Genomic DNA, 57,671 nt, shown 5'->3' with positions numbered 1-57,671 from the left:
CCCCGGATCCGGTGGTGGTGACCGAGTTGATTCTCACCGATCTGGCGCTGTCGGCGGCGGTGTTGCACGCGGCCAACACCCAACTGGGAGGCTGGAAGCGCAAGGTGATCTCCATCGAAGGAGCCGTGGCGTTGTTGGGTTTCGAGCGGGTGCGCACCATCGTCTCCGAGCAGTTTCTGAGCGCGGCCCTGGTGGCCCGGGATGGTCCCTTGCAGACCTTGCGGCTGCGGGCGGTGGAGGCGGGGCGTACCGCGGCCCGTTTGGCCCGGGAGTTGCCCGGTATCGCCCCCAACTGCCTGAATGGATATCTGCCCGCCGTGGCTCCGGATGACGCCTACGCCGCCGGTTTGTTGCACGATTGTGGCCTGATCGCCATGTTGAGGGGATTTCCGGATTATGCGGGATTTTGTCGCGAGGTCCACGACCGGGGGGGTGTGGATCTGGTGGCAGCGGAAAATGAACGTTTTGGCACCAACCATTGTCTGACCGGTTACCTGATGCTTCAGGGCTGGCAGTTGCCCGAGTCCTTGTGTCGCATCGTGCGCGGGCATCATCGGACCGATGACTTCAACCGTCCCGGAGAAAAAGTGCGGGATCGTCAGCAATTGGTGTTGCGGGCCATTTTGCATCTTTCCGCGTCGGTGTGCGGTGGGGAGTCCTGGCATGCCTGGAGAGCGGTGGAAGAGGGAATTGCCGCGTTTTTTGGCCTGGAACCCCATCGGCTGGAACAGGTCCGCACCGGCGTGGAGCCGGTTTGACGCGGCAATGTTGGATTTGTTGTGAAAAGTGTGTTTTAATCCGGTCGGTAAGCCGCGATACAGACAGGCGGGTGCGTGACCAAAAGCATGACCATACCTTTTTGGGAGAATGACATGGCACAGAAGAAAAAATCGAAAGCGAAATCCCTGGTCAAGCGGTCCAGGGGGGGAAACGACGCACGCCTGGATCATCTGGAAAAGCGGATCTCCGGCATTGAAAAACAGTTGTCCGAGAAGATGGATCAGTTGTCCGAGCGCAACGCCGCCTTGTTGCGCAAGACCACCGATCAGGTCCGTCAGTTGTCCGACCGGCAGGCGGCCTTGCTGCGGATGACCACGGAACGGGATGCCCAGTTGTCCGAGCGCAATTCCGCGTTGTTGCGCAAGGTCACCGAGCAGATGGATCAATTGGCCTCCCGCAATGCCGCCCTTTTGCGCAAAATGGGTGGCGCGGTGGACGAGTCGAAAGCGGCCCCGAAGGCGAAATGATCTTTCGGAATCGATGATCAGGACAGGCTCCGCAAGGGGCTTCACCCGATCCTCCACTTTGATTTTTCAGGATCGTTATTTTGTGCGCCTCCGTTTGATCGGCTGGAATGGGTCGGCTGCTTCGATTTTTCAGTTGCGGGCGGATGGCGGGACAATCACACAGCGGGAGTTTTGAAGTATGAACAGCAACAAGGGGTGGATGCCGCGCATGATGTTCATGATCGGCCTTGTTTTCGTGTTGGGTCTCTCCGGATGTGCAACCAACGAGACCAATTCCGAGCCTGTGAACATGGCGCCTGAAGCGGTTGCCCCCATCCATCCGGCGCCTTCCGCCCAGGCCGTCATGGCGCCGGAACAGGCCCCGGCAATGGGTAAATCAGGCATGGGAGCGGGTAATATGACCTCAAGTGGTCAAGGATGTGCCGATTGCAAAGGGTGCTGCAAGAAAACCTGCTCTCCTGCGGAGATGAAACAGGGCAAGTGTGCCAAGGCGGGCCAGTGCAACCACAAGTCCGGCCAGTGCAAGAAATGCTGCAAGCATCCGGGTAAATCCTGCAAAAAGTCTTGCAAATCCAAGCCGAAATGCAACAAAGCGCAGCACAATAAACCCGGCAAGAAATGTGATATGCCCACCACTCCCGCCGGCGTGAATGACCCTCGGCCCGCCCCGGAAAGCGAGCATCGTCACTGATGCCTGCTGGGGACGGCCAGGGTGGATGCGGCCAGGAGTGTGACCGGAGTGCAATCCGGTCACGGTTGTGGGGAAGAACAAAGGGAGTGATGTTGTGATGATGACGCCAACGGGAGATCACGGGGGGGGTGCCCGTCGTCCAGGACTCTCCTTTGAATTTTTTCCGCCCCGGCAGGCCGAGGGGGAAAAACTGTTCTGGAACACCCTGGAAACCTTGATTCCCTATCGACCCGATTTCGTCTCCATCACCTGCGGAGCGGGGGGAAGTCGTCAGTCCGGCAGCGGCGAGTTGGTCAGACAGGTGCATGAGCGTACCGGGTTGCACACCGTGGCGCATCTCACCTGTGTGGGGGCCAGCCGCGCCACCTTGACCGACATGCTGCGTTTTTATCAGGAGTGCGGTATTCCCTCGATTCTGGCCCTGCGGGGGGATCCCCCCAAAGGGGAGGAGCCGGGGGTGTTGGAGCGGGGTGCTTTCCAGCATGCCGAGCCGTTCGTGGCCTTCATCCGGGAGTATTTTCCCCAGTTCCGCCTGGGTGTGGCCGCCTATCCGGAAGCCCATCCCGAAACGCCGGACCTGGAGCGGGATCAGCTCCACTTCCGCCGCAAGGTGGAAGCCGGAGCCGATTTCGCCGTCACCCAGTTTTTCTTTGAAAACGATGTCTATTTTCGTTTTGTCGGCTCGTGCCGGGAACGAGGCGTGCATGTGCCGATTCTGCCGGGCATCATGCCGGTGACGGACTTCAAGCAGATCAAGCGGTTATCCGAATTGTGCGGTTCGGTGCTGCCCGAATGGCTCACCTCCCGTTTCGAGGGGATCCGGGATGATCCGGAGCGGATGCTGCAAACCGGAGTGGAGTTGGCCATCGAACAGTGTCGGGATCTGCTGCATCGGGGGGCGCCGGGATTGCATTTCTTCACCCTCAATCAATCCAAGGCGGTACCGAAAATTTTGCGGGAGCTGGCTCCGGAGTTTTATCCGGGTTGAGGATGTCGGGGTGAACAGTGGGATCGAATCACCGGATTCCAGGGGAATCCGGTGATTCGGGTCATGATTGCACTGGATTCGTCTCCTTGGCTTGAGGTTCGGCAAGCGGAATGGTCGCCACCACCTCGTTGCCACGCCCCTGGAATTCCACGGTGCTGAAACTGAACATCCGCGCCATGGCGATTCCGCGACCGTGGGTATCGAAGGCCCGTTCCGGTTTGAGGGTCTCGTAGGCCCGCCAGTCGAACCCCTCTCCTTGATCCACGATGCGAAAACGGATCGCTTCCGGCATACGCTCGATGAAGACGTGTACCTCTTTGCGGGCGTTTCCCGGCAGCGCGAGCCGCTCTTCCACCAGATGATCCCAACCATCGAGGGTGGTCATGGCCCGGGATTTTTCTTCGTAGGTGATCCCCAGATTGCCGTGTTCCACGGCGTTGATCAACAATTCGGAAAGTCCCATCACCACCTGATCCGGATCCGGACAGATGTGGGCCAGGGAGGCCGCCAGAGTTTTGGCCTCTTCCAGGGTGCGCATTCTGAACTCCCCTTCCCAGATCATTTCCAGAGCGTCCTGGGTTTGCAGCACCGCGTTCCGCATGGCCCGATGCCGGAGGAAATCCGCCACCGCCGCCCGGATGATGGCCAGCAGGGTGCGACGATCGAAGGGTTTGGTCAGATAATAGAAGGCTCCAGCCTGAATGCCGTCCAGGGTGTCGGTTTCCGAAGACATGGAGGTCTGCATGATCACCGGGACACCCTGCAAAATGGGATGGGCCTTGATGCGTGACAAAACCTCCATGCCATCCATGTTGGGCATGATCCGGTCCAGCAGGACGGCGGCATAGCCTTCCGGATTATTTTCCAGGGTGTTCCAGGCATCGACCCCGTCGCAGGCGGTGTGGGTCCGATAACCGGCATCCGCAAGATTGGAGACGAGGATCTGTCGATTGATCAGATCGTCATCCACCACGAGAATGGTTGGTTGGTGGTCCATGGTGCCCTGGTTTTGGGGTGATGTCGCCAAAGTTGGAATATCAATATTGAATTGGGTAATATTTATATCACGGTTGCGCGGCTCCTGCCATGCCGGATGAATCAGGAGTGGACAAATCGGGTGGGGATGTTGGACACTCAGGGCCAGGGAAGGTTTTCACGTGACGGCTGGTTCGGGAGGTTCAATGCCATGAAACGCAGGACATTCATTCAATCCGCCGCCCTGTTGGCGGCCAGTGGAGTGCCGGTCGCCGCCCGTGCGGTCGCCGCAGAGAGCGATGGGTCAGCCGGCAAGGAGAAGGCCCGGGTACGTTCCTATCGCGCCTTGGGCAAAACCGGCATGAACATCAGCGATATTTCCTTCGGGGCCGGACGGCTGGCCTCCAGTTCCCTGGTGTTGCGGGCCATGGACCGGGGCATGAATTATTTTGATACCGCCCCGGATTACGGTCAGAGCGAAGACCTGATCGGCGAGGCTCTCCGCAAGGCCAAGGGGCGGGACAAGATTCATATCGCCTCCAAATATTGTCAGCCCATCACCTATCAGGCGGGCAAGAGTCATCTCCAGGTGGGTTCCAAACAGGCGGACTACATCGGGGCGGTGGAAAACAGCCTCAAGCGACTGGGTACCGACTATGTGGATACGGTGTTTGTCCACGCCATCGGCGAAAGCACCGATTTCGAGGCGGAAAAGGCCCGGCTGTTGGATCCGGAAATGCTCGCCGCCACCGAAACCTTGAAAAAAGCCGGCAAGATTCGTTTTCTGGCGGCCTCCTCCCACGGTCCCAACCATATGGAACGGCTCATGACCGCAGCGGTGCAATCGGGGCATTTCGATTACATCATGCCGGCGTTCAATTTCATGAAATTTCCCAAGGTGCCAGAGGTACTCCAGGAGGCCAAGGCCAAAGGGGTGGGGGTGGTGGCCATGAAGGTGTTGGCCGGGGCGAAAGAGAGTGGCATGAAGTTCGATGCCGGCCAGTTCGAGCAGGCGGCCTTCAAGTGGGCCTTGTCCCATGCGGAAATCAGCGGATTGGTGATCACCATCCAGTCGGCCCAGGATCTGGATCTGTTCCTGCCTGCCTCGGGTCAACCGCTGACCGCCGCGGATCAGCGGGTTTTGGATCACTATGCGGCCCTGCATGGCGCGGACTACTGCCGCACCGGGTGCGGCGACTGTCTGGAGGCCTGTGACAAGGGGGTGGATGTGGCCACGATTCTGCGTCATCAGATGTATTTTGAGGATTACGGGGACGAAAAACGGGCCATGCAGGCCTATGCCAGCATGCAACCCAATGCCGGAGTGTGCGCAGATTGCACCGATGCGGCTTGCGATCGGGCCTGTGGGTATGGTGTATCGGTGGGTTCCAAACTGCGGGCCGCCCATCGTACCCTCTCTTTGGAGCCGGTGGTCGCCTGACATGGCCGGGATCCGGGGAGCGACGCGTCAGGAGTCCGTCGGCGTGGGTCGGGCGCGGGTGGGACTGTTGGCCCTGTTGCCGCTGATCGCCTGGGGAGTCTATTGGGAGGGGCAGCGGTATGATCCGGGTCTGCTGGATTTCAAGAACGCTGCGGCCCGGTTGTCTCCCCTGGTCGCCCTGTTTCCCGAGCGGGCCGAAGGATTGGCGCGCCTCGGGGAGACCCGGCGTTTCGATCGGGAAAGCCTGCATGAATATGTCAATGGACATGCGGAGTTTTTCATCTCCGCCGGGTTCAAGGAGTTGGTGGTGGGGGAGTACGGTCTGCCGCAGGAGGCCTCCCGCCCCAAGGTGGTGGTGGATCTGTACGACATGGGCAAGCCGCTGTTCGCCTTCGGCGTGTTGACCGGGGAAGGCGGAGACGGGGGACCGGAGGCGGGAGTGGGAGAGATGGGATTTGCCGAGTCCCGGGGATTGCGTTTCATCTCCGGTCCTTATTACGTCAAGATGACCGCTTTCGACGAGGGGGCGCCTCTGAAGGCCATGGGACAGGCCCTGGTCAAGGCCATGGGGCAGGCCGGAGTGGCCAAGGCGCAAGGGTTTCGTTTTCCGGAGTTCGGCAAACCGTTGGCCACCCGTTTCATCAAGGAGAATTATCGGGGATTGGATTTTTTCGATCAGGTGGTCGAACGGTCGTTTCAAAGGGGCGATCAGACCATTCAGGCTTTCCAGGTGATGGGTTCCGAGGCCCGGAACCTGGAACTGGAGTCCAAACTGCTGGCTTTCCTCAAGGGGGAGGAAATCCCCGTGGAACGGCTGGAAAAAGAGGGGTTGGTGCTTTTTCAGGTGCAAGACCCGTATGAAGGGGAGTGGTTTTTCCTGCGCACCCAGGAGCAGGTGATCGGCGCGTTCGGGATTCCCCTGGATGCCGCATGGACCCCGTTGAAGGAGTTTGTGAACCGTGGCCAGACGCAGCACGACGAACCCCGTTCTTGAGACCGAACCGCTTTTGAGCCGCCGGGCGTTTCTGGGCCGGGCGGCGGGTTTGACCGGTGTCGCTGCCGGTCTGGCGGTGGGGGGATATGTCGTCTACAGCGACCAGCCGATTCGTCAGGGAGCGGTGCAGGTGGCGCGTTTCAAGGATTTCCGCGTGGCCCCGGATCCATTGCGACCGGTGATGGCCGTGGTGCGCGGCACCCGGGTCGAGGCCATGGTGCAAGAGTCGGTGGGCAAGCTGGGAGGCGTGGCCCGTTTCATCCAACGGGGGGATCGGGTGTTGCTGAAACCCAATGTGGGTTGGGACCGGCAGCCGGAACAGGCCGCCAATACCGGTCCGGAGTTGGTGGAGGCCATGGTGCGGATCTGTCGCGAGGCCGGAGCCGCCTCGGTGTGGGTGACGGACGTGTCGTTGAACGATCCCAGACGCTGTTTTGCCCGTTCGGGGATCGAGGCCGCCACGGTGGCCGGGGGTGGGCAGGTGCGTCTGCCGGGTCGGGACGACTTCGTGGCCACGGAGATGGGTGGCAAGGTACTCAAGGTGTGGCCCGTGGCCCGTTTCTTCCACGAGGTGGACAAGGTGATCAACCTGCCCATTGTCAAGCATCACTCCCTGTCGGGATGTACCCTGGCCATGAAAAACTGGTATGGGGTGATCGGCGGACAACGCAATCGGCTGCATCAGTCCATTCACGACTCCATTGTGGATCTGGCGGCGGCGGTGCGTCCCACTTTGACGGTGATGGATGCCACGCGGGTGCTGAAACGCAATGGTCCCACGGGTGGCAATCCGGCGGATGTGGCCCGGGAGGAGACCATCATCGCCTCGTTGGATGAGGTGGCTTTGGACAGCTTCTGTTTGAGCTTTCTGGATCTTGCTCCCGAGGCGGTGCCATTTCTGGCTCTGGCCGAGGCTCGTGGATTGGGCAAGGTCGCTTGGCGCGATCTGAACGTGGTTCGCTCCCAGGTGGGATAGGGGGACGGCATGGGCGGTTTGCGGGGTGTCAGACGGATTTACGCGGCCTTCTTTCTGGGCCTGTTTGGATTTCTTTTGTGGGCCGGGGAGTTCGAGCGCCTCAAGGGGTTTGAGGTCGGCCTGTTTTTGCAACTGGATCCACTCACCGCTTTGGGGGGATTCCTGACCAGTCACACCCTTTACAAGGGGTTGGCCCTGGCTTTGCTGATCCTGATTCCGACTTTGTTTCTGGGGCGTTTTTTTTGTTCCTGGATCTGTCCTTTGGGGATCGTCAATCAGGTGTTGAGTCACATCTTCCATCGGCGCCGAGCGGTGGAGTCGTGGGAGGAGAACCGGTATCGCCCTGTGTACCGTGTCAAGTATTACCTGCTGGTGGTGTTGCTGGTTTTCGCGGGGTTGGGTTCCTTGCAGACCGGCCTGCTTGATCCCATCGCCTTGATCTACCGCTCCTTCACCTTGTCGCTGTTGCCCGCCGTGGATCGGGCCGGTGGCGGGGGATGGTTCGCCCTGCCGGCGGTTTTTCATGGGGGAGTGTTGATCGGTGGGGTGCTGCTGGCGATTTTGTTGGCCAACCGTTTGATCACCCGTTTCTGGTGTCGGGCGTTGTGTCCCCTGGGAGCCTTGCTGGGATGGTGCGCCCAGTGGTCGCTGTGGCGCATCCGCCGGGATGTGGACCGGTGCAACCAGTGCAAACAGTGCCTGCGGGCCTGTCAGGGCGCAGCGGACCCGGATGGGGCGCTGCGTCACACCGAGTGTCACCTGTGCATGAACTGCATCGAGGCGTGTGGTACCCAGGCGTTGCATTATGGTCTGGCCGGCTCCCGCAGTTCCATCGGGCGGCCGTTGGATCTCAACCGGCGTCGGGTGGTGGAGGTCGCCCTGGCCGCGGTGGTGGCGGTTCCCATGACCCGCAGCACCCTGTCCCCCCGTTCCACCCCCACGCCCGAGGTGATCCGTCCTCCGGGATCTCTGCCGGAAGCCCAATTCCTCGCCCGTTGCATCAAGTGCGGTCTGTGCATGCGGGTCTGCCCCACCAACGTGTTGCAACCCGCGTTGCTCGAAGCCGGCTTCGAGGGGTTGTGGACCCCGCTGCTGATGAATGCCGTCGGCTATTGCGAACACCATTGCGTCTTGTGTGGTCAGGTCTGCCCCACCGCCGCCATCCGTCCCCTCTCCGTGGCCGAAAAGGTGGGAGCCCCTCCCTTCACCAAACCCGTGCGTCTGGGGACTGCCTTTTTCGATCGGGGACGCTGCTTGCCCTGGGCCATGGATGTGCCTTGCATCGTCTGCGAAGAGACCTGTCCCACCTCTCCCAAGGCCATCTGGTACGAAACTGTCGCCATCACCAGTCGGGACGGGCGCAAGGTGACCCTCAAGCGTCCTTTTGTGCAGCCGGAACTGTGTATCGGCTGCGGAATCTGTGAAAACAAGTGCCCGGTGACGGATCTGGCCGCCATTCGGGTCTCTTCGGTGGGGGAGAGCCGCTCCGGGGACAACCGGATGCTGTTGAATCAGCAATCCGGGTGGATTGAGGGGACGATTGACACAGGATTGGGGTGAGCTGGCTGGAGAAACCGTGTTTCCGATGTCCCATGGGGGGTGGATGATTGGGGTGCAACCGTCCACGGTCGGTCAGCCAGCGGTTTGCCGTATGAAACCCCAAGGCCGCTGGTCATTGGAAAATAGCGGACAAGGATTCGGCCTTGAACAGTCGGCTGGTCCAGGCTTTCATGTCGTCCAGTCCGGCGCTGGTCACCTGTTCTTGAATGGACTTGGGGATGACGCCAAAACGTTCTTGAAGCAGTTGGAGCAGCATTTCGGCTTTGCCTTCCAGCAATCCTTCCTGTTTGCCTTCTTGTTTGCCTTCCAGCAGTCCTTCCTGTTTGCCTTCCAGCAGTCCTTCTTGTTTGCCTTCCAGCAGTCCTTCCTGTTTGCCTTCCAGAATGCCTGCCAGCAGTCCTTCCTGAATCCATGTGTCTTTGTATTGAGCAATGAGTTCGCGCGCATAGATGGATTGCATCATGGGAGCCTCCTGTGGTGAAACCTGGACGACGATATCCTGCACACTATTTTGGTCCAGGGAGTCAAAGGTGGTCAACAGATAAATCATCACCGGGATCAACAGCTCTGGAGCCTCGATCAGGGCGCGGGTGATGCTGTCGAGGGCCTCCATTTGGGATTGGGCATCCCGGGTTCCATATTTCAAGGCCAACAAACCGGCTTTGAGCCGGGCATGGGTGGAGAGTTGGTCATCGGGAATCGTGCCAATGTTGACCAGCGCATAGGTGAAATTGGTCAGCCATGGCCGCAGGGCCTCATCGCAGTCCACCAGGGAGAGAAAATCGGTGGGAATGGTCCACTCCTGTGCCCCGTGATACAACACGAAGGGGATGATGGCGGGCAGGGTGAGCCAATCCGGATTTTCTTTTTCTTTTTGTTCCATGAAGCGGTGGCGTCCACGGTCGAGCTGCCAAGCCACTTTGCGGTCGTGAAAGCTTTTATGCTCCACCAGCAGATAGAAATACAGATCCTTGAGGCTCAACGTTTTGGCTTTGAAGATCATGTCGGAAAAATAAGGGCGCAACTCCGGACTGATGAAGGAACCTTTGACCAGTTCCGGGTGATCGCAAGCCAGCAAGGCGACGATTTCTTGGGGCAGATGTTCACGCAATAAGGCCCCGGCGGTTTCCGGGTTGGACATCAACGCCTTGAACAGCTTGTCGTGTGGTTGGACCAGATCGGTCATGGCGGGGTTCAGGAGCGCCCGATATCCCGGCGTGAGGTGGAGATGGTCACGGTGAATCCCGCCACCACATCCAGGAGGGACATGACGGTCATGGTCAGAAACAAGATGGTGCCCGCCGGCTTGAAGATCAGAAATTCCACCAAGAAGACCACAAACACCACCATGGAAAACAGGTGATCGACGATCGATTCGGTGCCGGAGCGGGTCGCCTTGAAGATTTCGATGTAGAGGGCGGCCACGCCGACCAGGATCAGTACGTCGGAGAGGGTGAAGGTCAACTGGGCGCCGGAGGTCAAGGCCAGGGTGAGCAGTCTGGTATCCGGGCTGAACTCCGGGTGGAGAGGGTGCGCGAAAATCATGCCGTTGAGAATCGCCAGCATGAAGGTGAACAGGGGAATCGATTTGACGAGTGGCATGGCCTGACCGCTTTCGCGCCGTGCGGATGGGGGTTGGTCCGGGGGAAAAGTTTCTTTAACAGCCAAAGAGTATTGATAAGCCATTTCTCGCCAAAAAAAAACCGTTTCCGTGTTCCGGGGAGAAAAAATTGACCTGCCCCTTGCATCCTGGGACAGGCAATCCCATATCAAAGCACAATTTGGCGCGGCTGTGGGCGCGTTCCCGCCGGATCCGGCGGATAAAAAGTTCAAAAACCAGGAAAAAGAGGAGTTGGGCATTATGAGCACGTCGGAAGGCAAACAGACCCGTGCGTTTCAGACCGAGGTTCGGCAGTTGTTGGATCTGATGATCCACTCCTTGTACAGCAACAAGGAGATTTTTTTGCGGGAATTGATCTCCAACGCTTCGGACGCGGCGGACAAGTTGCGCTTTGAGGCCATTTCCAACGATGGTCTCTATGAGGGGGATTCCCAGATTGCCATCCGTGTCATCTTTGACAAGGAGGCCAATACCCTCACGATTTCCGATAACGGTATCGGCATGACCGCAGACGAGGTGACCACCAACATCGGCACCATCGCCCGTTCCGGCACCAAGGAGTTTCTCCAGTCCCTGGCCGCGGATCAGGCCAAGGATGCCAATCTGATCGGACAGTTCGGAGTGGGTTTTTATTCGGCCTTCATCGTGGCCGATCGGGTCACCCTGGTCACCCGCAAGGCGGGAGCGTCCAGCGGTGAGGCGGTGCGCTGGGAGTCGGCGGGCAACGGGGAATACACCCTGGAGACCGTCACCAAGGAGTCCCGGGGCACGGATGTGATTTTGCACCTCAAGCCCGAGGAGAAGGATTTCCTCGACGACTGGCGGGTACGCTCCACGATTCGCAAGTTTTCCGATCATGTCTCCTGGCCCATCCTGATGCTTCAATCCGCCGGTTATTCCGGAGATGAAGAGGGGGACGAAGACAAGACCGACACCACTCCGGAAGACAAACAACCGCAATGGGAGACCGTCAACAAGGCCTCCGCCCTGTGGACCCGTGCCAAGTCCGAGATCACCGAAGAAGAATATACCGAGTTCTACAAGCACGTGGGCCATGATTTTGAAGATCCCCTGGCTCACATCCATGCCCGTCTGGAGGGCAAATACGAATATACCGTGCTGCTGTATGTGCCCAAGCGCGCCCCTTTCGATCTGTGGGATCGGGATCGCAAGCATGGGGTCAAGCTGTATGTGCGTCGGGTCTTCATCATGGAAGGGGCGGAGGATCTAATGCCCCGTTACATGCGCTTCGTGCGCGGCGTGGTGGACTCCACGGACCTGCCCCTCAACGTCTCCCGGGAGATTTTGCAGAAAAATCCGGCGGTGGATGCCATCAAGAAGGGGATGGTGGGCAAGGTCTTCTCCTTGCTGGAGGATATGGCCAAAAACGACGCCGAGAAGTATCAGCAGTTCTGGGATACCTTTGGCGTGGTGCTCAAGGAAGGGGTGATCGAGGATTTCGCCCATCGGGAGCGGGTGGCCAAGCTGTTGCGGTTTTCCAGCACCCATGCGGATTCCAAGGTACAGGATGTCTCCCTGGAGGCTTATGTCTCCCGCATGAAAGAGCAACAAAAGGCGATCTACTACGTCAATGGCGAATCCCTGGAGGCGGCCCGGCACCATCCCCATCTGGAGATCTTCCGCAAGAAGGGCATCGAGGTGCTGCTGTTGACCGATCGGGTGGACGAGTGGCTGGTGAACCATCTGCACGAGTTCGACGGCAAGCCGCTGCATTCCGTGGCCAAGGGGGGACTGGATCTCGGGGAGCTGGAAGACGAGGCGGACAAGAAGGAGTTGGAGAAATATCAAGGGGAGTTCAAGGATCTGATCGAGCGGGTGCAAAAAGGTCTGGGAGAGCTGGTGAAAGAGGTGCGTGTCACCAACCGTCTTACCGATTCGCCGTCGTGTCTGGTGAGCGGCGAACACGATCTGAGCGCTTCCATGGAGCGAATCCTGCGGGAGGCCGGCCAGAAAACCCCGTCCACCAAGCGTACCCTGGAACTCAATCCCGCCCATCCTTTGGTGGAGCGCCTCAAAGAAGAGCAAAACACGCAACGTTTCGACGATCTTTCCCACATTCTGTTTTCCCAGGCACTGTTGAGCGAGGGGGGACAGTTGGAAGATCCGGCGGATTTCGTTCGTCGTCTCAACGGTCTGCTGCTGGCGGGCAAGTCTGCCTGAAAAGGTCTTGAATTTTAAAAAGAAGAGTCCGCCCTTGTGGTGAACGGTTGTCTTGACGGTTCACTGCAAGGGCGTTTTTTTTGAAACCGGCACACGATTGTGGCCGGATCCTCTCCTGCTTGGTTCGTTGGTATTTCCGGGTTTGCTTAAAACAGTTCGAAGCCGTCGTCTTCTTCGGGAGCCGGACCGCTCTCTTCATTCTCCTCTCCTCCGCTGACCTGGCCCAGGAGCGCGGCATGGATGCGTCGTTCGCTTTCCATGGTATAGATGGCCCGCAGTCCTTTGAAGGAGTCGGCCATGGCGGCGCATTCGCTTTCCAGGGTGGCCAGAAGGGTTCCGGTCCGGTCCTGCAGGATGGTGTTCAGTTCCCGGATGATGTGGGACGAGGAGTGGCGGATGGCGGTATGAAAGGTGATGTCCGAGGTCAACAGCATGATCTGATTGTAGGTGGCCTGGGTTTCCGCCAGGGACTCGGAAAAGATGGTGGCCAGATCCGCGTTGCTCATCTCCAGACGGCGGATGGTCAGAGGCACGCGACGCAGCATCACCCCGGCGCTCATGATTTTTGGGGCGCCTTGTTCGGAGAATTCGCCGTTGATGTTTTGGACCGACTCGGCGGCTTGGAGCAGTTCATCCCCTTTCTGATGGCCCTCCTCGTGGACCCGACGTGCCAACTCCTGGATCGCCTCGGTGAGGGTTTCCAGTTTGCCGAAACCGCGGGTGTTGACATCCCGGGTGAGGCTGGCGAGGCGATGGGCGGTTTTGTCCAGGGTTTCCATGGATTTGTGGGCCATGAACAGGGTGTTTTCCGTCTGGGAGAGGGTCTTGAGGATTTCGGAAAGCAGGGAGTCGTCGAGAATCGGCAGCTTGAGCATGGCTGCCAGATGATAGGCGGCTTCGGCCACATCCTGTTGAAATTCCATGCTGACGTTACGGGCCGCGAAGATGGTTTTCTTTTGGGCTTCCGCCAGATCGGAGATGCGGGTCAGGTGTTGGTGCATGGCCTGGACCGCGGTGACCAGATCTCCGGCGGTCTCTTCGAGTTGTTCGATGGAGATGCGGGTCACCATGGCAAACCAGCGCATGGGGGTGGGATCGTCGTTGGCCGTGGCCAGTTTTTCCCGCCCCTGGCGCAGGGCTTCGCTCACATGGGCGAGACGCTGGGCGGTGATGTCGTCGTACTGCATGGTTTGCATCATGTCGAACAACACCCCATTATTGGATTCGGCGTGACCTTCGATCTTCTGACAGGCCTCGTCGATGGCGCTGATGGCGTGACCCATGCGACCGATGACATCCCGGATGCGGGTTTTGAGCACCTTGAGTCGATGGCTGGATAGATCCATGTCGGCGGCCATGCGTCGGGCCAACTGTTGCATCAGGGTGGAGGCGTCCCGCAGGGAGGAGATCAGATCATGGATCAAGGGGCGGATCTGACGCATGAGACTGTCGATGATGGCGCATTGGGTCTGGCGTTCCAGGGCGTCGCTGCCCTGGTTGAGGATCTGGTCCGTCATCAGGGGCAGGAAGGCGTCTTGTTCCAAGGTGAGTGCCCACAGGATCAGCCCGTCGGTGGTCTTGACGAAGGCGAGGGTTTGCTCCATCAACGATTCCATGCGTTTCAGAGCGGCTTCGACCTCCCGGTGGATGCGGGTCAGTTCCTGTTGCAGTGGGGTGAGTCCCTGGGCTTTGCCTTTGACCGTGTGGCGTTCCCGGATGGCGGCGGCCCGGCTGGCGCTCGAAGCGAAGCTGGCGGAAAATCCACCCATGTGATCCACGATGGCATGAAAACCCGATGAACAGATCATGGGCATCCGATCCAGGGTGGCGACAATCTTGTCCAGTTGCGAGAAGGCATTCGATTCGGTATCGGATTGGGACATCTGACGACTCCTGGAAAGGGGCAAAGAACCAACGCATCATAAAATGGAAGCGATTCATTGTAGCAAGGTTTGTGGTCGCATAAAAGGCTGGTCAAGACAGAGGAATTGTGGGTATTCTGCTTCTTTGACCTGAGGTTTGGTGCCAGGGGTGGTTCCTGGCTTTAAAGAGGGTGCAAAACATGAACTTGAAAGTGGTGGAAAACGCGGGACACGACCGTGTCACCCCGGCGGACGACCTGGGAGGGATTTCCAGCGAGGATCTGCGTCGGGTTGTCGAGCGCATCGAGCGGCTGGAAGAGGAAAAACTTGGCATCGCCGCCGACATTCGGGCCATTTACGCCGAGGCCAAGGCCATGGGGTTCGACCCCAAGATCGTGCGCAAGGTGGTGCGTTTGCGCAGCATGGAGCCCCATCAGATCGAGGAGGAAGAGACCCTCACCGATCTTTACAAACGTGCGTTGGGCATGGAATGAAACCTGGAAAATGGTCATGAGCGCGGCCTGGATGACGCTTTTCGCTTCGTCGCCCCGGGGCATGGAGTCCCTGCTGGCCGACGAGTTGCGCCAGGCGGGTGCCCGTCGGGTGCGGCCATTGACCGCCGGAGTCTCCTTCGAGGGGGATTTTTCGGTGGTGTGTCGGGTGTGTCTGTACTCCCGGGTGGCCAGTCGGCTGCTGCTGCCTTTGGCGCGGGTGCCGGCGGACGATATCGACGGGTTGGATCAGGCGTTGCTGGCGTTGCCCTGGGAGGATCATCTGCGGCCCGAAGGCACGTTGGCCGTGGATTTTTCCGGGACCAATGCGGTGGTGCGCCACACCCGATTCGGGGCGGTGAAGGTCAAGGACGCGGTGGTGGATCGGCTGAGAGAGCGCACGGGGATGCGTCCGTCGGTGAATTTCGAGCGGCCTGATCTGCGCATCCATGCCCGTCTGACGGAAGGACGCGGGGTGGATATTGGCATCGATCTGTCCGGGGAGGCGTTGCACCGTCGGGGCTATCGGGTGCAGGTGGGCAGCGCGCCGCTGAAGGAAAATCTGGCGGCGGCCATTTTGATGCTGGCGGGCTGGCCCGAGATCGCCCGCGCCGGAGGCCGTTTGCTGGATCCCATGTGCGGATCCGGTACCTTGTTGATCGAGGCGGCGTGGATGGCCGGGGATGTGGCGCCGGGATTGTCCCGGGATCATTTCGGTTTCATGGGATGGCTGGGACACGATCCGGGAATCTGGCGGGGGATTGTCGCCGAGGCCAGAGAACGGGCCAGGGCCGGAAGAGGAGCCATTCCGGCGATTTTCGGGTTTGACAAGGATCCGTTGGCGGTGGGGGCAGCCATGGAGAATGTGGCCAGTGCCGGGATGTCCCAGTGGATCGAGGTGGAGAAGCGGGATCTGGAACATCTGGAGCGGCCCATGGGTGTGGCGGGACTGATGGCGGTCAATCCCCCCTATGGGGAACGCCAGGGGGAGATCGAGCGGTTGCAGTCCACCTATGCCTTGTTGGGCAACCGGTTGCGTACCCGCTTGCAGGGGTGGCAGGCCGCGGTTTTCACCGCCGCTCCGGAGTTGGCCGAGGCCCTGGGGGTGAAACCCCGTGTGGCCCGGACTTTGTACAATGGCGCGCTTCCCTGTCGGTTGTTGCTGTTGGATCCGGTGGCTCTTCCCAAAGTGGTGCGGGGACCCGAAGGGGTGGAGGAGACCAGCGTCGCCCCCGAGCCCGGGGATCCGGAGGCTCCGGGGGCGGTGATGTTCGCCAATCGTCTGCGCAAGAACCGCAAACGGCTGGATCGCTGGTTGAAGCGTTCAGAGGTGAGCTGTTATCGGCTCTATGACGCGGACATGCCGGAATATGCGGTGGCGGTGGATGTGTATGGTCCCTGGATCCATTTGCAGGAGTACCGTCCTCCGGCGGAGGTGGATCCCCAGGTGGCCCGGCGTCGGTTGGGGGAGGTGCTGGCGGCCATTCCGGTGGCTTTGGGCATCGCTCCGGAACAGATCCATTTCAAGACCCGGCGCCGTCAGTCCGAAGGGGCCGGGGGACAGTACCGCAAGATGGGAGAGTTGGGGGAGTTCGTCACCGTGGAGGAGGGGGGATTGCGCTTTCTGGTCAATTTCACCGACTCGTTGGATGTGGGATTGTTTCTGGATCACGCCCCGTTGCGACGGCGGATTCGGGATGCCAGCGCCGGCAAGCGTTTTTTGAATCTTTTCGGTTACACCGGCAGCGCCACGGTTTATGCCGCCGCCGGAGGGGCCTCGGCCACGGTGACGGTGGATCTGTCCTGCAACTATCTGGAGTGGGCGGGGCGCAATCTGGCTTTGAATGGTTATGCCGGTCTGGCCCATCGCCTGGTGCGGGCGGATTGCGCCGAATGGCTGGCGGAGTCGGTGCAATCCGGAGTCGGTGAGCGGTTTGACATCATTTTGTTGGATCCCCCGACTTTTTCCAACTCCGCCCGTATGGAACGGCCCTTCGATTTGCAACGGGAACACCCGACCTTGATCGGTCTGGCCGCCCGACTGCTCACTCCGGATGGTGTATTGTTTTTTTCCAACAACTCCCGTCGGTTTCGGCTGGATCGGGAGGCTTTGCCCGAGGGATTGTTTGTCCAGGATATCACCCGGGAGACCATTGGACCGGATTTTCAGGGCAATCCCCGCATTCACAGTTGTTGGCGTTTTTCTTGGCGCGATGGGGGCCGGGGGTAAGATTTTTTTTGGCGTTCGTCTTGTGATTCGGTTAGATTATCCAAGAATTTATGAGCGCGGCTCCGGGGTCGCGTAAACCGCTCGTGTTGGGATTTTCGTTTCTGGAGGTGTATGATGAGTGGCAAGGAAGAGTTTCGACTGGTGACACGGAGCGATTTCGATGGCCTCGTGTGTGCGGTGTTGTTGAAGGAACTGGGGATTATTAATGATATCAAATTTGTCCATCCCAAGGATATGCAGGATGGCAAGATTGCGATCACCGATCGCGATATCACCACCAATCTCCCTTATGTGGAAGGCGTCCATCTGGCCTTTGACCACCATTTGAGCGAGACCATTCGCCGGGGTGCCGAAAAGCCCGACAATCACATCATTCATCCCGACGCCCCGTCGGCGGCCCGTGTGGTGTATGATTATTATGGTGGCGCCACCACCTTTCATCGCATCTCCCAGGAGATCATGGATGCGGTGGACAAAGGCGACGCCGCCCGTTTCAGCCGTGAGGAGATTCTCAATCCCACCGGTTGGGTGTTGATGAATTACCTGATGGATGCCCGTACCGGGCTGGGACGGTTTCGCAGTTTCCGGGTTTCCAACTATCAGTTGATGATGCAATTGATCGACAACTGCCGGGAAATGACCATCGAACAGATCCTGGATCTGCCGGATGTCAAAGAGCGGGTGGATGTCTACTTTGAACACGAAGGCAAGTTCAAAGATCAGTTGCAACGTTGCTCCACGGTTTACAACAACCTGGTGGTGCTGGACCTGCGGGACGAGGAGACCATCTGGGCCGGAAACCGGTTCATGATTTATGCCCTGTATCCCCAGTGCAACATCTCCATCCATGTGTTGTGGGGATTCCAGAAACAAAATACCGTGTTCGCCATCGGCAAGTCGATTCTGGACCGGGGTTCCAAGACCAATGTGGGAGAACTGGCGTTGTCGTATGGTGGTGGCGGCCATCAGAACGCCGGCACCTGTCAGGTGGCCAACGATATGGCCAGCCAGACCCTTCAGGAGTTGATTGCCCGGATCAACCAGGACGGTTGATCGGGAGAAGGGCCGCGACCGCATCCGGCTGTGTTTTAGGGCTGGATGCGGTCTTTTTGTGTTCTTTTTCCGGATGATTGTGTGTGTACCGGTTCTCTTTGGGCCGGAGGGCCGGCTTTTGATCCCCCTGTTCGGTCTTTCATTTGTCGTTGATGAAAAGTCGCAAGCCATTTCTTTGATTGATCAGCCGTTGTGCGCGTTTTTCGGAAATCCCTATTTCAGACGCATTCGTGGGGTTGGGCATGGAACCGATTTCGGGTTTGGCGGTACTGACCGTGGTGCTGGCGGTCGTTTTGGTGGCGCTGGGAGTGCGGGTGGTGCCCCAGGGCCAGGAGTACACCCTGGAGCGTTGGGGTCGATACATCCGCACCCTGCCTCCGGGTTTCAATGTCATCGTGCCCATGATCGATCGGGTCGGCACCAAGATGAACATGATGGAACAGGTGCTGGATGTCCCCTCCCAGGAGGTGATCACCAAGGACAACGCCATGGTTCGGGTGGATGGGGTGGTGTTCTTTCAAGTGCTGGACGCCTCCAAGGCGGCCTACGAGGTGAGCAACCTTTCTTACGCCATTCACAATTTGACCACCACCAACATTCGCACGGTGATGGGCTCCATGGACATGGACGAGCTGCTCTCCAAACGCGACGAGATCAACGCCCGTCTGCTCGCGGTGGTGGATGACGCGACCCATCCCTGGGGCGTGAAGGTGACCCGGATCGAAATCAAGGACATCACTCCTCCCAAGGATCTGGTGGAATCCATGGCCGGGCAGATGAAGGCCGAACGCACCAAGCGGGCCGCCATTCTGGAGGCCGAAGGGTTCCGGCAGGCGGAGATTTTGCGGGCCGAAGGGGAAAAACAGGCGGCTATCCTGGCGGCGGAGGGCAAGCGGGAGGCGGCCTTCCGGGAAGCCGAGGGACGGGAGCGTCAGGCGGAGGCGGAAGCCCGGGCCACCCGCATGGTCTCCGAGGCCATCGCGGCGGGCAATATCCAGGCGATCAATTATTTTGTCGCGCAACGTTATGTGGATGCCCTGGGACGGATCGCCTCGGCGAACAACCAGAAAGTGGTGTTTCTGCCCCTGGACGCCACCGGAGTGTTGGGAGCCTTGGGGGGGGTGGCGGAGTTGACCCGGGCCGCCACGGGTCGGAGCGGGGAGTCTTCCCCATGAATCCCGCCTCCTGGACGGTGTTGTCGGTATCCTGGGAGCGGATGGAGTCGTGGCACTGGTGGGGGGTAGCGGTATTGCTGGTGATTTTCGAGTTGCTTTCTCCGGCCTTTTTTTGTTTGTGGCTGGGGTTCGCCGCCTTAGTGGTGGGGGGGGTGCTGGCGCTGTTTCCCGCTTTGGATTGGCGATTGCAGTGGTTCGGGTTTGCCGGACTGTCTTTGCTGTCGTTGATCGTGTGGCATGGGTTTTGGAAGCGACGTTTCAAACCGTCAACATCCACGCTGAATCGGCGCGGGGTGCAACTGGTGGGACGTCTGCTGACCCTGGATGTCCCCCTGGTGGGTGGCGCGGCCCGGGTCCGGGTGGATGACTCCAGCTGGAAAGTGGTTGGACCGGATCTTCCCGTGGGAGCCTGCGTTCGGGTGACGGCGATCGAAGGGCTGGCGTTGCGGGTGGAACCGGTGAATCCCCCTCCGGGGTGAGGGGTGGTTGCGCGGGTGTCCCTGGACCACCGGTATATCCTGGTCGGGTGTGTTCATGCCATTCCCACGGCATGTTTTAGGATGATCATTTCAGAAAGGACCGGGCAGGTCGTCGGTTCGCGCAACATGGATGGAATCGCATGAAAAAAAGTGTCGCGGTCCCGGTCATCCTTTGGCTGGTCGGGTGTTTTCTCCTGGTCTGTGCCACCTCGTCCTTCGCGGCCAAGCCAACTCCTGGCACCCTGGGTGCGGTTCCCGGAGAACGGCTCAACTACAACATCCACTGGATGGGAATGCCCGCCGGTTCCGCCTTCATGGAGGTCAGACCCGCCCAGAGCGGACAGTATGCCCTGGCGGCAGGGGTGGAGTCCATCGGATTGATCCGCATGTTGCACCCCATCAACGATCTGTTGCGGGCCGAGGGGTCTGTGACCCCCAAGGGGATGTCTGTCCGGTATTACGCCAAACATCAGCAACGCGGGGATCAGAAGCGTTTGATCGAATACCGCTTCGACCGGGAATGGGGTGAGGCTCTGCGTACCCAGGAGGGGGAGGAACCCCAGACCATCGGCGGGGTCACGCCGGGTGTCCACGACATGATGACCGGTTTTTATGCCTTGCGGGGCTGTCCGGCTCTGGTGCCCGGGGCCGAAATCTATGTGCCCATGGTGGATGGCAAGAAAATTTATCAAGTCGGGGTGCAGGTGGGCCGGGTGGAACGGATTACCACTCCGGTGGGACTGTATGACGCCTTGCCCCTCACCGTGATGGTGGGCAATTCGGATTTGTTCCGTTTGGAAGGGTCGATTGCTGTCTGGCTCACCAACGATGCCCGGCGTTTGCCGGTGCGGGTGGAAAGCCACATCAATTTGAAGAGCGTTGCCGCCGATCTGGTCTCCTTCAACGATGGCCGGGGGGAGCAGCGGGAATGGAAGGAGTCCAAATAGAGGGGAGGGGGGCATGAAACAAGGTTTCGCGGTGGTCATTCCCGCCCGGTACGGCTCCACCCGCCTGCCGGGCAAGCCGCTTTTGGATCTGGGTGGCAAACCCATGATCCAATGGGTGTGCGAGGCGGCGGGTCGTTCCGGGGCCAGCTCGGTGGTGGTGGCCACCGACGACTGGCGCATTCGTGACGCGGTGGTGGCCTTTGGCGGTCGGGTGGTCATGACTTCCCCGGATCACCTGTCGGGCACGGATCGGGTGGCGGAAGCCGCCGAGACCCTGCAAGAAACCGTGATCGTCAATGTGCAAGGGGATGAACCCTTTCTCGATCCGGCCTTGATCGATCTGGTGGCCAGCCCCTTGTTGCAGGATTCCGCCTTTGCCATGTCCACGGTGGCCCATCCGTTGACCGATCCGCAGGAGGTGTTCAACCCCAATGTGGTGAAGGTGGTGTGTGATGGGGTTGGTCGGGCGCTTTATTTTTCCCGGGCGCCGATTCCCTGGAATCGGGATCTGTGGTCCGCGGGGGGAGGAGGCGTGGCCGGTCCGATGCCGACGGGGGTGTTGCGGCATGTGGGGGTGTATGGCTTTCGTGCCGATTTTCTGCGGATTTTCGCCACGTTGGAACCCACCCCTCTGGAACGGCTGGAACGGCTGGAACAGTTGCGCGTCTTGGAACATGGCTACGGGATTCGCGTGATGGTGAGTTCCGTTGGGGTCAAGGGGGGGGTGGATGCCCCGGAGGATCTGCAACGGGCTAGGGAGTGGTTATCCTTGTCCTCGGCAAAGGAGTGAACCATGGAACTGCTGCATCGGATAACACAGCAAAAAGGTCGGGTGCGGGTATCCAAACGGATCCCGGGACATGGACACGGGTATGGGGTGTTGGTGATCGGTGAGGCCCGTCATCAGGTGGAAATGGTGGATATGGGGCTGCGGGGCATGAGTGTGGTCTCTCCGGTCTGTCTGCCCGAGGATCATGAGGTGGTGATGGAGGTTTCCGAGGCGTATGGGGTGGATGCCTATCGCTGTCGGGTGGTTTTTTGTCGGGATGGGGAGTGGGGATGGCAGACCGGTCTGGAGATCGTGGAACGGGATCCGGGCCTGTTGGTGATTCACATCCCATGAGCGCTTCCAGGGGCCAGACGGGTCGGGATTGGCAACTGAGTGATTTCGATTACCCGTTGCCCCAGTCTGCCATTGCCCAGCGTCCCGTCACCCCCCGGGATGCCTCCCGTTTGTTGGTGAGTCGGTCCGATGGGATCACCGACGGGGTGTTCACGGATCTGACCGCCTGGTTGCGGGCCGGAGATCTGCTGGTACTCAACGACGCCCGGGTGATCCCGGCCCGTCTGAACGGCTGCAAAGCCACCGGAGGGCGGGTGGAGGTGCTGTTGTCCCGTCCTGTGGCCGGGGAGACGGACCTTTGGGAAGCCTTGATCGGCAGCAATCGGCCTGTGCGGGTCGGAAGTGTGATCACCCTGGGAGCGGGGTTCGCCGCTGAGGTGGAAGGGCGGGAGGAGGAGCGGTTTTTCGTGCGGTTGCGGGCGGAGTCGGGTGGGGTCGGGCAGGCTTTGGAGCGTCACGGGGAACTGCCCTTGCCCCCCTACATCGTCGGGTCGGACGTGGAGGAGAATCGGGAGCGGTATCAAACGGTGTTTGCCCGTCACCCCGGTGCGGTGGCCGCGCCTACCGCCGGGCTGCATTTCACCCCGGATCTGCTCGCCACCCTTCAGGCCCAGGGGATCGGAACCGCCATGGGCACCTTGCATGTGGGACTGGGGACTTTTCAGCCGGTGCGCCATGAGGCGTTGTCCGGGCATGTGATGCATCGGGAATGGTTCTCTTTGCCCCCCGAGACCGCCCACCAGGTCAACGCCACCCGTCGCGCCGGGGGACGGGTGGTGGCGGTGGGCACTACCGTGGCCCGCATGCTGGAGTCGGCGGTAGGAGCATCCGGAGCGGTGGAGCCGATGCGTTGCGAAACCGGATTGTTCGTTTTGCCGGGATATCGCTTCCGTGCTGTGGATCTGCTGATCACCAATTTTCATCTGCCCAAATCCACCTTGCTGATGCTGGTGGCCGCGTTCACCGGCAAGGCCAGACAGGAACGGGATTATGCCCATGCCGTGGAAGCGGGTTATCGGTTCTACTCGTATGGGGACGCCAATTTGTTGTTTCCGGATGGAGATGGCTGAAAGATGAGTGGGCGTTTTTCCTTCGAGTTGCTGCATGAGGATCCGTCGGGTGCCCGGCGCGGTCGGGTGCATACCCCCCGTGGTGTGGTGGAAACCCCGGCTTTCATGCCCGTGGGCACCGCGGCCACGGTCAAGGCCATGGATCCGGAAGACGTGCGGGCCACGGGGGCTGGCATTCTGCTGGCCAATACCTATCACCTGTTCTTGCGTCCCGGCCACGAAACCGTGGCGCGGCTCGGAGGCTTGCACAGCTTCATGCAGTGGGCCGGACCCATCTTGACGGATTCGGGAGGATATCAGGTTTTCAGTCTTTCGGCGTTGCGCAAGATCAGCGAAGAAGGGGTGGCGTTCCGCTCCCATCTGGATGGCTCGGCCCGTTTCCTCAGCCCGGAAATCGCCGTGCGGGTCCAGGAAAAACTGGATTCGGATATCCTGATGCAACTGGACGAGTGCCCCCCTTATCCGGCGGAACGGGATTATCTGGCCCGTTCCATGGAACTGTCGTTGCGCTGGGGAGCCCGCTGCAAGGCGGCCCGCTTCGACGGCGGAGAGGATGGTCGTGCCTTGTTCGGCATCATGCAGGGGGGAATGGATCGGGATTTGCGTCGGGCCTCGGCGGAAGGGTTGATCGAAATCGGTTTTGATGGTTATGCCCTGGGGGGATTGTCCGTGGGCGAACCCAAACCCCTGATGGCCGAAGTACTCTCTTACGCCCCGGCCCTGTTGCCCAAGGATCGACCCCGCTATCTCATGGGGGTGGGCAAGCCCGAGGATCTGGTCATGGCCGTGGGGTGTGGCGTGGACATGTTCGATTGTGTGCTGCCCACCCGCAATGCCCGCAATGGTCAACTGTTCACCCGTCGGGGGGCCATCAATGTCAAGACCGCCCGGTTCCGGGAGGATCCGGGTCCGGCGGATCCGGAGTGCGGTTGTCCCACCTGTCGGCGTTTTGGATTGGCTTATCTGCATCATCTGTTCCGCGCCCGGGAAATCCTGGGCCACCGGCTGATGACCATTCACAATCTTCACTATTATCAAGACCTCATGGCCGACATGCGTGCGGCGGTGGTGGCGGATCGCTTCGAGGCGTTTAGGCAGGAGTTCCACGCCAAAAGAGCAGGAGAGGTGGCGTGTCCCTAGGCTCCAAACTGCTGTGGATCGCCGTGTTGGTGGCCGGACTGTTCATCGGTTTTTCTGGTCTGGTGCAACGCTATGTGATCTATCCCAGTTTTGAGCGTCTCGACGAGTCGGAAGCCCGTGAGAATGGCCATCGAAGCGAACAGGCCATCCGGCGGGAGCTGCATCATTTGGGGCTGATGGCCCAGGACTGGGCCTTCTGGGATGATACCTATCGCTTCATCGCGGATCACAATCCGGAGTATGTGGCCAGCAATCTGGGCCCTGACATCATTGTCAATGTGCATGTGGATCTGCTTTTTTATTATGACCATGACGAACAGGTGGTGTGGGGCCATATTATCGACAACAATGACAAAAAGATTCATCCCTGGCCGGATTTTCCTGTCAACCGTCCCGGTCATCCGTTGCGGGATTATCCCCGTTTGCTGGAGGGCAATCAGGGCATTTTGCTCACGGATCGCGGGCCGTTGCTGGTGGCGGCGTTTCCCATTTTGACCAGCGAACGCAAGGGACCAACCCGGGGCAGTCTGGTGATGGGGCGGTTTCTGGATGAGGATCTGCTGAAAACCTTGCGGGAGCAGACCGATGTGTTTTTTCAGGTGTGGGTGCCGGGGGGAGCGATGCCGGATGTCGAGCGGGAGGCTCTGGGCCGGCTGACTGCCAAAAATGCCCCGACTCATGTACTGCGTATCGAGGATGAGTCGAGCCATTTTTACACCCTGTTGCCGGATGTCGAGTCCCGTTCTCCGTTGCTGCTGCGTGCCGACGCCAAAAAGGTCCATACCGCCCTGGGCAGCCAGGCCATTTTGACCGGCATGCTGTTTCAGTTTTGTTCGGCCATGATCACCCTGGGGGTCATGATGATTTTCTTGAGGAAGATCATCATCAGGCCCATCAATGCCCTGACCGCGCGGATTCAGGCCGGGGATCTTTCGGTGCTGACCAACCTGCCCGCCGATCCCCCCGGGGATGAGATCGATATTCTGGGGCAGTACAAGCGCACGTTGGAACAGGCCATTGTGGAGCGAACCCGGGAGTTGCAGGAGGCCAGGGATCAGGCTTTGGGAGCCTCCCGGGCCAAGGGGGAGTTCCTGTCCACGATGAGCCATGAGATTCGCACTCCGATGAATGTGATCATCGGCTTCAGCGAGATTCTCGAAGCCCGGGCCGGATTGAAAGAGGATGAGCGGCGTTATCTGGCCGCGATCCGGAATGCCGGGAATACCTTGTTGTGTCTGATCAACGATATCCTGGATCTGGCCAAGGTGGAGTCGGGTCGTCTGGTGGTGGATCGGACGCCGTTTGGCTTGCGGGAGTTGGTGGATGGCACGTTGGAGCTGTTCATCGGGGCGGCCTTGGACAAGCAACTGGTCTTGAGTTGCGAGGTTCAGCCGGGCATCCCGGATCGTCTGCTCGGAGACCGGGTGCGGATTCGGCAGGTATTGGTGAATCTGTTGGGCAATGCGATCAAATTCACCGCCGAGGGGCGGGTGACGTTACGGGTGAGCGAAGAGGTGAGCGGGGCGCAGGCGGTGGTGGTGACTTTCGCCATCGAGGATACGGGAATCGGTGTGCATCCCGAACAGTTGCAAACCATTTTCGAGGCCTTCACCCAGGCCGACCCTTCGGATACCCGACAATTCGGGGGCAGCGGGTTGGGGTTGGCGATTTGTACCCGTCTGTCGGATGCCATGGGCGGGACGGTTTGGGCGGAGAGTCGTGGGGTCTCTTTGGGGAGTGTGTTTTATTTTTCGTTGCCTCTCCTGCTCGATCCCGCAACCGAGGCCGCGTGTCTGCCGACGGCACCGGAAACCCTCGTGCCCGATGTCCCGACGGTTGCGGCTGGACCGGTCACTTCCCTTGCCATTCTGGTGGTGGACGATGCCGCGGACAATCGGATTCTGCTGAGCACCATCTTCGAGCATGAGGGACATCGGGTCGAAATGGCGGTCAATGGCCGGGAAGCGGTGGATCGTTGTTTTCGTGGCGAGCGGTTTGATGCGATTATCATGGACATTCAGATGCCGGTGATGGATGGTCATGAGGCGACCCAGGTTTTGCGGGTCATGGAGAACGCCAGAGGCGAAAAACCCACCCCCATCATCGCCCTCACCGCGCATGCCATGTCCGGAGAGCGGGAACGTTGCCTGGAAGCCGGATGTGATCTGTTTCTGACAAAGCCCATCAAGAAGAATCGTCTGATTGCCGAATTGCAAGGAGTGTTGGACAGGCGGAAAGGATAAGGCATCCAAGGATTGTTTGGATGGCGGGGAATGAATCGTTGGTTGCCTGGTCTGGGAGAGTCGTGTGTTTTGATATGATTTAAAGAATTGCAATCCGATCTTTTCGTAAATCCGGATCGGCACCGCAACACTCAGGAAGAATGGCTTGAAATAAGATCATCCATTTTTGAGTTGCCGGGGGGGAAGCAATTCAATATTCTTGCATCATGCTGTGTGATGGAGCCGTCACGATTCAGTCAAGGTGTGTTCCATGGCATCCGGAAACCGGACTGGTTCCATAAAGGGTCCTTTTTTGATTTCAGGTGGGGTTTGGAGAAAAGGTGAGGGGTCTACAAGGTACATTCCTGGAGCAGAAATGAGACCGCACACCGTGTATGATGGTCTTGTGAATCGGGATGGTGGATTGGTTGTTGTCACCATGGCGCGCTTTGGAAGCCGTGGGTGGTGGCTGTTGTGGGCATTCCCGGACGCGGGAGGGGTGGAGCCGTCATGAAGGGCATTCTGCTGCGTCGGCGTTATTGGATCGTGCCTTTTTTGATCTGGACCGGGATTCTGGTTGCTTCTTATTGGTGGAATGTGGGGAATCTGGATCGTCAGGGGATCGATCTGGGGGTCAATCGGGGACGGATGGTGTTTCAGTTCGTGGAGACGGTGCGGGTATGGAACGCTCAGCATGGCGGCGTGTTTGTGCCGACCACCGAAACGACTCCGCCCAATGCCTATCTGGATCCGGGGGATCGTACTCTGATCACCGACAAGGGAGAACGGCTCACCCGGCTCAATCCCGCCTATATGACCCGTCAGATCGGCGAAGTGGCTTTGCAAACCGGCTACATGTCCTTGCACCTGACCAGTTTGTTGCCTTTGCGCCCCGAAAATGCCCCGGACTCCTGGGAAAAAGAGGCCTTGCGGGCCTTTGAGACCGGTGTGCGGGAACGAATTTCCCTGCTTGACGATGCTCCCCCCCGATTCCGTTTTATGGCCCCGCTGATAACCCGGGAGTCGTGTCTGGCGTGTCATGCCCATCAGGGGTATCGGGTGGGGGATGTGCGGGGGGGATTGAGCATCACCTTTCCGGCGGCAGACATCCTGGATGCCATGACCGATCAGAAACGGGTGGTGTTGATTTATCATGGGGTGGCTTGGTTGTTCTGGAGCGCCCTGTCGTTGCTGCTGCTGATGCAGATGCGCACCACCATGCTGCGGTTGCAATCGGAGAACGAACGTCAGGAGTCCCTGGTGGTGGCCCGTACCGCCGAGCTGGTCACCGAGATGCGTCATCGGCAGCATGTGGATGATCAACTGCGGACCATCACCGAGGCTTTGCACGATGCCATTGTTTCCGTCAGCGAAAAGGGTCTGATCCTTTTTTGGAATCGGGCGGCGGAGACCATTTTCGGCTACAAACGGGAAGAGGTGATCGGGCAGCCCATGGCCATGATGGTTCCGGAGCGGCTGTTGGATGGGCATGTCCGAGGCATGCATTTGTTGCACGCTGCCCGGGATGCTCTGCCGGTCGGTCGTACCTTCGAGGCCTTTGGGCGGCATCGGGATGGGCGGGAGTTTCCCATCGAAATTTCCATCGCCTCCTGGACCGACGGAGATGGGCGACTTTTTTTCGCGGCGGTGCTGCGGGATATCGCCGAGCGCAAGCGGGCCGAGGACGTGCTGCGCAAAAGTCGGGAGAATCTGGCCAAGGCCCAGGAGTTGGCCCATCTGGGGAGCTGGGAGTGGGATATCGAGCAGGACCGGTTGACCTGGTCGGATGAGGTGTATCGGATCTTCGGGGTGCGTCCCGGGGAGAGTGTGGCCAATTACGAGTGGTTCGAGGGGACGGTGCATCCCGAGGATCGTTTGCGGGTGCGTCATGCGGTGGCCCTCTCCTTGGAGGACGGAGACATTCCTTATGTGGTCGAACATCGTATTGTGCGACCGGATGGAGTGGTCCGGGTGGTGGTGGAGGTGGGAGAGGTGACCCATGATGCGTCCGGGCGTCCGATGAGCATGGTGGGCACGGTGCAAGACATCACCGAGCGCAAGCGCAGCGAAGAGGAGTTGCGACGGGCTAAGGAGGAGGCCGAAGCGGGCAATCGGGCCAAGAGTGAATTCCTGGCGGTCATGAGTCATGAGTTCCGTACCCCGATGAACGCCATTATCGGTTTTTCCGATCTGTTGGCGTCGAGCCGGTTGGATGGGGAGCAGCGGGAGTGGGTCAACGGGGTGTTGACCGCGAGTCGGGGCTTGGTGGGATTGATCAACGACATGCTGGAGTGGGCCTGGTCCAAGTCCGGGAAAAGCGTTTCGGAGGGGACTATTTTCCGGGTGGCGGGTCTGGTGGAAGAGTTGGCGGCGGCCTCCAGGGTGCAGGCCCGTCGCAAGGGGTTGCAACTGGAAACCCGGATCGGTCCCGGCGTGCCGGAGCAGGCCAGGGGCGAGGAAAAGGCGTTGCGACTGGTGTTGCGTAACTTGTTGGGCAACGCGGTCAAGTTCACCGGGGAGGGGATGGTGGGGCTGGAAGTGGACGCGGGGGAGGAAACCTCACGGGGACGCATGGCCCGGTTCACGGTTCGGGATACGGGCATTGGCATTCCTCCGGACAAGTTGGCGGTGATTTTTGATCCGTTCACCCAGGTGGATTCCTCCCATTCCCGACAGTTCGGGGGAACCGGTTTGGGATTGGCCTTGTGTCGGCGGTTGGTGGAGCAGACCGGTGGGCGGTTGTGGGTGGAAAGTACCGTGGGTGTGGGCAGTGGGTTTCATTTCACCTTGCCGTTGGTGGATGTGGTCGCCGGGGAGTGTGAGCATGGCCGATCGGATCTCTCCCCTGCGATGCCGACTGCCTCCGGTGGGGCGTTCGGGCCGGATGTGCGATTGCTGTTGGTGGAGGATGATCCGGTCAATCGCAAGGTGGTGAGTGTCATGCTGCGCAAGTTGGGGATCGGATTCGAGACCGCTGAAAACGGGGCGGAGGCGTTGGAGAAATTGCGCGCCATGCCTTTCGATCTGGTGTTGATGGATTGTCAGATGCCGGTGATGGATGGTTTCACGGCCACGGGCCAATGGCGTCAATGGGAGGCTGCCACCGGGGGGGCGCATCACACCCCCATCGTGGCGGTGACGGCGTTTGCCTTGCAGGGAGACCGGGAGCGGTGTCTGGCGGCGGGCATGGATGACTATCTTGCCAAGCCTTTGAATTTTAATAGTTTTAAAGACGCGTTATCCCGTTGGTTGCTGGGGTGCGCTTCGGAAGCGCCGTTGATGGTGTCGGCGGGTCCGGGAGGCGGTCCGGTGGGAGAGGCGGAGTGTTTGGATGGGCGCATTCTGGAGCAGTTGCGGGAGGTGTTGGGGGAGGAGGCGGTGCGGGAGGTGGCGCAGGCTTTTCTGGACATCCTGCCGGAGCGGTTGGCGGCCATTCGTGAGGCTTTGGCGGGGGGAGACGCGGAAGGCGTGCATTTGGTGACCCATCCGTTGAAAAGCCCTTCGCGTCAGTTGGGAGCGATTCAGTTCAGCGCGTTGGCCACGGAGTTGGATACGTTGACCCGTCAGGGATCCTTGCTCGGAGCCAAGGATCTGGCGGTGCGGTTGGAAGCGGAGTCGGCGCGGGTCATGGCGGCCCTGGGAGCCTATTGCCGAACATAATGACATATTGTTGAAAAAAAGCGGGGGTCTGGGGGATTCCTCCCCCAGGATTGTGCTTGTTTTCTTTATCCATCAATCCCCTCACAACTCATACACCAATCCTTCCCGGGCCAGCAGAAACTGGGGATCGCCGGGGCGACGGGGATTGCGGGCCATGGCCTCGGCCAGAGCCCGTTCCAGGGCGTCGTCGGAGCGGGTGGGTTCGTGATGGGTGAAGAACAGGGTCTTGACCCCCGCCTCCCGGGCCAGGGCGATGTTGGCATCGAAGGTGCCGTGGCCCCAGCCTTTTTTGGCCGGATAGTCTTCCAGGGTGTAGGAGGTATCGGCGATCAGCACATCCACGCCACGGATGAAATCGATGATGGATTGATTTTTCTGGTTCATGAAGAGGCCATATTCGGTGAACTCTTCGTCATCCGGTTCGTAGATGTTGTACAGATGTTCGTGATCGCCGGTGAAGAAGACCGATTTCCCCTGGCATTCGATCCGATAGCCGAAGTTGAGCACCGGGTGATTCATGAGAATATTGGTAACCGTGGCGCTGCCGGTGACCACGGTTTGCCGTTCCCGCAGGGTGACATATTCCAGTCTGGCCTTGAGTTCGGCTTCCCGCACCGGGAAATAGCAGTATTGCAATTGTCCGGAGAGGATGTCGCGGATGTCCCGGCGGGCGATGGGATCGTAGGCGCCATGGATGCGCAAGGTATTGCCTGGAATGAAATTGGGAATGAAAAAGGGCAATCCCTGGATATGGTCCCAGTGGGTATGGGTGATGAACAGGTGGCAGGTGAGGGGCAGTTCCGAAAAGAGGGTCAGGGCCAGGGGGAAGATGCCCGTGCCGGCGTCGAGGATGATCAGGTCGTTGTCGTCGCTGCGCACTTCGATGCAGGTGGTGTTGCCACCATAGCGGACCGTGGAGGCCCCCGGCGTGGCGATGGAACCGCGCACGCCCCAGAATTTGATTTTCATGTGGGCTCTGTGGGGTTGAGAGGTGAATCGGTTTGCCAGGAGTGGATAAAAAGTTGCACCTTGTGCATCTCTCCGGAGATGTCTCCCAGGGTGCCGATCAAATCCGACAGATTGCCGCCCAGGCGATGTTCCACTTCGGGGGGGAGGTGGTGGTCGATCACGGGATTGCCGGAGTGGCCGACGCCGATGGTTTTGGCGATGATGTTGGCCGCAAAGACACAATCGAGTACCGCCGAATCCCCGCAATGTTTCCAGTTGTGATGCTGGCCCATGCTGGCCTGACAGCCCGGGGGCAGTTGCCATTTGTCGGCCAGCAGGGCGCCGACCTGGGCGTGGTCGAGGTTGAGGATTTCCTGTTCGGCGACGTGGAGGGGGATCTGTTTTTTGCTGGCCAGCGCCAAAGCCTTGGCGTGTTTTTCCGGGAAAAAGCGGTGCAGGGCGATTTTTCCGAAGTCGTGGAGCAGTCCGGCCACGAAGAAGTCGGTGGATTCCACCTCGGAGATGCCACTGCGGCGGGCCAGATGGCGGGCCACCACCCCCACGGCGATGGCGTGAGAGAGCAACCCTTCCAGAAAAGGGGTGTTGAGGGTGTCGCGGCTGAGCATCTCCATGGGAGCGATGGTCAGGGCGAGGTTTTTGATGGTGTTGATGCCCACGAAAACCACGGCCTGACGAATGGAGCCGATCTGTCGGGAGAGGCCGAAATAAGGGGAGTTGACCAGTTGCAACAGCTTGATGGTCAACACCGGATCCAGGTCGATGACCCGCACCAAAGCTTTGGGGGCGCAGTTGATGTCCGCGGTGAGCTTGAGAATGTGGTAGACGCTCGGCGGAAAGGCCGGCATACCGTCTACGAGGTTGAGCAGTTTCTTTTTGGAATGCCCCATGGTTCACCGTCGGTTGGGTATGTGAGGCGCAATAATGGGTCAATGTGGGCCAAGATGGCCTGTCGGGTCAACCATTTTTATGGATGGATGACACTCATTTGGCATTGTGTGCAAGATTGGCACCAATGGAATCAATCCGGGGCGAATTGACGCCTTGCCAAGGAGTGGAAATTTTCGTACTGTCAGTCGGTTTCGTCTTTCTTTGATTTGCGGATATCGTACACTCTCATGACCCACGCCACGGTTCAGGGCTTGTTGAAAAACACCGATCTGCTGTTGGACAAGGCGGAAATCCGTTCGGTCCTGGCTTCGGCGTGCGCGGGGAAACGTCCTTTGGAACTCCATGCCGGATCCGGACGACCGGTGCGTCAGGCCATTTTGACCGCCATGGTCCCGGGAGACTCCCTGACCCTGACTGTGCTGGATTCCGAGTCCGGCAACGGGCCGTTGAGCAGCGGAATGCCGGTGGTGATCTATTTTCACATGGGTGGATACTCCCTGGAGTCGAAACTGGAGTGTCTGGGACCTGTCGGTCCCCTTGAGTTGCGGGTGGGGTATCCGGCCATGTTTCGGGTACACTCCAAGCGTCAGGTGAGCCGTTTCACGGTGCCGATGAACATGACCTGTCAGGTGGAAATGATCCTCGACCAGACGGTAATTTCCGGGGAGTTGCAGGATATCAATCCCGAGGGACTCTCCTTTCTGGACCAGGGAAACGCCGGGGACAATCCGGTGGCGATTCCGGTGAACGCGACGGTTCGGGTTCGGCTGATTCCTTCCTCGGAGGGGGATCTTCCCATCGAATTGACCGGCGTGTTGCGTTTTTCGGGTCGGGAACCCCAGCCGGGAGGGGTGGTGATTCGTCATCGTCATAGCTTGCATGTGACCGGCATGGCCGATCCTGAAAGTTTTCGTCGTTTTTTTGGCAAGATCAGCAGCAGTTCCCATGGATGGTTTCGCGCTTCGGTGATCTCCGCGGAAAGTTATCGTCTGACCACGGCGATTTGATCCGGCCCGACTTTGTCCATGTCCTTTTTCTCGAATCAAAACCCACGGAGAGATTGACCCATGATCGATTGGATCACCCCCGCCTATGCCCAGTCCGCCCCGGGCTCCGAGGCGGCCATTGGCAACATTGTGTTCATGATTTTGCTGTTCGGCATTTTTTATTTTCTGTTGATTCGTCCGCAACAAAAACAGGTGAAACAGCACAAGGAAATGGTCGCAAACCTGCAACGGGGCGACGCGGTGGAGACCCGGGGCGGATTGATGGGACGGATCCATCGGGTGGAAGAGGATCACGTGATCATCGAACTGGGAGAAGTCGAGGTGTCGGCCCGGCAGTTCAAGCCCGTGCGGGTCAAGGTGCGTCGCGTGGCCGTTGCCGAGATGTCGGCCAAGGCCAGCGCCCCCGCACCCGAAGAGCCCGCGGACAAGCCCAAGGAGTGATCGTTTTTTTTGGACACCGATTCCAGGAGTGACCCGGCGTGCGACAGTTCCCGCTTTGGAAAACCATTCTTTCCATCGTGATCGTTTTGATCTCGATGGTGTACTCCCTGCCCACCCTCATGGGCGGAGTGCCGAGCTGGTGGCCGGCATGGCTTCCTGCCAAGACCGTCTATCGTGGATTGGACCTGCAAGGTGGATTGTATCTTCTGCTGAATGTCGAAACCGACAAGGCGGTGGAGCAGGCGGCTGAAAATCTGGTGGACGAGGTTCGTCTTGCCTTGCGCAAGGGCAAGCTGCGTTATCAGTCGATCAAGCGGGAAGGTCGGGACACGGTGGATGTCAAACTCCCGGCGGATGTGGCCAAGGCCGAGGTCATCAAAATTCTGAAAGATGATTTTCGCAATTCCGTGGCCGAGGAGACCCCGGATGGCGCCCGTCTGCGTCTGTCACCCAAGGAGGTGATCGACCTGCGCAAGTTTGCGGTGGATCAATCCATTCAGACCATCCGTTCCCGCATCGACCAGTTCGGCGTCTCCGAACCCTCGTTGCAGAAACAAGGAGAGGAGCGGATCCTGCTGCAACTGCCCGGACTCAACGATCCGGCCCGGGCCAAAACCCTCATCGGTCGCACCGCCCGGCTCGAATTCAAGCTGGTGGACGAAAAAGGCGATCTGGCCGCGGCCCTGGCGGGCAATGTTCCTGCGGACGATCAACTGCTCTATGAGGAGCGGGGCGGGAAAAAAGGTCAAAAACCGGTGCGTCAACCGCTTCTGCTCAAAAAACGCACCAACCTGACCGGCGATTTGCTCACCGATGCCCGGGTCAATTTCGATCAGTTCGGCGAGGCCATGGTCTCCATCACCTTCAACCACCAAGGGGCCCGCAAGTTCGCCCAGTTGACCGGGGAACACGTGGGAGAGCGCATGGCCATCGTCTTGGACGACAAGGTCTATTCCGCCCCGGTGCTGCGTGAGAAGATCGAAGGCGGACGGGCCCAGATCACCGGCAACTTCACCATGGAAGACGCCCACGATCTGGCCATCGTGTTGCGGGCCGGCGCCTTGCCCGCTCCGGTCACCATCCTGGAAGAGCGCACCGTGGGTCCGACCCTGGGCAGCGACTCGATCAATCAGGGGGTGCACTCCTCGTTGATCGGTGGTTTCTTTGTGATCCTGTTCATGGGGATCTATTACAAAGGCTTGGGCTGGCTGGCCAACATTGCCGTGGTGTTCAACATTTTCATCGTGTTGGCGGTCCTGGCCGCGTTGCAGGCCGCCCTGACCCTGCCGGGAATCGCCGGGGTGGTGCTGCTGATCGGTATCGCCGTGGATGCCAACGTGCTGATCATCGAGCGCATTCGCGAGGAAATCCGGTTGGGCAAATCCCCTTACGCCGCCATCGATCAGGGCTATGACAAGGCCTTCATGACCATTCTGGACTCCCATGTGACCACCCTGGCCACGGCGATGATTCTGTTCCAGTTTGGCACCGGACCCGTGCGGGGCTTTGCCGTCACCTTGATTATCGGTATCGTTTCTTCTTTGTTCACGTCGATCACGTTGACCCGGATGATGTTGTATTACATCCTGCGCAATCGTCGTGTGCAAAAATTGAGTCTTTGATCAAACTCTCAGTAACGGATGCTATTATGGAACTCATCAGTTCAAAGCTGAATATCGACTTCGTCGGCTTCCGGAAATGGGCCTATGTGATTTCGTTGGCCACGTTGCTTGTCAGTCTTGGCTTCCTGGTGACCAAAGGGTTGAACTTCGGACTCGATTTCTCCGGTGGTGCCGTGATGCAACTGCGTTTTCCGGGTCCGGCCCCCATCGGCGAGATTCGTACCGCGTTGGCTCATATCGGCCTGGGGGCGGCTGTGATCCAGGAGTTCGGAGCGCCGGAGGAGATCCTGATCCGTCTCCATCAGGACAAGGATTCCAAGGAACACGAAGCCTCCAAGGTGGCGCAAAAGATCATGGACGCCATCACCCCTCTGGCCAAAACCGGCAAGGTGGAGCTGCGTCGTGTCGAATTCGTCGGGCCGCAGGTGGGACATGAATTGACGGTCAACGGAATCTGGGCGGTCATTTATTCCTGGCTGGCGATTTTGATCTATGTGGGGGTGCGTTTCGAGTTCCGTTTCGCCTTCGGGGCCGTGCTGGCCCTGGTACACGATGTGTTCATCACCATTGGATTCTTCGCGATCACCCAGAAGGAGTTTTCGTTGGTGGTGGTGGCGGCGGTCCTGACGATTATCGGCTACTCGATCAACGACACCATCGTGGTGTTCGATCGCATTCGTGACGAAACCAAACGGTTGCGTCAGCAGCCGTTGGAGATGATCATCAACGAAGCGGTCAACCGTACCTTGTCGCGAACCATCATCACCTCCTTGACCGTGGTATTGGTTTTGGTGGCTTTGATTTTCTTCGGTGGCGAAGTGATCCACGATTTTGCCATCACTTTGTTGTTGGGGGTGGTCGTGGGCACCTGGTCTTCCATTTATGTTGCCAGTCCCATCGTGCTGGAGTGGGAGCGGTGGCGTGGATCCAAAACCTCCTCTTGACCCAGCGGCGCGGCGGGAACTTAAAACATGTCCAACACTTCATCGAGCGACGATTACGATCTCCGGTTCCAGGTGGTCTCCCCGGAGTTCAGCGCCGAACAGGACCGGCTGCATACCCAGGCCATCGCCCAGTTGCGCGAGTCCTTGGCCGCCGGTTCCACCTGGGCCGAGGCGAGCCGGGCGCTCAAAATGGACGATGCCGGATTCAAGTCCGTGGTCGAGGACGACTGTCTCAAGGTGATTCTGGCCGAACGCCATTTCCAGGGCGGCGAACGGCTCAAGGGGATCGCCAAGGACTTGGCCCTGCCCATGGAGTTGTTGGTCTCTTTGAAAGAGGCCATGATCCGCGAGGTGAGCGACTCCGCGCAACAGGCCTATCGACTTTCACAAACTCAATCCTGATTGAAAAGCTGACGAGGAATAGATTCCATGGCACGCATCCTGGTGATTGATGATGACGCCTCCATTCGCGCCCTGCTGCGCGAGATTCTGGTGGAAGAGGGGCACGAGGTGGAGGAGTCTCCGGATGGGCGCGCCGGTTTGCGGCGTTTCAAGCAGTACCATCCGGATCTGGTGATGACCGATATCCTCATGCCGGAAAAAGATGGGGTCGAATTGATCATGGAGTTGAAAGAGGTCAATCCCGGAATCCGCATCGTGGCCATGTCCGGGGGCGGGCGGGGACTGGATGCTGCTTTCAATCTGCGCATGGCCCAGGATTTCGGGGCCACCCGTCTGCTGGTGAAACCGTTTGGCCGCAGTCAGGCCCTGGATGTGGTGCAAGAGGCGTTGGCCCTCCAGACAGGACAGCCGGGATGACCCTGCATGACCGGCATCAGGCCAGCGGTTTGGATCTGGTGTCCCGGGATCCCAAGGGGCTGAATCGTCCTGTGAGCGCTTTGTCCGCCTTGTCCGCCTCGCGGGCGGCCTTCGAGGAGAGCGTCTGTCCATTGCGGCTGGATCGGCTGGATTGGGCGCGAATTCCGGAGTGTGTTCTTGTCGGCAGATCGACCAGGAGGGATGTGTGGTGTTGACCCCCATGGGGTGAACGGTGTTGGCATCCAGACCCCGCCGCATGGCTGTGGGAGTTGAGAGGGTCCGGATCCCATGATGGATTTCATTGCTGCAAGTCTTGTCCAATCCCAGGCTTATCCCGGCTTTTACGATCCCGTTCTGGTCGTGATTTCTCTGCTGGCGGTGTTGCTCGGCTGTTTCTCCGCTCTTTCCACCATCGATCCTTTACGCGGCCTTCAGGGGCTGCGGCGTCACCTGTGGTTGCTGTTCGGGGCCATGGCTTTGGGGAGTGGTGTCTTTTTGATGCATTTCATCGGCATGCTCGCCTACAAGCTGCCGATCGAGGTCCATTACGATCTGGGCGTGACCGCCGTGGCCGCAGTGCCGGCAATTTTCGCGGCGGGCTGGATGCTGCATCTGGTGGGCCGCAGTCAGGCCCATGGCCGCAGCCTCTGGATCGGTGGGGTCATCGTGGGGGTCGGCATCGGCTTGATGCATTTCATCGGGATGATGGCCATGCATCAAGAAGCCCGCATGGCCTATGATCCCCTGCTGTTTGTGGTCTCTTTGCTGTTTGTGTTGGTTTTGGCGGTACTGGCCATCCTGGCCCACTCCTTTTCCGGCAGATTGGGCCTGAAGCCCGATCAGGGCATGGGACGGTTGCTGGCTCCTGTGATCATGGCCTTGGCCTTCTCCGGCATGCATTACATCGCCATGTCCGCGACTCTGTTTCTCCCCAGCCGCATGGATCATCACGCCCCCGAACTGTTCTGGAATCCGGACGGGATGGTGATGGGGTTGGCGGTGTTGTATTTTCTGTTGATTTTGTTTTTTTTGCTGGCGTTGTACCTGGGACGGAAACGGATCGAATCCGGACGGCGGTTGCAACCGCTGAGCCATGTGTTTCTGCCGGGAAACCGGATGATGTTTTTCAAGCATCTGGTGCTGATCCAGGTTGTGATCCTGCTGGTGGGCTGGATGGTGGCCTCTTTTCATGATTCCATGGGATCCGGGAATCGTGAGTCCGCCAGTCGCATCCTGCTGGAACGAATCGTGAAGGGCGTGGCCCATGATTTCCAAACCGTGGTGGCGGACCTGAATCTGCTGCTGGGCAGCGGAGAATTGGACGCTTTGTTTGACCGCAACGATCCGGGTGCCCGGCAAGGTTTGATTCGCCATTTTTCCACGCTGGTGCGGGAACGCCGGGTTTACGAGCAGATCCGCCTGATTGACCAGCAGGGCATGGAGTGGGTGCGGGTCCAGGGTGACCGCGGGCATGGGGTCGTGGTGCCGGAGGAGCAACTCCAGAACCGGGGGGATCGGGACTATTTTCGGAATGCCTGGGCCCTGGACAAGGGAGGCATCCAGCTGTCCCGTTTGGAGCTGAACCGGAGCGACCTTCCGGATGGCCATCCGTCTCAACCGATTTTGCGTTTTTCCGCCCCGGTGTTCGACGCCTCTGGGACCAAAAGAGGGGTGATGGTCCTCGATTATCTGGCGGGGATGCTGCTGGATTGGGTTCGGGAGGGGGTGCGTGGATCTGGTGGTGATGGGTTTGTGATCGATCACGAGGGAAATTTCCTTTTAAACCCGCTTTCGGCAAGCATCCCGGAGGGAAACGCGCCGCCCTCTCGCACGTTCGGGGACCTTTTTCCCGTCCTGTGGCGATTTTTGCAAACCAATCGATCCGGTTCCTTCCGTACCCTGGAAGGGCAGTTCCTGTTTGAAGATTGGATGGTGGCGGTGCCGGAGACGGTCCAATCCGTGTTCAGCGGCGGACTCGGCCCCTGGACCGTGGTCATTCGTTTTCCCCATACGCCGTTTTCCTTCCAGACTTTGCACGATCGTCCGGTCTTTGCCACCATTTTGTATGGCGCGATTCTGCTGGGGCTTTTTTTGGCGTGGGGAGGGACGCTGGTGGTATTGTCCCGGCGCCGCATGGAACAAAGCGAAGCCGAGGCGTTGCGGACCTTGGAGTTTCAAAAGTTGGCTTTGGACGAGCATGCCATTGTTTCGGCCACGGATGTCAAAGGGAAGATCATCTACGCCAACGACAAGTTTGTGGCCATCAGCGGTTACAGCCGCGCCGAGTTGATCGGTAACAATCATCGTATGATCAAGTCCGACGCCCACTCTCCGGCCTTTTATCGGGAGTTGTGGACCACCATTGCCCAGGGTCGCATCTGGCATGGGGAGGTGCAGAATCTCTCCAAGCAGGGAACGCCCTATTGGGTGCAGGCCACGGTGGTTCCTTTCTTGAACGAACGGGGCAAACCGTTTCAATATGTCTCCATCCGCACGGATGTCACCGCCATGAAGGATCTGGAGGCGGGATTGATCCGGGCCAAGGGACTGGCGGAAGCTGCGGCCATGGCCAAAAGCGAATTTCTGGCCAACATGAGCCATGAAATCCGTACCCCCATGAACGCCATCATCGGCTTGAGTCATTTGTGTCTGCAAACCCCCCTGAATGCCCGACAGAAGGATTACATCCGCAAGGTCCATCACGCCGCCACCTCGTTGTTGCGCATCATCAATGACATTCTGGACTATTCCAAGATCGAGGCGGGTCGCATGGACATGGAGTCCATCGAATTCACCCTGGAAGAGGTGTTGGGCAACATGGCTTCCATGGTGGCCATGAAGGCCTGGGAGAAGCGGGTCGAATTTCTCATGGAGACTGCGGTGGACATTCCGTCGGGACTGGTGGGGGATCCGTTCCGGCTGGGACAGATTCTGCTCAACCTCACCAACAACGCCATCAAGTTTACCGAATCCGGTGAAATCGTGGTGGTGACCGAAATGCTGGAAAAAGGGGAGTCGTCCATCCATCTGCGGTTCACGGTGCGGGATACCGGCATCGGCATGACCGCCGAACAGGTTGCCGGACTGTTTCATGCCTTCACCCAGGCGGACGCCTCCGTGACCCGCAAGTATGGGGGCACGGGACTGGGACTGACCATTTCCAAACGTCTGGTGGAGATGATGGGAGGGAGCATCCGCGCCGAAAGTACCTTCGGAAAAGGCAGCCGGTTTATCTTTGATGTGCGTCTGGGTCTGTCCGACCGGGTGGTCAAGTCCTCCCTGGTGGCTTCTGTGGAGCTGCGGGGTAAGCGGGTGCTGGTGGTGGATGACAACGAAAGCGCTTGCAACATTATGGCCGAGTATTTGACTTCGTTTGGTTTCCGTGTCAGCAAGGCGGGGGATGGCAAGGAGGCCATCCGGGTGGTGGAGCAGTCGGATCTCGCCGGGGAGTCTTATGATCTGGTTTTGATGGACTACCGCATGCCGGAACTCGACGGCATCACCGCGGCGGCGAAGATTCGGCATGAGCTGGGATTGAACCGTATTCCGGTGATGATCATGGCCACCGCCTATGGGGAGGACGGGGTGGTGAAACGCGCCCGGCAGGAGGCGCAAATCGATCATTTCCTGGTCAAGCCGATCAATCAAAGCCTGTTGTTTGAATCCATCATGGAGGCGTTGGGCCGGGCGGGATCCGGTGGGGTTCGACCGTTTTCGTCGCGTCACGACAGCAGCCGGGCGGATCGGGCCGCTCTTTCCGGAGCCAGGATCCTGCTGGTGGAAGACAACGAAATCAATCAGCAGGTGGCCCGGGAGCTTTTGGAACAGGCCAATGTCACCGTGGTGGTGGCGGAGAATGGTCAACAGGCGTTGGACAGGATCGCCACGGAGCGGTTGGATGGGGTGTTGATGGATGTGCAGATGCCGGTCATGGATGGCATCACCGCCACCCGTGAAATCCGCAAGCAGGAGCGTTTTGCCCCATTGCCGATTCTCGCCATGACCGCCAACGCCATGTCCGGGGATCGGGATCTGTGTCTGGCGGCGGGGATGCAGGATCATATCGGCAAGCCGGTGGATCCGGTGGAAATGTTTGCCATCATGGCCCGTTGGATCAAACCCGCCACCTCTCTGCCGTTGCCGGGAGAGGGGGAAAACCGGCTGCGGAGTCGATCCGGTTCCACTTTGGCATCGGAGTTGCCGGAGATTCCGGGTGTGGATACCGTGGCGGGTCTGCGGCGTTTGAACGGCAATCTTCCCGCCTATCTGGGTGTGTTGGGTCGTTTTGTCTCCAACCAGAGCGGAGTGACCGGTTTGATCCAGCAGGCTTTGATCGCCGAAGATCATGGCTCCGCGGAGCGGTTGGCCCACACCTTGAAAGGGGTGGCCGCCACCATCGGGGCCAATGGATTGTCCCAGAAGGCGGCCCAGTTGGAACTGGCCATCCGCAACGCCGAAGAGCGCCACGTGATCGAGGCCTTGGTGCGGGAAACCGCCGAGGATCTGGTGGGCTTGAGCGGGCGTCTGGCACCCCTGGTGAGCCACAAGGAGAGCGTACCCCGTCTGGCGCCGCCTGTGGACCACTCCCCGGAAACCCTGTTGCGTCGTAATCAGTTGTTGAAGAAGTTGCATGATCAATTGGCGATCTTTGACGCCGAGGCGGAGTTGACCTTATCCGCCATTCTTGAGCATTTCGGGACTTCAGAGCTGTTGGGATGGTTGACCCGGATGGATGAACAAATCTCCCAATACGATTTCGATGGAGCCAGGAATACGCTTGTCGCGTTATCCAGAACCATTGCACTTGATCTGGAGGCCGTGGATGGCTGAAGACTCGGGAAAAGCGATCATATTGATCGTCGATGACGGTCCGGAAAATCTCGATGTTCTCAAGAACATCTTGATGGATGAATACATGGTGCGTCCGGCCATTCATGGAACCTTGGCGTTGCGGTTGGCCTTCTTGGATCCTCAGCCGGATTTGATCCTCTTGGACATCACGATGCCGGGAATGAGTGGATACGAGGTGTGCCGTATACTCAAAGCCGATGCCCGCACCCGTGAAATTCCAGTGATTTTTGTCACTTCCCGGGCCGGTGATCTGGATGAACGGGATGGTTTGTCCATGGGGGCGGTGGATTACATCACCAAGCCCATCAGTCCGGGCATCGTCAAGGCGCGCATTCGCACCCAGATCACCTTGCGTCGGTTGCAGCGTCGGTTGGAGGAAAAAAACCGGCGTCTGTTCGCCCTGGACGAACGGCTGAACGAAAGCCGACAGTTGTTGTTCTCTTCGGATGAGTGTTTGCGGGGTCTGGTCCAGATCCTCCCGGATATCGTTTTCAAGTTGGATGTGGAGGGACGTTTCACTTTCCTGAGTCAGACGGTGGAGTGCTTGGGCTATCATCCTTCCGAGTTGCTGGGTCGGCATTTTTCCGAAATCGTCGATCCGGAGGATCTGCCGGCGGTGAGTCTGGAGCGGGTGCTGGAACGGGGTGGGGGGTTGGTCAATCCAGGGCAGAAGGTGTTCGACGAACGACGTACCACGCCCCGCATCACCATGGGACTGGGGATCCGGGTCCGGACTCAAGGCCGCCCCACGGGCGAGGGGGATCCGGGCCGCTGGGGGGACGGGGGCTGCGTGAGTGTGGAGGTGAACAGTTCCGGTTTGTATGGCGATCCGGGTGACGATTCAACCATTCGGTTCCGTTCCTATCTGGGAACCGTGGGGGTGATGCGGGATGTTTCGGAACTTCGCAAGGCGCAACAGGCCATCCTGGAGGAAAGGCAGTTGCGTTTGACCCAGTCCGCCGCCCATACCGAGGCGCTGAATCAACAGGCCGTCCAGTCCCGCCGGGCCCAGGGGGATTTTCTGACCAACGTGAGCCGGGAGATCCGGACCCCGTTGAACGCGCTCCTCGGATTGGCCTGGGAGTGTTTGCAAAGCGGGTTGACGCCCCGGCAACACGAATGGGTGAGCGCCATCCATCATACTGCCGGCAATCTGTTGCACGTGCTGGAGTCACGGGTGGATTTTGCCCGGATCGAGGCGGACCGTCTTTTTGGGGTGGATGGGGAACCGGTTGAAGAGAATACGCCGGGGGGGCAGCAGACCCGGCCCGGGGATTTTGGTGTCGGGGTGGATGTGGTGACCGGGTTGCACAATGTGGGGGGCAAAGAGGCGATCTATCGGAGCGTGTTGTCCAAATTTGTGCGCAATCAGCGGGATGCCTGTGTGAGAATGGAGCAGCAGATGGCCGGGGGTGATCCGGCGGGTCTGGAACGTACCGCCCACACCCTGAAAGGGGTTGCGGCCTTGATCGGTGCCCAGAGTTTGTCGGCTTTGGCCAAGCGGATCGAACTGCGGGCCAAGGAGGAGGAGAGACTGGACAGGCTGGGGGATCTTCTGGGGGAGACCGCCAGAGAGCTGCAACGGATTGTGGCGGGAGTCTTGACCGGTTTGCAACAGGCGGAGTTGGCGGTGTCAGGGGCGGAAGCGACTGGGGATGATGACGACTTGGCCCCGGCTCCGGCGGGTTTGGCGCCTTTGATGCGGCAGGTCGAGTCCTTGTTGTGCGCGTTCGACTCCTCTGTGGATACGGTGGTGGAGCAGATGCTGCCTTTGGCGCCGGGCATGGTCCGCAAGGAGCGGATCGGGGCCATGCGCAAGGCGTTGATGGATTATGATTTCGATACCTGTCTGGTGCTGTTGCAGGAGTGGGCGCGGGACGAGGCGATCGTGTTGAGCCATCCGACGCTTTGAGGATAGAGGTTGGCCATGATTGGCCTGGAGGTCCGTGGGATCCGGTCGGAAACAAACAGAGTGGCGCGTCAAGCGGATTGGGTGGGGGATGTGGTGCGGGGGGTGGAACGGGCCGGAAATCCGGCAAGGAGCGTTTCGACCCCGCCTGATCAGATTGCTCGCCAGGCAGGGTCGAGGAGCAGCCGTTACCGGTGACTCTTTTTGCTTTTTTCCGCGTGGGTCAGCAGTTCTTCGGTGAGGGTATCGAGGGTCTCGTTGACCGCTCCGATCACCGTGGAGGCCTCTTTGGCGGCGGAGATGGTTTTGCCCGCCACGTTGACCACGGTTTTGACCGAGGCGCGTTGCTCGTTGTTGTGGGCCTTGCGTTCCACGGAGATGCGACCGTGGGTCAAGGGTCCGAAGCGTTGATCGAGGTTGTCGAACTGCTTTTGGATGCGATCCCGCAACTCGTCTCCGATGTCAACCTGGCGTCCTTCAATTTTCACTTCCATGATTTAAACCCCTTTCAAAATTTAAAATGTCAGGCTTGACCTGATGTGCGTCAGTCGTTGAACAGGCGCCGGCGTTGGTTGTGGACCATGGCTGCGCGTTGTTGCCCCTCGCGGGAGCGGACCGGGATTGGAACAAGGGCACGCACCGGACGGGCGGCCGGAAAAAGGGCGACCAGCAAGAGTGTCACCATGCTTGTCAGCCCCAGAAGCAGGGCCATCCAGGGAAGATCACCGGTCCACGTCTCGGTAAGCGGCATGCAGTAACTCCTCGGTTGGGTGTGGAATGGAACAGTCGGATCCATCATACCACTTTCTTGAGGTCAAATTCCAGGATGCCGACGGCTCCGGCCTGTTTCAATCGCCAAATCAGGTCGCGAACCTCGGAGCGGTCCACCACGGTCTCCACCGCCTGCCAAGCCGGATCGGACAAGGTGTTGATGGTCGGGGATTGCAGGCTGGGCAACAGGGCCAGCACCTCGGCGGAACGGGCCACCGGGACGTTCATTTTGAGGATCGCCTTGTGACGGGCGGTCAGGGCGGCGTTCAACAGCAGGGTGATCTGATCGATCTTGTTTTTTTTCCACGCATCCCGCACCGCGTCGTGATTGGCGATGATCATGGTGCGGGTTTCCAGTAGATCCGCCACGATGCGCAGGCCGTGGGCCTTGATGGTGGAACCGGTTTCGGTGATCTCCACCGCCGCGTCCACCAGTCCTTCCACCACTTTGGCCTCCGTGGCTCCCCAGGAGAAGATCACTTCGGCCTGAATGCCCAACTGGGACAGATGACGACGGGTGAACTGTTCCAGTTCCGTGGCCACCCGTTTGCCCTGGAGATCCGCAAGGGTTTGGATCGGGGAGTCCTGACGGGTCACCAGCACCCAGCGACAGGGACGGTTGGAGCTTTTGGAGTATTCCAGGGCGCCGATTTGCGCGACTTTATCTTCGCACTCCCATTCGAGGATCCAGTCCAGGCCGGTCAGGCCCATGTCCAAGGTGCCGTCGGCTACGTAGCGGGCCATCTCCTGGGGACGGACCAGCGAGCAGACGATCTCCGGATCATCGATGCTGGGAAAATAGTTGCGTGAACTGGGGGAAATGCGCCAGCCCGCCTGGGAGAACAGTTCGATGGTGGCTTGTTCCAGGCTTCCCTTGGGGATGCCGAGTTTCAGTTGTGACATGGTGATCCAATCCTTGTTTCCCTGGATAAATGAAGAAACTCCGGCAGTTGGCCGAAGTGGTCCATGACGCGGTCCGGATGGAGTGCGCGTACGTGCTGCCCACGGTTGTAGCCATGGGCGTACAGAATGACCGGGATCTGGGCGTTGCGGGCGGCCTGGAGATCGGTTTCCGAATCGCCGATCATCACCCCGAGCGTGGCCGGAATGTCGAGTTGCGCCAGGGCGTGTTGTATCGGCAGGGGATCGGGTTTGCGTCGGGGCAGGGTCTCGCCGCCGATGACCACGGAGAAGAATCGGTCCAGATCCAGTTGTTCCAGCATGGCCCGGGCGAGGTGTTCCGGCTTGTTGGTGACCACCGCCATGGCGTAACCCTGGTCAGCCAGGGATTGGAGCACCGGGATCACCGCGGGAAACGGGCGGGAGTGATCGGTGAGATGATCCCGGTAGTAATCCAGAAAGGCGGTGACCGCCTGCTCGAAGAGGGGATCGTCGGCGGGAGGGTCGGTGTTTTCGTCGAACAGTCCCCGGGCCAGCAGGGCGCGGGCGCCGTGGCCCACCAGATGGCGTACCCGCTCCAGGGGCAGGGGAGGGTGTTGCCGCAGGGCCAGGACATGGTTCATGGCTCGCCACAGGTCCGGAGCGGAATCCACCAGAGTGCCGTCCAGATCGAACAGCAGGGCGCGGCAGACGATGGGTTTGCTCATGGGGTGCGCACATGGCCCACGTAGGGCAACTCCCGGAACATCTGGTTGTAATCGATGCCGAAACCCACCACGAACACATTCGGAATCTCGAAGCCCACGAAGTCGGCCTGGACCGGCACCCGGCGACGGGCGGGTTTGTCCAGCAGCACGCAGGTGAGGATGGAGTCGGCCCCTTTTCCCTTGAGGTGGGCGATGGCCATTTGCAGGGTGTGACCGCTGTCGAGGATGTCATCCACCAGCAGCACCTGACGACCGGAGAGATTTTCCCGCACATCCAGACGGGTGTTGATCTGGCCGGAAGTTTCCGTTCCGGCGCCATACGACGACAGCACCATGAAATCGAGGGTCAGGGGGCGTCCGATCCGGGAGAGGGCGCGGGCCAGATCCGCCCCGAACAGGAACGCTCCGGTCATCAAGGTGACCATGACCACGTCGTCCCGCAGCGCCGGGGCCATCTCCTGGGCCAGGGCGTCGATGCGGCCCTGGATCAGTTCGTCGGAGAGGATTGGTTCCACAAGGGGTCTCATCGGGTGTTCCTTTCGAGCAGAAAGACCACCACCGGAGCGAGCAGATTGGCGGTGGTTCCGGGGACGAGCCATTGGGACAGGGGATGCAGAATGGTGCGGTGCGCCGGATGTTTGTCAGCGGAAAGCGGAATGCGTCGCAGGATGCGAATGTCGAGTTCGGCGCACAGATCCTCGAAGTCCAGGATGGTGCACAGATGGATATAGGGGGTGTCGTGCCAGCGGTAGGGCAGCAGCCGGGTGCGGGGCATGCGTCCGTAGAGCAGCAGGCTGAAGCGTACCCGCCAGTAGCCGAAATTGGGAAAGGAGACGATGATCTTTTTGCCGACTCGGAGCATTTCCTTCAGCACGTATTCGGGCCGGTGGACCGCCTGAAGGGTGTGGGAGAGGATGACGTAATCGAAGGAGTCGTCGTGATGATCGCTCAACCCCTGGTCGATGTCCCCCTGATAGACCGGCAGACCATGGGCGATGCAGGCGTGGACCCCTTCGTGGGAGATTTCCACCCCGAAGCCCCGGGCGTGTTTGCGGCGGATCAGGTGGTCGAGCAGCAAGCCGTCTCCGCACCCCAAATCGAGTACACGCGCCCCTTCGGTCACCAGATCGGCGATGACGGCTTGATCGATGCGGAGTTTATGCAACGTGGACCTCGTGGTTGTGGTGCCATTGGTGCCATGCCTGTTTTCAGTCTAGCCCGAAGCCTGGGCCGCGTCAACAGCAGCGGGTGATGGGATTGCACACCCCGGATGGCGGTTCGTCCTCCCGGGCGGTGACCAGCGGGTTGTGCAGGGCCTGGAGACAGGCCCGCACTCCGAAGATCAGCAGAATGAGGACAATGCTCATGAAGAACAGGGCCAGAATCGCGTCCAGGCGATCGTTGGCCACTACCCGGGCCACCTGTTCGAGGGTTTTGGCCGGAGCGAGGATGGTTCCTTTGTCCAGGGCTTGTTGATATTTGTCCGCGTGGGCCAGAAAGCCGATTTTGGTGTTGGCGGAAAAGATTTTCTGGAAGCTGGCGGTCATGGTGGAGACGATCAGCCAGATGGCGGGGAGAATGGTCACCCAGGCCAGTTTGTGACGTTTGAGTTTGAAGAGGATCACCGTGGCCAGGATCATGGCGCAGCCGGCGAGCATCTGGTTGGAGATACCGAACAGGGGCCACAGGCTGTTGATGCCGCCGAAAGGATCGATCACCCCTTGATAGAGGATATAGCCCCAGGCGCTGACCACGATGGCGGTGGCCACCACGCTGGAAAGCCACGAGGAGGTGCGGGCCAGGGGTTTGAAAACCACGCCGAACATGTCCTGGACCATGAAACGACAGGCCCGGGTGCCGGTATCCACGGCGGTGAGGATGAAGAGGGCCTCGAACAGGATGGCGAAGTGATACCAGAAGCCCATCCAGGCCGTGCCGCCGAACACCGACAGCAGGTGGGCCATGCCCACCGCCAGGGTGGGGGCGCCGCCGGTGCGGGAGAGCAGGGAGTGTTCGCCCACGTCGCGGGTGAGTTGGGTGATCATCTCCGGGGTGACCACGAAGCCCCATTCGCGGATGATCGTGACCGCGCCTTCGAGGGTGGTTCCGAGTACCGCCGCCGGGGCGTTCATGGCGAAGTAGACGCCGGGTTCCAGGATGGAGGCGGCGCACAGGGCCATAATGGCCACGAAGGACTCCATCAGCATGCCTCCGTAGCCGATGAAACGGGCATCGCCTTCGCTGGCGATCATTTTCGGGGTGGTGCCGGAGGCGATCAGGGAGTGGAATCCGGAGCAGGCGCCACAGGCGATGGTGATGAACAGAAACGGAAACAGTTCTCCGCTCCACACCGGTCCGGTGCCGTTGATGAACACGGTGGTGGCGGGCATCTTGAGCGCAGGCGCGGCCACGAAGACGCAGATGGCCAGCAGGACGATGGTGCCGATTTTCAAGAAGGTGGAGAGGTAATCCCGGGGACAGAGCATCATCCACACCGGCAGGATCGAGGCCAGTGCCCCATAGGCGATCAATCCGGCGGTCACCTGGGGTCCGGTGAGGGTGAAGAGGGGGCCAAGGGTCGGATGGGTGGCCACATGCCCTCCGCCGATGATGGACACGATCAGCAACACCGCGCCGATGACGGAGATTTCCGCCACGTGTCCTGGCCGGAGTTTTTTCATGTAGATCCCCATGAACAAGGCGATGGGGATGGTCATGACCACGGTGAACACCGACCAGGGGCTTTCCGCCATGGCCTTGACCACGATCAGGCTCAAGACCGCCAGCAGAATGGTCATGATGCCGAAGATGCCGATCATGGCCACGCTGCCGGGGATGGCTCCCATCTCCGAGCGGATGATCTCCCCGAGGGAGCGTCCCCCGCGACGCATGGAAAACGACAGAATCAAAAAGTCCTGCACCGCTCCCGCCAGCACCACCCCCACCAGGATCCACAACAGACCCGGCAGATAGCCCATTTGGGCCGCCAGCACCGGACCCACCAGGGGACCGGCCCCGGCGATGGCCGCGAAGTGATGGCCATACAGCACGATGCGGTTGGTGGGGACAAAATCCTTGTTGTCGTTGTAGCGGATCGCCGGGGTGGGCCGGGATGGATCGAGGGTGAGTACGGTCTGTTCGAGGAACAGGGCATAGAAGCGGTAAGAGAGGGTATAGATGCACAAGGCGGCGATCACCAGCCAGGTGGCGTTGACCGACTCTCCCCGGTTGAGGGCCACGCTGCCCAGGGCCACGGTGCCGATGGCGGCGATCAGGGCAAAAAGGAGCTGGCGCGACAAGGGCGTCGGTCGGGAGAGGGGCTGGGGCATGGGGATTCCTTGGATTTCGCACGGATTGGAGGGAACACAGGCGCATCCTTGCCGATCAGGTCGGGTTTTAATTAAACTTTTCACCATCCTGTTGTCAAGGTTGGCCTGGGTTGGGGGAGATGTGGCGTGTCCGACGGATTGGCGGAAAGAGGGCGTGAGGCGTTTCGTCGTCGGTTTTTTCCGGAGGCGGACGCGGCCCGGTGGTCGGACTGGCGCTGGCAGGTGCGACACCGGTTGCGGGATCTTCCCGCCTTGGCGCGGGTGTTGAACCTTTCCGATCCGGAGCGGCAGGGATGGGAACGTCGGGAGGGGGGATTGCCGGTGGCGGTGACTCCCTATTATGCGGCGCTGATGGATCCGGATGATTGCTTGGATCCGTTGCGCCGTACCCTGCTGCCGGTGGTGGATGAACTCGTGCGCTCGGCGGGAGAGTCGGAGGATCCCCTGGACGAGGTCCGGGATACGGTGGCTCCCGGGGTGATCCGACGCTACACGGATCGGGTGGTGATTCTGGCCACCGGGGTGTGCGCCACCTATTGCCGCTACTGTACCCGTTCCCGTCTGGTGGGAGGGCGGATCCATCCCGAGGGTCATTGGGATCAGGCCATCGCCTATGTCGCGGCCCATCCGGAGATCCGGGACGTGCTGGTTTCCGGCGGTGATCCCCTGATGCTGTCCACCCGGAAACTCGATACCCTGTTGACCCGTCTGCGGGCCATTCCCCATGTGGAACTGCTGCGCCTCGGCACCCGCATGCCCCTGGTGTTGCCCATGCGGGTGACTCGCAAGCTGGTGGCCATGCTGAAGCGGCATCATCCCCTGGCGGTGAGCCTCCATGCCACCCATCCCGCCGAGTTGACCCCGGAGGCTGGGGTGGCCCTGGCTCGTCTGGCGGATGCGGGCATCATGCTGGCGGGGCAGACCGTGCTGCTGGCCGGGATCAACGACTCCCTGGAAACCCTGCGGGCCTTGATGCGTGGCTTGTTGCGCAACCGGGTGCGGCCTTATTATCTGTATCAGTGTGATCCGATTCCCGGTTCCGGCCATTTCCGGGTTCCGGTGGAGCAGGGGATCCGGCTGATGGAAGGACTGGTGGGGCACTTGAGCGGCTACGCGGTGCCCCGTTACGTGATCGATGCCCCTGGGGGCGGAGGCAAGATTCCGGTGGGACCGGTCACCCTGGTGGGACGGGACGCCGAAGGGGTGTTGCTGAAGAGTCATTTGGGTGGGATTTACCGTTATCCGGATCCTCCCGAGGGAAAAAGGAGTCATTGAAGGGTGCAAATCGGTTTGGTGTATGATCTGCGGGATGATTATCGGGACTCAGGGCTGGACGAGGAGCATCTGGCGGAGTTCGATCGTCCGGAAACCGTGGCGGCGTTGGTGGCGGCCCTGGAGAGCGGAGGGCATCGGGTGGAGCGCATCGGCCATATCCGGGCGTTGGCGTCGGCTCTGGTGGCGGGAAGACGTTGGGATCTGGTGTTCAACATCGCCGAGGGGGTGCGGGGGCGCAGTCGGGAGGCCCAGGTTCCGGGGCTGCTGGAAGCGTATGGGATCCCCTACCTTTTTTCCGACCCGTTGACTTTGGCCCTCTCCCTGGACAAGGGGATGTGCAAACGGGTGGTGCGGGACGCGGGACTGTCCACGGCTCCGTTCGCGGTGCTGGATCGGCATGAGGATCTGGACTCCGTGGTTTTTTCCTATCCGATGTTTTTGAAACCCGTGGCCGAAGGGAGCGGCAAGGGGTGTTCGGCCCGTTCCCGGGTCGAGAGCCGGCACAGGCTGGAAGCGGTCTTTTGGGAGTTGCGTCACCGTTTCGCCCAGCCGGTGCTGGTGGAGCCGTATTTGCCGGGTCGGGAGTTCACGGTGGCCATCGTGGGGAACGCCGAGACCATCCGTCTGGCGTTGGTGGCCGAGATCGTCTTCGCCACCCGGGATGACGCCGGGATCTATTCGTTTGCGAACAAGGAGTGCAGCGGCAGTCGGGTGGCCTATCGGTTGGTGGATGACGCCGAGGCGTTGTTGGCCCTGGAGCAGGGATTGGCCATCTATCGGTTGTTGGGATGTCGGGATGCGGGGCGTCTGGATTTTCGTTCCGACGGGGCGGGCATGCCCTGTTTTCTGGAGATCAACCCGCTGGCCGGATTGCATCCGGAGCTGTCGGGTTTTCCGCGCATGGCGGCCATGGCCGGGTGGTCGTATGAGCCGTTGATCCTGGCCATGGTGGCCGGAGCGGTGGAGCGCATGGCCGGGGAGAGATCCTGAATGAAAAAAAGCCTTCGGGAATCCCGAAGGCTTTGGCAAAACGGGTTCTACTTAAGAACTGAAAGGGCTGGTCCGGGAGCCGTGACCGAAGGTCAGCGTCCCTTGGCCGCGCCTCTGGGGGCGGCTGAGGGTTTGGCCGCGGCCGGTTTGGCGGCGGGCTTGGCGGCGGGCTTGGCCGCTGGGGGCTTGGCGGCAGCGGGTTTGGCGGCGGGTTGTTTCGAGACGGCCATACCTTCCTCCATGGAAGAAAAGTTGTTGGTGAATAAGGGTACCATTATAAGCGAATCCCTGTGAGCGGCAATCAAAATTCGGATCTTTTCCATGGATTTTTTTGATGGGTTGGATTAACGAATTTCACGATTACGGTCAAAGAAATCATGGTATGAGTATTGCTAGACTCGGTTTGTCAGGAATGGATGGTCTTGGGCCTTCACGTGTTGCTAAAGGAGTCAAACGTCATGATTCACGGATCGCAAGGATCCCGTTCCCCGGAGGCGATGAGCCGTGTGGGAACCTTTTTTGTCGCCACCCGGGCGGACTGGCTGGCTTGGCTGGACAGTGTCGATGCCCAGACCCCGGCCCGGGCCACGGTGACCGAACGGCAGTTGGGCAGAGGGTGGACCTTGCGTCGCGGCAAGATCGCCGGGCGTATGTATTAACCGATCAAGAAAAGCGGTTGCCTTTTTTCGTTGCAGGATTCATTGCAGCGGCGTGGTGGATCTTCGGGCGGCCAGGATCCGTTCCCGACGGGCATGGGCCGCCTGGGTGGCCTCGGTTTCGGGGATGGGCATGGAGAGGGTCTCCCCCTTGGACTGGGGCAGCTTGTTGGGATGGGGATAGCGCGCCCGGCAGGCGGTCATGAGGGTTTCCACCACCGAGAGAATCTCTTCGCTGTTGGGGGGCGGTTCGCCGTAGATCCAGAGATCCTGCCGGTGGTTGTAGGTGAACTTGTCCACCGGGCCGGTGTAGGGGCCGATGGGCAGGTCATCCTGGCTTTTGCGGTAGGTGTAGATCCGGATGATGGTGCTGCGGGGGTGAAACCCGACGACCATTTCCGATGTGGACAGGCTTTCGCGGGTGTAGCAGCCATCCCGCAGCCGGGAGGCGATCACCCCTCGGGTTAGTTCGTCCAGTTGTTGGGCGCAGCTGTGCGTGAGCAGCTCTTTGCGCAGATGGCGGCACAAACGGCGGATGTCGTTGGCCGGATAGAACCGTCTGATGCGGCGGAAACGCATGCACGAGCAGGTGAGCCGAAACAGGTTGACCCGATAATTCATGTGCATCAGCTTGTGGCTGGGCACCAGGATCACCTTGTCGAGTTCCGCGGGCAGTTGGGGCAGCAGCAGGGATGGACAGTAGGGAATGGATGCCAGGATGTGGCGTTTTTTCCAGATCGGCGCAATCAGGAAATCATAAACCAGCCAGACGGTGACGCCTGTGACCAGGAGAGCCAACAGCCATGGCCAGAGGGAGTGGTCGTGGATTTGGGCATGGGGAGTGAGGTCGATCATGCTTGGGCTGGTTTCGGTGAAAGGGTTTGAGAAAATTTTGGGGTACATTAACATCGGTTGGACGGTGACACCATGGTTGCAATGCACTTTTTTCCCCGTGAACCCTGGATGCTTGGCTCCGGGCGGAGCGTGAGACGGTGGTTAGGCGGTCTCGTGGCGGTGATGGTGTGGTCTGTGTTATCCACGGCCTGGGGCATGAATGCCGAAGAGATTCTGCGCGCCGTGGATCGCAAGATGCACTCCCCCTCCTACGAAACGTTCAACCGGATTACCTTCAATTTGCCCAACACCCGTCAGCGTACCGTGACCTTGTATTGCGCCCAGGCCAGCGGTCGTCGGGCTTTGGCGATGGTGGTCTCCCCGGATGAGTTGCGGGGACGGGCGGTACTCCGGGTAGGCGACGAAGTGTGGCTGCACATGCCCGGTGAATTGGAAACCCGCAAGACCAACCTGATGCTCTCCATGGTGGGTGGGGTGTTCAACAATGCGGATTTTCTGATCGGGAATTTTTCCGAAGAATATCTCCCCACCCTGGCCAAAGAGGAGGAGTCGGTGTGGACTCTTTCCCTCAAGCCCCGTTTCGAGAGCAGTCCCTACGCCCGATTGGAACTCAAGGTGGACAAAAAGAGTCTGATGCCTCTGGAGTTGTCCCAGTTCGACGCCGGTGGTTTCGCTCTCAAGACCATCCAGTACCGGGAAGCCCAGGAGTCGGATGGGGATCATTTGCTGCCCATGCTCATGGAGACCGCCAGCGGCATGAATCAGGCCTATCGTTCGTCCTGGCGGGTGGGTCGGGCGGAGAGTCGGGAGTTTCCCGCCAATGCCTTCACCCGGGAGTTCCTGCCCCATGCCGGCCGCTTGATGAAGTGATCTCATCCCCAGGCGGGAATGGTGGCTTGGCAGCGGTGCCCGACAATCGGGCTTGACAATGGGTTTGGCTTGCTTCACAGTGGTCCGCTTCCAATTTGTTCGGACCCGTCTTGGGAGTGATGAATATTGAGTAAGGAAGATGTCATAGAAATGGAGGGAACGGTCATGGAAAACCTTCCCAACGCCATGTTCCGCGTGGAGCTGGAGAATCAGCACAAGCTGTTGTGCCACATCTCCGGACGCATGAGAAAGCACTATATCCGTATCCTGCCGGGCGACAAGGTGACGGTACAACTGACCCCCTATGATCTCACCAAGGGGCGCATCTCTTACCGTCACAAGTAGTTCCCTTCTTCAAAGAAGCCGGATGACTTTCTCCCCCCTCCTTGGGGACATCTTTCCCACGGGCGAGAGGGCACCATTCAAGCATGAGTTACAACGCATCCCAGATCGAGGTCCTGGAAGGGCTGGAAGGCGTGCGTCGGCGGCCGGGCATGTATATCGGCGGCACCGACGAACAGGCCTTGCACCACCTCGTGGTGGAACTCCTGGACAATGCCACGGATGAGGCCTCCTCGGGTCACGCCAACCGTGTGCAGGTGACCCTGCGCAAGGATGGGGCGGTGGCGGTGTGGGACAATGGCCGGGGCATTCCGGTGGATCCCTTGCCCCGTTATCCGGACAAGTCGGCGTTGGAGGTCATCATGACCACCCTGCACGCCGGCGGAAAATTCAACGATCAGGCTTACGAAACCGCTGGCGGTCTCAACGGGGTGGGGGTGTCGGTGGTCAACGCCCTGTCCGCCTGGACCGAGGTGGTGGTAGAACGGGATGGCTTCCGCTGGCGGCAACGCTACGAACGGGGTCGCACCGCCTGTCCCCTGGAACGTCTGGAGGCCACCCGCCGTCACGGCACCCTGGTGACCTTTGCCCCCGATGGCGACATTTTTCCCCAGACCCGCTTCGATCCCCAACGTTTGGTGGAGATGTGTCGCGCCAAGGCCTATCTCAATCGGGGTCTGACGGTCGTTTTGCGGGACGAGACGCAGAATGCCGATCAGACTTTCCTGTATCCCGACGGAGTGCGGGATTTTGTGCGGGAGATGGTGCCGGGTGAGCAGCGGGTGATCGCGGAGCCGTTCGCCGGTCTGGTGGAGCGGTTCGGCGACGACGGCAAGGGTCGTCTGGAATGGGCCATGGTCTGGACCGCCGAGGAGCGGGGTTCGACCCTGTTTTACTGCAACACCATTCCCACCCGGGAGGGAGGGGTACACGAGGCCGGACTGCGGGCGGCCCTGATCAAGGGGGTGCGGGAGTTCGCCGAGGCGCGCAATCTGGTGCCCAAAGGGCTGGAACTGGCCCCCGAGGATGTGCTGGACGGTTTGAACGGGGTGTTGTCGTTGTTCGTTTCCAACCCCGAGTTCGCGGGTCAGACCAAGGACCGGCTCACCAACGCCGGCGTGGCCCGCAAGGTCGAGGCGATCATCAAGGACAACCTGGACCATTGGTTGCATGGTGCTCCGGAACGGGCCACCCGACTGGTGGAGTTGGCCATCGAACGGTCCCGGGAGCGGTTCAACCGCAAAAAGAATCAATCCCGGGTCACCCGCAAGAGCGCCACCACCCGCCTGACTTTGCCGGGCAAGTTGACGGATTGCATCTCTTCGGATACCAGCGCCACGGAACTGTTTATCGTCGAAGGGGATTCGGCGGGAGGATCCGCCAAGCAGGCCCGGGATCGCAATACCCAGGCGGTGCTGCCGTTGCGGGGCAAAATTCTCAACGTGGAGCAGGCCAACCTGGAAAAATTCGAGGCCAACGCCGAAATCAAAAACCTGATCACCGCCATCGGCGCCGATCATGGTCGGGCCTTCACCCTGGACAAGGTGCGTTATGGCCGTGTGGTCATCATGACCGACGCCGACGTGGATGGGGCCCACATCGCCAGTTTGCTGTTGACCTTTTTTTACCGTCACATGGCCCCGTTGATCCAGGCGGGCCGGTTGTTTCTGGCCCAGCCCCCCTTGTACCGGATCACCACCGGGGCCGAGACCCGTTATGCCCTCGACGATGCGGCCAAACAGGTGGTGATCGCCGCGATCCTGAAAAAACGCGCCAACGCCAAGGTGGAAATCTCCCGTTTCAAGGGGTTGGGGGAGATGGATCCGGCTCAGTTGCGGGAGACCACCATGTCTCCCCAGACCCGTCACATGCTCAAGGTGGTGGTGGATGATCCGGTCTCCACCGATGACACCTTCGATCGCCTGATGGGCAAAAGACCCGCCGAACGGTTTCGTTTCATTCAGGAAAAAGCCCCGTTCGCAAAGGATCATCTGGACATTTGAACCGCAATCGCCCTATGTTTGCTCGCTCATGGTCACATGGCGGGAACAACATGGGGATCGTATCCACATTTTGCAAAGGGGTGCAGGCGTGTTTGCCGTGATCAAGCGTCTTTTCGGGATCGGCGTGGCGATGATCGGACTGACCGGAGCGGCATTGGCCGGTTCCGGGGCGACCGATCCGTTTGTGGCCTCCATGGAGGCGGCGTTGCAGAAAAATCCCAAAATCATCGCCGCCGCCGCCCAACTCAAGGCCGCTTTGGAGCGTCTGCCCCAAAGTCGCGCCCTGCTCATGCCTACCCTCGACCTCAACGCCTCCCGGGGTCACAGTCGTCTCGAATGGAGTGGTGGCGGCAGCAGCAGCACCGATCCGGCAGTGGTGGGACTCTCCCTGACCCAGTCCCTGTTCAATCAAAAGGCGCTGGTGGGCTTCCGTCAGACCAAACCCTATATCGCCTCGGTGGAGCAGGATGCCCAGGCGGCCATTCAGGCGGTTTTTCTTGAGGCGGCCTCCACGGCGGTGGAGGTGTTGCAGGCCTCCGAGGTGGTCCGGCTGGCCAAGAACAATCGGGAGTTGCTGAAACATCATCTGGAGGCGACCCGTTCCCGTTTCAAGGTGGGGGAGATCACCCGCACCGATGTGAGTCAGGCGGAATCCCGTCTGGCCAGCGCCGAGGCCAATCTGGTGCGCTCCGAAAACACCCTGGCGGTGGCCCGGGCCCGTTTTCAGGAGGTGACCGGCGGCCCGGTGCCGGAAGGATTGCACTTGCCGGGATTCCGCGACAAACTGGATGACCTGCCCCGTTCCGAACTGCAAACCCGGGCTGCGGAGCGTCCCGATCTGGTGGCTGCCATCTTGCGTCTGAAAGTCGCCGAGGATGAGGTGGATTTGAAACGGGCCGGTCACATGCCATCGGTGGCCCTTTCCGCCAAGGCGAGCCGCAACTGGGGCGAGGAGATCTCCAATACCATCGATCCGGTGAACAAATACGCCGTGGATCTGGGGGTGACGGTACCGATCTACGCCGGTGGCATGGTGGTATCCCAAACCGCCGAAGCCCTGGCCCGTCAGGAGGCCCAGGCCGCCGAGGTGGAACGGTTGCGACTCCAGATCACCCGGGAGGTGGAAGCGGCGGCGTTGGATCTGCACAGCGCCCGGGCCGCCGATGTGGCCCTGGAAACCGCCCTGAAGGCCGCCGATGACGCCTTGGACGGCGTGGATCGGGAGTATCGTGTCGGCACCCGCACGGCCCTGGATCTGCTGGATGCCCGCAACGAGGCCTTTTCCGCCGAGACCGAACTGGCCAAAAGCCGGTTCGGCATGGTGAATTCCGGGTTTCGCCTGTTGCACGCCATGGGACGTTTGACCCTGGAAGCCCTGACCCTGAATCCTCCCCAAA

The 57,671-nt window shown here is 59.9% G+C and carries 52 protein-coding genes (2 of these 52 running past the window's edge); 37 read left to right on the top strand and 15 right to left on the bottom strand.

Translation table 11 applies throughout. The annotated features are described in order from the left end of the window. The 4 genes from HQL98_03190 to metF all read left to right on the top strand — a co-directional run. Positions 1-758 carry the 3' portion of an HDOD domain-containing protein gene (locus tag HQL98_03190; protein ID MBF0271071.1) on the top strand. Its footprint begins 127 nt before the window's first position, so 758 of the gene's 885 nt are visible here — the last part of the coding sequence; its start codon lies beyond the left edge, outside the window; it ends in the stop codon at positions 756-758. 114 nt (positions 759-872) lie between these two features. Then, a complete protein-coding gene (locus tag HQL98_03185) occupies positions 873-1,247 on the top strand; it encodes a hypothetical protein (protein MBF0271070.1) in 375 nt (124 codons plus the stop codon). Between the two features lie 178 nt (positions 1,248-1,425). Further along, positions 1,426-1,938, top strand: coding sequence for a hypothetical protein (locus HQL98_03180; GenBank protein ID MBF0271069.1), 513 nt, complete (start codon positions 1,426-1,428; stop codon positions 1,936-1,938). A 97-nt stretch (positions 1,939-2,035) separates the two neighbouring features. Next, a complete protein-coding gene (metF, locus tag HQL98_03175) occupies positions 2,036-2,926 on the top strand; it encodes a methylenetetrahydrofolate reductase [NAD(P)H] (GenBank protein MBF0271068.1) in 891 nt (296 codons plus the stop codon). A 61-nt stretch (positions 2,927-2,987) separates the two neighbouring features. Here metF and HQL98_03170 read toward each other — a convergent pair whose 3' ends face one another. Continuing rightward, complete coding sequence (locus tag HQL98_03170; GenBank protein ID MBF0271067.1) at positions 2,988-3,923, bottom strand: response regulator; 936 nt, start codon at positions 3,921-3,923, stop codon at positions 2,988-2,990. A 189-nt stretch (positions 3,924-4,112) separates the two neighbouring features. Between HQL98_03170 and HQL98_03165 the strand changes: the two genes are divergently transcribed. The 4 genes from HQL98_03165 to HQL98_03150 are packed head-to-tail and all read left to right on the top strand — an operon-like array spanning position 4,113 to position 8,872. After that, the gene (locus HQL98_03165; protein MBF0271066.1) at positions 4,113-5,342 is read left to right on the top strand and encodes an aldo/keto reductase; all 1,230 of its coding nucleotides are present in this window, start codon (positions 4,113-4,115) and stop codon (positions 5,340-5,342) included. A 1-nt stretch (position 5,343) separates the two neighbouring features. After that, the gene (locus tag HQL98_03160; GenBank protein MBF0271065.1) at positions 5,344-6,336 is read left to right on the top strand and encodes a hypothetical protein; all 993 of its coding nucleotides are present in this window, start codon (positions 5,344-5,346) and stop codon (positions 6,334-6,336) included. Then, the gene (locus tag HQL98_03155) at positions 6,302-7,312 is read left to right on the top strand and encodes a DUF362 domain-containing protein (GenBank protein MBF0271064.1); all 1,011 of its coding nucleotides are present in this window, start codon (positions 6,302-6,304) and stop codon (positions 7,310-7,312) included. Before HQL98_03160 ends, HQL98_03155 begins: the two co-directional genes overlap by 35 nt. A gap of 9 nt (positions 7,313-7,321) precedes the next feature. Further along, positions 7,322-8,872 (top strand): 4Fe-4S binding protein, encoded by a 1,551-nt coding sequence (locus HQL98_03150; GenBank protein ID MBF0271063.1) that lies wholly within the window; start codon positions 7,322-7,324, stop codon positions 8,870-8,872. 112 nt (positions 8,873-8,984) lie between these two features. Here the strand turns inward: HQL98_03150 and HQL98_03145 are convergent, their stop codons facing one another. After that, on the bottom strand, positions 8,985-10,058 hold the full coding sequence (locus HQL98_03145; GenBank protein ID MBF0271062.1) for an Rpn family recombination-promoting nuclease/putative transposase: 1,074 nt from the start codon (positions 10,056-10,058) through the stop codon (positions 8,985-8,987). Positions 10,059-10,066: 8 nt separating this feature from the next. Continuing rightward, positions 10,067-10,474 (bottom strand): hypothetical protein, encoded by a 408-nt coding sequence (locus tag HQL98_03140; GenBank protein MBF0271061.1) that lies wholly within the window; start codon positions 10,472-10,474, stop codon positions 10,067-10,069. A 259-nt stretch (positions 10,475-10,733) separates the two neighbouring features. Between HQL98_03140 and htpG the strand changes: the two genes are divergently transcribed. Next, positions 10,734-12,674 (top strand): molecular chaperone HtpG, encoded by a 1,941-nt coding sequence (htpG, locus tag HQL98_03135; GenBank protein ID MBF0271060.1) that lies wholly within the window; start codon positions 10,734-10,736, stop codon positions 12,672-12,674. Between the two features lie 146 nt (positions 12,675-12,820). Here htpG and HQL98_03130 read toward each other — a convergent pair whose 3' ends face one another. Further along, on the bottom strand, positions 12,821-14,557 hold the full coding sequence (locus tag HQL98_03130) for a hypothetical protein (GenBank protein MBF0271059.1): 1,737 nt from the start codon (positions 14,555-14,557) through the stop codon (positions 12,821-12,823). A 179-nt stretch (positions 14,558-14,736) separates the two neighbouring features. Between HQL98_03130 and HQL98_03125 the strand changes: the two genes are divergently transcribed. From HQL98_03125 to HQL98_03070, 12 genes are all read left to right on the top strand, one after another. Further along, positions 14,737-15,030 carry a DUF2312 domain-containing protein gene (locus HQL98_03125; protein MBF0271058.1) on the top strand — a complete coding sequence of 98 codons (294 nt, stop codon included), beginning with the start codon at positions 14,737-14,739 and terminating at the stop codon, positions 15,028-15,030. Between the two features lie 31 nt (positions 15,031-15,061). Continuing rightward, positions 15,062-17,257, top strand: a complete 2,196-nt coding sequence (rlmKL, locus tag HQL98_03120; GenBank protein MBF0271057.1) for a bifunctional 23S rRNA (guanine(2069)-N(7))-methyltransferase RlmK/23S rRNA (guanine(2445)-N(2))-methyltransferase RlmL — start codon at positions 15,062-15,064, stop codon at positions 17,255-17,257. Positions 17,258-17,371: 114 nt separating this feature from the next. Further along, positions 17,372-18,310: an exopolyphosphatase gene (locus HQL98_03115; GenBank protein MBF0271056.1), complete on the top strand. Its 939-nt coding sequence runs from the start codon at positions 17,372-17,374 to the stop codon at positions 18,308-18,310. A gap of 242 nt (positions 18,311-18,552) precedes the next feature. Beyond that, the gene (locus HQL98_03110; GenBank protein MBF0271055.1) at positions 18,553-19,485 is read left to right on the top strand and encodes an SPFH/Band 7/PHB domain protein; all 933 of its coding nucleotides are present in this window, start codon (positions 18,553-18,555) and stop codon (positions 19,483-19,485) included. Beyond that, the gene (locus HQL98_03105; protein MBF0271054.1) at positions 19,482-19,964 is read left to right on the top strand and encodes an NfeD family protein; all 483 of its coding nucleotides are present in this window, start codon (positions 19,482-19,484) and stop codon (positions 19,962-19,964) included. Before HQL98_03110 ends, HQL98_03105 begins: the two co-directional genes overlap by 4 nt. A gap of 140 nt (positions 19,965-20,104) precedes the next feature. Beyond that, entirely contained in the window at positions 20,105-20,911 is an 807-nt protein-coding gene (locus HQL98_03100; GenBank protein ID MBF0271053.1) for a DUF3108 domain-containing protein, read from the top strand. Between the two features lie 13 nt (positions 20,912-20,924). Next, on the top strand, positions 20,925-21,701 hold the full coding sequence (gene kdsB, locus HQL98_03095; GenBank protein MBF0271052.1) for a 3-deoxy-manno-octulosonate cytidylyltransferase: 777 nt from the start codon (positions 20,925-20,927) through the stop codon (positions 21,699-21,701). Positions 21,702-21,704: 3 nt separating this feature from the next. Next, positions 21,705-22,034, top strand: coding sequence for a hypothetical protein (locus tag HQL98_03090; protein MBF0271051.1), 330 nt, complete (start codon positions 21,705-21,707; stop codon positions 22,032-22,034). Further along, on the top strand, positions 22,031-23,104 hold the full coding sequence (queA, locus tag HQL98_03085) for a tRNA preQ1(34) S-adenosylmethionine ribosyltransferase-isomerase QueA (protein MBF0271050.1): 1,074 nt from the start codon (positions 22,031-22,033) through the stop codon (positions 23,102-23,104). Before HQL98_03090 ends, queA begins: the two co-directional genes overlap by 4 nt. 3 nt (positions 23,105-23,107) lie before the next feature. Next, positions 23,108-24,244 carry a tRNA guanosine(34) transglycosylase Tgt gene (gene tgt / locus HQL98_03080; GenBank protein MBF0271049.1) on the top strand — a complete coding sequence of 379 codons (1,137 nt, stop codon included), beginning with the start codon at positions 23,108-23,110 and terminating at the stop codon, positions 24,242-24,244. Then, the gene (locus HQL98_03075; GenBank protein MBF0271048.1) at positions 24,235-26,487 is read left to right on the top strand and encodes a response regulator; all 2,253 of its coding nucleotides are present in this window, start codon (positions 24,235-24,237) and stop codon (positions 26,485-26,487) included. Before tgt ends, HQL98_03075 begins: the two co-directional genes overlap by 10 nt. Positions 26,488-26,976: 489 nt before the next feature. Beyond that, positions 26,977-30,126 carry a PAS domain S-box protein gene (locus tag HQL98_03070; GenBank protein MBF0271047.1) on the top strand — a complete coding sequence of 1,050 codons (3,150 nt, stop codon included), beginning with the start codon at positions 26,977-26,979 and terminating at the stop codon, positions 30,124-30,126. An 81-nt stretch (positions 30,127-30,207) separates the two neighbouring features. On the opposite strand, the gene HQL98_03065 is transcribed toward HQL98_03070, so the two are convergent. Together HQL98_03065 and HQL98_03060 are read right to left on the bottom strand one after the other, a co-directional pair. After that, positions 30,208-31,095 carry an MBL fold metallo-hydrolase gene (locus HQL98_03065; GenBank protein ID MBF0271046.1) on the bottom strand — a complete coding sequence of 296 codons (888 nt, stop codon included), beginning with the start codon at positions 31,093-31,095 and terminating at the stop codon, positions 30,208-30,210. Further along, positions 31,092-31,982 carry an HDOD domain-containing protein gene (locus tag HQL98_03060; GenBank protein ID MBF0271045.1) on the bottom strand — a complete coding sequence of 297 codons (891 nt, stop codon included), beginning with the start codon at positions 31,980-31,982 and terminating at the stop codon, positions 31,092-31,094. The genes HQL98_03065 and HQL98_03060 overlap by 4 nt, the downstream gene beginning before the upstream one ends. A gap of 228 nt (positions 31,983-32,210) precedes the next feature. On the opposite strand from HQL98_03060, the gene HQL98_03055 reads away from it, so the two are divergent. The 9 genes from HQL98_03055 (at position 32,211) to HQL98_03015 (ending at position 43,579) form a co-directional block, all read left to right on the top strand. Then, a complete protein-coding gene (locus tag HQL98_03055; GenBank protein MBF0271044.1) occupies positions 32,211-32,990 on the top strand; it encodes a hypothetical protein in 780 nt (259 codons plus the stop codon). 60 nt (positions 32,991-33,050) lie between these two features. Continuing rightward, positions 33,051-33,431 (top strand): preprotein translocase subunit YajC, encoded by a 381-nt coding sequence (yajC, locus tag HQL98_03050; GenBank protein MBF0271043.1) that lies wholly within the window; start codon positions 33,051-33,053, stop codon positions 33,429-33,431. A 95-nt stretch (positions 33,432-33,526) separates the two neighbouring features. Continuing rightward, positions 33,527-35,053 (top strand): protein translocase subunit SecD, encoded by a 1,527-nt coding sequence (gene secD / locus HQL98_03045; protein ID MBF0271042.1) that lies wholly within the window; start codon positions 33,527-33,529, stop codon positions 35,051-35,053. Positions 35,054-35,079: 26 nt separating this feature from the next. After that, complete coding sequence (secF, locus tag HQL98_03040) at positions 35,080-35,997, top strand: protein translocase subunit SecF (GenBank protein ID MBF0271041.1); 918 nt, start codon at positions 35,080-35,082, stop codon at positions 35,995-35,997. Between the two features lie 27 nt (positions 35,998-36,024). Further along, complete coding sequence (locus HQL98_03035; protein MBF0271040.1) at positions 36,025-36,399, top strand: hypothetical protein; 375 nt, start codon at positions 36,025-36,027, stop codon at positions 36,397-36,399. A gap of 27 nt (positions 36,400-36,426) precedes the next feature. After that, positions 36,427-36,816 (top strand): response regulator, encoded by a 390-nt coding sequence (locus HQL98_03030; protein MBF0271039.1) that lies wholly within the window; start codon positions 36,427-36,429, stop codon positions 36,814-36,816. Continuing rightward, positions 36,813-37,031 carry a hypothetical protein gene (locus tag HQL98_03025; GenBank protein ID MBF0271038.1) on the top strand — a complete coding sequence of 73 codons (219 nt, stop codon included), beginning with the start codon at positions 36,813-36,815 and terminating at the stop codon, positions 37,029-37,031. Before HQL98_03030 ends, HQL98_03025 begins: the two co-directional genes overlap by 4 nt. Positions 37,032-37,104: 73 nt before the next feature. Beyond that, positions 37,105-41,646 (top strand): response regulator, encoded by a 4,542-nt coding sequence (locus tag HQL98_03020; protein MBF0271037.1) that lies wholly within the window; start codon positions 37,105-37,107, stop codon positions 41,644-41,646. Then, positions 41,639-43,579: a response regulator gene (locus HQL98_03015; protein ID MBF0271036.1), complete on the top strand. Its 1,941-nt coding sequence runs from the start codon at positions 41,639-41,641 to the stop codon at positions 43,577-43,579. The genes HQL98_03020 and HQL98_03015 overlap by 8 nt, the downstream gene beginning before the upstream one ends. Positions 43,580-43,764: 185 nt before the next feature. Here the strand turns inward: HQL98_03015 and raiA are convergent, their stop codons facing one another. The 7 genes from raiA to HQL98_02980 form a co-directional block, all read right to left on the bottom strand. Continuing rightward, entirely contained in the window at positions 43,765-44,070 is a 306-nt protein-coding gene (gene raiA, locus HQL98_03010) for a ribosome-associated translation inhibitor RaiA (protein ID MBF0271035.1), read from the bottom strand. Between the two features lie 50 nt (positions 44,071-44,120). Next, the gene (locus HQL98_03005; protein ID MBF0271034.1) at positions 44,121-44,327 is read right to left on the bottom strand and encodes a hypothetical protein; all 207 of its coding nucleotides are present in this window, start codon (positions 44,325-44,327) and stop codon (positions 44,121-44,123) included. Between the two features lie 44 nt (positions 44,328-44,371). Next, positions 44,372-45,250 carry an ATP phosphoribosyltransferase gene (locus HQL98_03000; protein ID MBF0271033.1) on the bottom strand — a complete coding sequence of 293 codons (879 nt, stop codon included), beginning with the start codon at positions 45,248-45,250 and terminating at the stop codon, positions 44,372-44,374. Beyond that, positions 45,238-45,954 carry a phosphoglycolate phosphatase gene (locus HQL98_02995; protein ID MBF0271032.1) on the bottom strand — a complete coding sequence of 239 codons (717 nt, stop codon included), beginning with the start codon at positions 45,952-45,954 and terminating at the stop codon, positions 45,238-45,240. The genes HQL98_03000 and HQL98_02995 overlap by 13 nt, the downstream gene beginning before the upstream one ends. Then, positions 45,951-46,481 (bottom strand): hypoxanthine phosphoribosyltransferase, encoded by a 531-nt coding sequence (hpt, locus tag HQL98_02990; GenBank protein ID MBF0271031.1) that lies wholly within the window; start codon positions 46,479-46,481, stop codon positions 45,951-45,953. Before hpt ends, HQL98_02995 begins: the two co-directional genes overlap by 4 nt. Continuing rightward, complete coding sequence (gene metW, locus HQL98_02985) at positions 46,478-47,119, bottom strand: methionine biosynthesis protein MetW (GenBank protein ID MBF0271030.1); 642 nt, start codon at positions 47,117-47,119, stop codon at positions 46,478-46,480. The genes hpt and metW overlap by 4 nt, the downstream gene beginning before the upstream one ends. A gap of 70 nt (positions 47,120-47,189) precedes the next feature. Next, positions 47,190-49,283 carry a carbon starvation protein A gene (locus tag HQL98_02980; protein ID MBF0271029.1) on the bottom strand — a complete coding sequence of 698 codons (2,094 nt, stop codon included), beginning with the start codon at positions 49,281-49,283 and terminating at the stop codon, positions 47,190-47,192. Between the two features lie 105 nt (positions 49,284-49,388). On the opposite strand from HQL98_02980, the gene HQL98_02975 reads away from it, so the two are divergent. Continuing rightward, positions 49,389-50,558, top strand: coding sequence for a KamA family radical SAM protein (locus HQL98_02975; GenBank protein ID MBF0271028.1), 1,170 nt, complete (start codon positions 49,389-49,391; stop codon positions 50,556-50,558). A gap of 3 nt (positions 50,559-50,561) precedes the next feature. Beyond that, a complete protein-coding gene (locus tag HQL98_02970) occupies positions 50,562-51,548 on the top strand; it encodes a D-alanine--D-alanine ligase (protein MBF0271027.1) in 987 nt (328 codons plus the stop codon). Between the two features lie 92 nt (positions 51,549-51,640). Here the strand turns inward: HQL98_02970 and HQL98_02965 are convergent, their stop codons facing one another. Beyond that, positions 51,641-51,778, bottom strand: a complete 138-nt coding sequence (locus tag HQL98_02965; GenBank protein MBF0271026.1) for a hypothetical protein — start codon at positions 51,776-51,778, stop codon at positions 51,641-51,643. Between the two features lie 228 nt (positions 51,779-52,006). Here HQL98_02965 and HQL98_02960 point away from each other — a divergent pair, with 228 nt between their 5' ends. After that, positions 52,007-52,207: a hypothetical protein gene (locus tag HQL98_02960; GenBank protein ID MBF0271025.1), complete on the top strand. Its 201-nt coding sequence runs from the start codon at positions 52,007-52,009 to the stop codon at positions 52,205-52,207. Positions 52,208-52,246: 39 nt separating this feature from the next. Here HQL98_02960 and HQL98_02955 read toward each other — a convergent pair whose 3' ends face one another. Then, entirely contained in the window at positions 52,247-53,059 is an 813-nt protein-coding gene (locus tag HQL98_02955; protein ID MBF0271024.1) for a hypothetical protein, read from the bottom strand. A 129-nt stretch (positions 53,060-53,188) separates the two neighbouring features. Between HQL98_02955 and HQL98_02950 the strand changes: the two genes are divergently transcribed. From HQL98_02950 to HQL98_02935, 4 genes are all read left to right on the top strand, one after another. Continuing rightward, positions 53,189-53,929: an outer membrane lipoprotein-sorting protein gene (locus HQL98_02950; GenBank protein MBF0271023.1), complete on the top strand. Its 741-nt coding sequence runs from the start codon at positions 53,189-53,191 to the stop codon at positions 53,927-53,929. A 126-nt stretch (positions 53,930-54,055) separates the two neighbouring features. After that, entirely contained in the window at positions 54,056-54,274 is a 219-nt protein-coding gene (gene infA, locus HQL98_02945; protein MBF0271022.1) for a translation initiation factor IF-1, read from the top strand. A gap of 83 nt (positions 54,275-54,357) precedes the next feature. Continuing rightward, complete coding sequence (locus HQL98_02940; GenBank protein MBF0271021.1) at positions 54,358-56,274, top strand: type IIA DNA topoisomerase subunit B; 1,917 nt, start codon at positions 54,358-54,360, stop codon at positions 56,272-56,274. 88 nt (positions 56,275-56,362) lie between these two features. Continuing rightward, positions 56,363-57,671: the 5' portion of a TolC family outer membrane protein gene (locus tag HQL98_02935; GenBank protein ID MBF0271020.1), read on the top strand. 62 nt of this gene lie beyond the right edge of the window; only the first 1,309 of its 1,371 coding nucleotides appear in the window; the start codon lies at positions 56,363-56,365; the stop codon falls past the right edge of the window.

This window comes from Magnetococcales bacterium (genome assembly GCA_015231755.1).
Lineage (GTDB): Bacteria > Pseudomonadota > Magnetococcia > Magnetococcales > Magnetaquicoccaceae > Magnetaquiglobus.
The sequence above is the reverse complement of the archived record's forward strand: the minus strand, read 5'-3'. Positions and strand labels throughout refer to the sequence as shown.

Coding starts and splice junctions, on each gene's coding strand:
- HQL98_03035 (MBF0271040.1), top strand. CDS start 36,025: ATGTCCAACACTTCATCGAGCGACGATTACGATCTCCGGTTCCAGGTG.
- HQL98_03055 (MBF0271044.1), top strand. CDS start 32,211: ATGACCCACGCCACGGTTCAGGGCTTGTTGAAAAACACCGATCTGCTG.
- HQL98_03015 (MBF0271036.1), top strand. CDS start 41,639: ATGGCTGAAGACTCGGGAAAAGCGATCATATTGATCGTCGATGACGGT.
- raiA (MBF0271035.1), bottom strand. CDS start 44,070: ATGGAAGTGAAAATTGAAGGACGCCAGGTTGACATCGGAGACGAGTTG.
- HQL98_03140 (MBF0271061.1), bottom strand. CDS start 10,474: ATGCCACTCGTCAAATCGATTCCCCTGTTCACCTTCATGCTGGCGATT.
- HQL98_02940 (MBF0271021.1), top strand. CDS start 54,358: ATGAGTTACAACGCATCCCAGATCGAGGTCCTGGAAGGGCTGGAAGGC.
- HQL98_03170 (MBF0271067.1), bottom strand. CDS start 3,923: ATGGACCACCAACCAACCATTCTCGTGGTGGATGACGATCTGATCAAT.
- HQL98_03115 (MBF0271056.1), top strand. CDS start 17,372: ATGAGTGGCAAGGAAGAGTTTCGACTGGTGACACGGAGCGATTTCGAT.
- secD (MBF0271042.1), top strand. CDS start 33,527: ATGGTGTACTCCCTGCCCACCCTCATGGGCGGAGTGCCGAGCTGGTGG.
- HQL98_03025 (MBF0271038.1), top strand. CDS start 36,813: ATGACCCTGCATGACCGGCATCAGGCCAGCGGTTTGGATCTGGTGTCC.
- queA (MBF0271050.1), top strand. CDS start 22,031: ATGAGCGCTTCCAGGGGCCAGACGGGTCGGGATTGGCAACTGAGTGAT.
- HQL98_03150 (MBF0271063.1), top strand. CDS start 7,322: ATGGGCGGTTTGCGGGGTGTCAGACGGATTTACGCGGCCTTCTTTCTG.
- hpt (MBF0271031.1), bottom strand. CDS start 46,481: ATGAGACCCCTTGTGGAACCAATCCTCTCCGACGAACTGATCCAGGGC.
- HQL98_02955 (MBF0271024.1), bottom strand. CDS start 53,059: ATGATCGACCTCACTCCCCATGCCCAAATCCACGACCACTCCCTCTGG.
- HQL98_02980 (MBF0271029.1), bottom strand. CDS start 49,283: ATGCCCCAGCCCCTCTCCCGACCGACGCCCTTGTCGCGCCAGCTCCTT.
- HQL98_03160 (MBF0271065.1), top strand. CDS start 5,344: ATGGCCGGGATCCGGGGAGCGACGCGTCAGGAGTCCGTCGGCGTGGGT.
- HQL98_03005 (MBF0271034.1), bottom strand. CDS start 44,327: ATGCCGCTTACCGAGACGTGGACCGGTGATCTTCCCTGGATGGCCCTG.
- htpG (MBF0271060.1), top strand. CDS start 10,734: ATGAGCACGTCGGAAGGCAAACAGACCCGTGCGTTTCAGACCGAGGTT.
- HQL98_03020 (MBF0271037.1), top strand. CDS start 37,105: ATGATGGATTTCATTGCTGCAAGTCTTGTCCAATCCCAGGCTTATCCC.
- HQL98_02965 (MBF0271026.1), bottom strand. CDS start 51,778: ATGGCCGTCTCGAAACAACCCGCCGCCAAACCCGCTGCCGCCAAGCCC.
- secF (MBF0271041.1), top strand. CDS start 35,080: ATGGAACTCATCAGTTCAAAGCTGAATATCGACTTCGTCGGCTTCCGG.
- metF (MBF0271068.1), top strand. CDS start 2,036: ATGATGACGCCAACGGGAGATCACGGGGGGGGTGCCCGTCGTCCAGGA.
- HQL98_03070 (MBF0271047.1), top strand. CDS start 26,977: ATGAAGGGCATTCTGCTGCGTCGGCGTTATTGGATCGTGCCTTTTTTG.
- HQL98_02995 (MBF0271032.1), bottom strand. CDS start 45,954: ATGAGCAAACCCATCGTCTGCCGCGCCCTGCTGTTCGATCTGGACGGC.
- HQL98_03090 (MBF0271051.1), top strand. CDS start 21,705: ATGGAACTGCTGCATCGGATAACACAGCAAAAAGGTCGGGTGCGGGTA.
- HQL98_03000 (MBF0271033.1), bottom strand. CDS start 45,250: ATGTCACAACTGAAACTCGGCATCCCCAAGGGAAGCCTGGAACAAGCC.
- HQL98_03165 (MBF0271066.1), top strand. CDS start 4,113: ATGAAACGCAGGACATTCATTCAATCCGCCGCCCTGTTGGCGGCCAGT.
- rlmKL (MBF0271057.1), top strand. CDS start 15,062: ATGACGCTTTTCGCTTCGTCGCCCCGGGGCATGGAGTCCCTGCTGGCC.
- HQL98_03125 (MBF0271058.1), top strand. CDS start 14,737: ATGAACTTGAAAGTGGTGGAAAACGCGGGACACGACCGTGTCACCCCG.
- HQL98_03110 (MBF0271055.1), top strand. CDS start 18,553: ATGGAACCGATTTCGGGTTTGGCGGTACTGACCGTGGTGCTGGCGGTC.
- HQL98_03185 (MBF0271070.1), top strand. CDS start 873: ATGGCACAGAAGAAAAAATCGAAAGCGAAATCCCTGGTCAAGCGGTCC.
- HQL98_03105 (MBF0271054.1), top strand. CDS start 19,482: ATGAATCCCGCCTCCTGGACGGTGTTGTCGGTATCCTGGGAGCGGATG.
- HQL98_03180 (MBF0271069.1), top strand. CDS start 1,426: ATGAACAGCAACAAGGGGTGGATGCCGCGCATGATGTTCATGATCGGC.
- HQL98_03145 (MBF0271062.1), bottom strand. CDS start 10,058: ATGACCGATCTGGTCCAACCACACGACAAGCTGTTCAAGGCGTTGATG.
- HQL98_03065 (MBF0271046.1), bottom strand. CDS start 31,095: ATGAAAATCAAATTCTGGGGCGTGCGCGGTTCCATCGCCACGCCGGGG.
- yajC (MBF0271043.1), top strand. CDS start 33,051: ATGATCGATTGGATCACCCCCGCCTATGCCCAGTCCGCCCCGGGCTCC.
- tgt (MBF0271049.1), top strand. CDS start 23,108: ATGAGTGGGCGTTTTTCCTTCGAGTTGCTGCATGAGGATCCGTCGGGT.
- HQL98_03130 (MBF0271059.1), bottom strand. CDS start 14,557: ATGTCCCAATCCGATACCGAATCGAATGCCTTCTCGCAACTGGACAAG.
- HQL98_03030 (MBF0271039.1), top strand. CDS start 36,427: ATGGCACGCATCCTGGTGATTGATGATGACGCCTCCATTCGCGCCCTG.
- HQL98_02960 (MBF0271025.1), top strand. CDS start 52,007: ATGATTCACGGATCGCAAGGATCCCGTTCCCCGGAGGCGATGAGCCGT.
- HQL98_03100 (MBF0271053.1), top strand. CDS start 20,105: ATGAAAAAAAGTGTCGCGGTCCCGGTCATCCTTTGGCTGGTCGGGTGT.
- HQL98_03060 (MBF0271045.1), bottom strand. CDS start 31,982: ATGGGGCATTCCAAAAAGAAACTGCTCAACCTCGTAGACGGTATGCCG.
- kdsB (MBF0271052.1), top strand. CDS start 20,925: ATGAAACAAGGTTTCGCGGTGGTCATTCCCGCCCGGTACGGCTCCACC.